A 57,276-nucleotide genomic window follows, 5' to 3' on the forward strand; every position below is an offset into this window, starting at 1 on the left:
TTCCAGCGCCGCGACTTCCTCGCCGCGCGTGGGCACCAGATCGCAGGTATAGGTGATCAGCAGGTCAGCCGCTTCCAGGCTCGCCAGATCGGCATAGTCCGCCGCCACCGACGTGCGGATGCGCGGGGTTTCCGCCAGCAGCTTGAGCAGTTCCAGGCGCGCGTAGTCGATGTCGTGGAACTTCCCCGCGGCGATCAGATGAACCTTCATTCCGGCAAACTCCCCTCACGTGTGTGCGTGTATGCGCCCGAGCGTAGGGCTGGGCCGAGGGCTGTCAAAGGCCCAAGCGATATCACCACGCCGACCGTTTTCCGTCGCCCCTGCGCAAGCAGGGGCGACGGGTGTTCGGGGCAATCCTTTTCCAGAAAACACGGGCCGCAGCGCGGTCACTTCATCATCGGAGAATACGAATGAGCGGTAAGGGCAAGGGACCTCTGGCGGGCGTCAGGGTGCTCGATCTCACCAGCGTGCTGATGGGGCCTTATGCGACGCAGATCTTCGCCGACCTCGGCGCGGACGTGATCAAGGTGGAGAGCCCGCAGGGTGACACCACGCGCTTCATCCCGCCCGGCCCGGACGCCTCGCGCGGGGCGATGTTCCTCAACGTCAACCGTGGCAAGCGTTCGATCGTGCTCGACCTCAAGCAGCCGGAGGCGCGCGCCGCCCTGCTGAAGATGGCTGAAAGCGCCGACGTGTTCATCCACTCGATGCGTTCCAGCGCGATCGGGCGTCTGGGGCTGGACTATGCGGCGCTTAAAAGCGCGAACCCGAAGATCATCTACGCCAACCTCTATGGGTTCGCCCGCAGCGGCCCCTATCGCGACTATCCCGCCTATGACGACATCGTGCAGGCCGCATCGGGCATCGTCGACCTACAGGCGCGGCTTTCCGGCGGGCAGCCGACCTACGCCGCCACCGTCATCGCCGACAAGGTGGCCGGCCTCACCGGCGCCTACTCGGTGATCGCCGCGCTCTATGCCCGCGAAAAGAGCGGCATCGGCCAGGAAATCGAAGTGCCGATGTTCGAGACGCTGGTGTCCTTCGCCATGGTGGAGCACCTGTGCGGCTCGCTGTTCGTGCCGCCGGAAGGCCCGCCGGAATACCCCCGCGCCACGTCCGAAGCGCGGCGCCCCTATCGCACGGCGGACGGCTACATCGGCGTGATGATCTACAACGACAAGCACTGGCGCGCGTTCTTCGATGCCCTGGGCAATCCGGAATGGTCGCAGGATCCGATGTTCGCCTCGATGCGGTCGCGCACGCAGAACATCGGCACGGTGCTGGCGAAGGTGGCCGAAGTGATCGAGACGCGCAGCACCGAGGAATGGGTGGAACTGTTCCGGCAGGCGCACATCCCCGCCACCGCGATCAAGAGCCTGACCGACCTGCTGGACGATCCGCACCTTGTCGAGACCGGCTTCTGGCAGGAGCGCGAGACGCCTGAAGGCACCCTGCGCTTCCCCGGCATCCCGACGACCTTCTCCGAAACCCCCGGCGCCATCGGCGATCCCGGCCCGGCCCTGGGCGGCGAGAGCCTCGACGTACTGCGCGAAGCGGGCTTCTCGGCCGAGGAGATCGCCGACCTGCAGGCGCGCGGCGCGGTGCGGACGGCGGCATGAGCCCGGAAACGCGCTCCCCCGAAGCCCACTGGCGCACGGCGCTGGCCGAGGGCAGGCTGCTGCTCCAGCGTGCGCCGGACGGCAGCGCGGTGTTCCCGCCGCGCCTTGCCGCGCCGGGCAGCGGCGAGCCGCTCGAATGGTTCGAGGCATCGGGGCGCGGCCATGTCTACACGCTCTCGTGGATCAACCGGAAGCCGCCGGCGGAACCCTACCACGTCGCCCTGATAGACCTCGACGAAGGCGCGCGGCTGATGAGCCGGGTGGAGGGTGTGACGCCCGAAACGCTGGCGATCGGGATGCGCGTGGAGGCTTTCGTGGACCACAGCGGGGAAGCACCGCTGCTGCTGTTCCGGCCGGTGGAGGACTGACGATGGGCGATACCTTCCCTCGCGGCCGCACCGCCATTGCCGGCCTTGCCACCTTCGGGATCGGCGAGATGCCCGGGTTCAGCTCGATGGAGCTGACCGCGCAGGCCGCCCTGCTGGCCGTGGCCGATGCCGGGCTGACCCTTCCGCAGGTGGACGCGCTGTTCATCTGCCAACCGGACGACTTCTTCTCCGGCCTGTCCTTCGCCGAATATCTTGGCCTGCAACCCCGCTATACGGACAACAACCGCACCGGCGGCTCTGCCTTCATGAGCCACATGGCGGTGGCGGCGATGATGCTGGAGGCGGGCTATATAGACTGCGCGCTGATCGCCTATGGCTCCAACCAGCGCAGCAACGGCGGCAAGCTGGCGACGAAGATCACCAGCAACCAATGGGATGCGCCTTATGCGCCGCTGTTCCCGCTGACGTCCTATGCGCTGGCCACGGCGCGGCACATGCACGAATTCGGCACCACCCGCGAAGACCTCGCCGCGGTGGCGCTGGCAGCGCGGGCCTGGGCGAACACGAACCCGGAGGCTTTCGCCAAAGGCCCGTTGACGCTGGAGGACTGCCTTGCCTCGCGCATGATCAGCACCCCGATCTCGGTGCGCGACTGCTGCCTCGTCACCGACGGCGCGGCGGCGATCGTGATGACCCGCACCGATCGCGCACGCGATCTGTCCAAGCCCGCCGTGCCGGTGCTGGGCGCGGCGGCGGCGACATGGTGGAACTCGATCGCGCAGGCAAAGGACGTGACCGTCACCGCCGCGAAGGAGTCCGGCGCACGGGCGATGGCGATGGCAGGCGTCACCCCGTCCGACATCCGTACCGCGCAGCTCTACGATGCCTTCACGATCAACACGATCCTGTTCCTCGAAGACCTCGGTTTCTGCCCCAAGGGCGAAGGCGGCCGCTTCGTGAGCAGCGGCGCCATCGCGCCGGGCGGCAGCCTGCCGGTGAACACCAACGGCGGCGGCCTCTCGTGCTGCCACCCCGGGATGTACGGGTTGTTCGCGGTGATCGAAGCCGCGCGCCAGATCCGGGGCGAGGCGGCGAACCAGTTGTCCGGTGTGGACGTTGCACTGGCGCACGGCAACGGCGGCACCTTATCCAGCCAGGCGACGGTGGTGCTGGGGAGCGTGGAAACTCTATAATCAACGTCATCCCGGACTTGATCCGGGACCGCTGGCCGTGAACAGCCCGCCTCGCTGGGCGCGATTGCAAGCTATCGCCTCAAGGATTGCCAGCGGTCCCGGCCTACGCCGGGACGACGGATTATTGCAAGGTCAGCACCCGCCGATAGCCCTTCAGCGCCCGCCCGACAAAGAACGCCGAAACCGCCCCCGCCACCGCGCAAGTCACCGAAAGCGACAGGCCCACGCTGCGTTCGTCCGCGAAGACATGATCGGTCAGCAGCGCCACGATGGTCGGTGCGGCGCCAAGGCCCATCACGCTCGCCACGAAGACGTAGACCGACGAGGAAATCCCCCGCATCCGGTTGGGCGTCGCCATCTGCAGGCCCGAAGAGGCCAGCGCCTGCGGCAGCGAATAGGTGAAGCTCGCCAGCGTCGCCACGACCATCGCGAATTCGTAGCTGGGCGCGAAGGCCAGCGCGAGCGAGATCGGGATCAGCGCCAGCGCCGCGAAGAACGGCACCCGCATCAGCGCATCATGGTGGCCCCGCCTCCGCAGCCACCCCGCGATCACCGGCCCGGCCAGCACGCCGATCGAACCGGTGATGAGCACCGCCACGCCGTACTGCACCCCCACCGTCGCCGCGCTGGCTCCGAAGCGCCGCATCAGCATTGCCGGCATCCACGCCGGGAAGGCGTAAAGCACGATCACAAGCGAGGCCATGCCCGCATAGAAGTTGCCATAGAAGTCCCGCCGGTCCGCGAAAGTACGCCAGACCTGCCCAAACGGCATCTGCGCCGCATCGTGCGCCGCCAGCTTGCGAGCAGGCTCGCGGATCCGCAGCATCAGCAGCGCGATCAGAAGGCCGGGGATGCCCGCCACCAGGAACACCACCTGCCACGGTCGCAGCGCGCCCAGATAGGGCACCGCGCCAAGGTCCCACCCCTGCGCCGCTTCCAGCAGCAAGCCGCCGAAGATCAGCGCCAACCCGCCGCCGATGTACGGTCCCATCAGGAAAATGCTGAAGGCGCGCGGGATCATCCGCGTGGGAAAGCTGTCGGCAATGATCGACCACGCAGCGGGGGTGATGCTCGCTTCCGCACCGCCCACCGCCGCGCGGGCGAAGAACAGCTGCCAGTACCCGCGCGCAAGGCCGCAGAGGCTGGTGCCAAGGCTCCACAGCATCGCCCCGCCGATCAGGATCCGCTTGCGACTGCCGGTGTCAGCCAGCCTGCCGAACAGCGGACTGAACAGGATGTAGGCGGCGGTGAACGCCACTCCCTGCAACAGACTGAGCCGCGTGTCGGACAGCCCGAAGTCCGCCTTCAGCGGCGCCACCAGCAGGTTGAGCACCTGCCGATCCACGAAACTGGCGGTGTAGGCCAGGGTCAGAACGAAGATCAGATACCACGCCGCCGCAGTGGGCGCAGGCTCGGTATCCTCCGGCAGCGGCGCCGCCTGCTCTCCCGGCTCGACGAGAGCGACTGCCGCCCCGCTCATGCCCCCGCTCACGACCCTATCCAGTCTTCGATCATCGGCCGGATCGGCTCACCCACCAGTTCCAGCACCGGGCCGTCACCGCGCACCATGTAGGCCATCTGGCCATAACGATGCTTGGGAGACGCACCCGCCGCGATGACCTTCCAGCCCTGCGCCAGCAGCGCTTCCACCTCTACGCCGACGTCGTCCACCCAGGCTCCCACATGAGCCGCGGAAACGGCACGCAGCGCCTCGTAGGCCCCGCCCGGAACCATCTGGATCAATTCGACATGAATCGGCCCCTGCCGCGAATAAGTGACCGTCAGATGTGCTTCGGACCAACCGGAATCAGGAAGCCATACCCTAATAGGATCGAATTTGCGAATTGGCGCCCATTCAACGCCAAGTCCATTTTTCAACTGATCCATGGATAGATGAATATCGTCCACTATTAATCCATGGTGATGGAGCCTCTCAAAAGCTTTCAATTTATCCTCATCCCATATTATCGATCAGCTTATATGCCGTCGCGATTCGAGAAACGGTTCTCACCATCCAGGGACGGCGGATAACTTCGGGAGAATAGCGCAATGACCGGCCTTATCGTCGAACGCCGCGGCGCCGTATGCCTGCTGACAATCGACCGCGAGCATGCGCGCAACGCGCTCGACGCGGCCACATCCCGCGCGATGGACGAGGCGATCTCGGCTGCAGAGGCCGATCCGGACGTGGGCGCGATCATCGTTACCGGCGCCGGCAACCGCGCCTTCTGCGCGGGCATGGACCTGAAGGAAGCCGAGCGCATCGGCGCCGGTCACGGCCTGATCCCCGGCCGCGGCTTCGGCGGCATCACGGAACGCCGACGCACCAAGCCACTGATCGCCGCGATCAATGGCACCGCCGTCGCGGGCGGGTTCGAGATCATGATGGCCTGCGACATGGTCTTTGCGGCCGAACAAGCGCTGATGGGCGTGAGCGAGGTCAAGCGCGGCCTCTTCGCTTTCGCCGGAGGCATCCAGCGCCTTGCCGCGCAAGTGCCCCGCGCCACGGCGCTGGCCATGATCATGACCGGCGAACTGGTGCCCGCCCGCCGTCTCTACGACCTCGGCGTCGTCACCGAAGTCGTGCCAGGCGACCGCCTGCTGGGCCGCGCGCTGGAGGTGACGCAGGCCATGCTGGCGAACAGCTGGCAGGCGATCAACAACGGGCGTGAACTCTACGAACTGTCCACCGGCATGGACACTACGCAGGCGCTCGCCATGGGCAACGCCTGGGGCAAGGCCACGCTCGCCAGCGCCGACAGCCGCGAAGGCATCGCCGCCTACGCGCAGAAGCGCGCCGCGAAGTTCGGTCAGGGCTGAAGCGCCCGATTGTCGAGGCGGTGAAATTACAATCACTGTTGACTGTTTTATCGTGCGGGAGGTAGGATCGCAAGCATCACATCGACAGAATCAAACATTCATGTCTGTTTTTGATTCGGTCGGGCCGACCCGGCGACAGTCACAGTTCAGGGCGTCGCGGTTCAAGGCAAGGGAGAGAAGGCCGATGCTCGATCTGGTCACAGATCAAACCCCCGAAAACGATTTCGCGCGCATGGACTACGAGCGGGATCGCAAGGGGCCGCCGGAAGGCTTTCCGAAGCTGCCCGATATCCCCGGCACCCGCTACACCGACGCTGAGTTCCTCCGCCTCGAAAGGGAGATGATGTGGGACCGGGCGTGGCTCTACGCCGGCCACACCGATCAGGTGCCCAATCCCGGCTCCTGGTTCCTGACCCGCAATTCGGGCGTGCCGATCATCGTCACGCGCAACCTGAAGGGCGAGGTCAAGGCGTTCTATAACACCTGCCAGCATCGCGGCGCGCCCCTTGTTACCGAGGAAGCGGGCGAAGGGCGCGGCTTCGTGTGCGGCTATCATGGCTGGAGTTATACGCTGGACGGCAAGCTGACGGCGGTGCGCGACAAGCGCGACTTCGTCGATCTCGACATGTCGTGCCGTTCACTGGTGCAGGTACGTTGCGAGTTGCTGGGGTCGCTGATCTTCATCAACCGCGATCCCGATGCCCAGCCACTGATGGAGCACATCGGCCCGATGGCCGAGCAGCTCGAACAGTTCGAGCTTGAAAAACTGCGCCTCGTCGACAGCCGCAGCTACGAAGTTGACTGCAATGTCAAAGTCTTGCTTGACGCTTTTCTTGAGGTTTATCACCTCAAGTCGATCCACATCAACACGGTGGATCGCTTTCTCGATCACCGCGCGATGATCGTCACCCTCTGGCCGGGCGGACACAGTCGCATGGCGACGCCGAACCGCCGCCCGGACTGGGTCGATCCCGGCACTGTGGGCATGCCCGAGATCCCCTCGATCACGGAATTTCCCGCGAAGAACAACGTCAGCTACCAGATCTATCCCAACTTCATCATGCCGCCCGCGCCCACCGGCATCCCGATCCTGCAGTTCTGGCCGATCGGCACCAGGCGCACGCGCGTCGTCTCCAGTTGGCTCGCGCCCGACCACGATCCCGAGAATCCGCACCCGCTCTGGCCCACGCGCCTGAACAACTGGGAGCGCATTCTCTACGAGGACCTGCAGTACGCGCCCCAGATCCAGGAATCGCTTGAAAGTCCGGGTTTCAAGGGCATGCCGCTCAACTACCAGGAGCGCCGCATCTATCACTGGCACGAGGAACTGGACCGCCGCATCGGCCTCAACCAGGTGCCGGAGCACGCGCGGGTCGAGCAGGTTCTGGGCGACTGGGTACAGCGCGACTGACTTTGCCCCGCCCCATACGGGACCAGAACACAAGATAACGGGAGAACACGCATGGCCGATCTGGCTGGAAAGATCGCCGTCGTCGCCGGCGCGGCGAACCGGGACAACATGGCGCAGGTCATCGCACGCCGCCTTGCCGCCGATGGCGCGACAGTCATCGTCGCGGGCCGCAGGGCGGAAGAACTCGAACACCTCGCTGCAGAGATCGGCGGGCTGGCAGTTACCGGATGTGACCTTACCGACGAGGCCAGCCTTGCCCGGCTGGGCGACACGGCCAAGGCCACCTACGGCGGGGTCGATATTGCCGTGAACGCCACCGGCTGGGGCCTGCTCAAGCCCTTCCTCGACACCACGAAGGCCGAGATCGAGCAGATGACCGCGTTGCAGTTCACCGGCGCGATCCTGTTCTACCAGGCCATGTTGCGGGTCATGCGCGACGGCGGATCGCTGATCCAGATTTCGTCCGCCACGGCATCGATCATGCTGGAGGACCACGCCGCCTACATGGGCACCAAGGCCGGCGCCGACCACGTGATCCGCTGCGTCGCCAACGAATTCGGCCATCGCGGCATCCGCGCCAACTCGATCGCGCCTGGTTTCACGGTCACGCCGATGACCGAGAAAGCATCGAAAAACAATGCAATAATCGATACATTTACGAAAGAGTATCCGCTTGGCCGCGTCGGCACTAGCGAGGACATTGCCGAAGCCGTTTCGTGGCTAGCCGGGGATGCCTGCTTCATGAGCGGGCAGGTCCTGCAAGTGAACGGCGGCCTCACCCTGCGCCGCAATCCCACCAACGCCGAGATCGTTTCCGCCGTGAAAGCCGCCAAATCCGCAGTGGGACAGGCCGCTTGATCCGGGGCGTCCACCACCTCGCCATATCGACGCCTGACCTCGAACGGTTCGTCGATCACTACCAGCGCTGGTTCGGCTTCGAGCGCGCCGGCAAGGAAGGCGGCTGGCAGCCCGGCAACGACCGCATAGACACGATGGTCGGCTTGAAGGACAGCAGTGCCCGCTACGAGATGATCCGGCTTGGCAACCTGCACATCGAGGTCTTCGAGTATGCCAGCAACGACCCGCAGGTGGTCCACCCCCGGATGTGCGACCGGGGCATCACCCATATCTGCCTCTACTGCGACGACGTCTTTGCCGAATACGAGCGGCTCCTGGAGCTGGGCATGGAGTTCAACTGCCCGCCCGGCGGCTCAGCGGCGACACGGGCCACTTATGGCCGGGACTGCGACGGCAACGTCGTGGAACTGCTGCAGATCGTCGATCCCGAATGCGGATTCGGGTTCGAGAAGCTGGCGGTGGCCTGATCGCTTCGTCCTCCCGGACTTGATCCGGGACCGCTGACGGTCTTTAGGCCGGGGGCAGTGCCATGCTCTCAAATCCGCTCAGGCTGAGCTTGTCGAAGCCCTTGCGTAACACCGCCAGCGAAATTGGATGGACTTCTTGCTCGACACCACCCCCTACATCGACGACCCCGAACTCGAACGCCGCATCGCGTATCAATTCCAGGAAATCGCGGCCGACCATTACCGCGTTGCCCCGGTGCCCAGCAGCTTGCTGCGGCTCTATGGCGGCATGGCCTTGTCGCAGTGCCTTGCCGCCGCGCGGCTGACGGTGCCGGAAGACAAGGCCGCGCACAGCCTTCACGCCTATTTCCTCCAGCCCGGCCATACCGACCGCGCCGTCGATTTTACCGTCACGCGCGAGAGCGACGGGCGCACCTTCGCCAATCGCACCGTGCGCATGACGCAGGATGGGGCACCGATCATCAACCTGATGGCCTCGTTCAAGGCGCCCGAGCCCTCGGCCCGCCATGCCTTTCCGATGCCCGACGCGCCGCCGCCCGAAAACCTTGTCAGCCTTGCCGAGCTGGTAGCGGACTACGGTGATCGCCTGCCCGAGCGGCACCGGCCGTTCTGGCGCCGCCGACAGCAGGTGGACTGGCGCCCGATCGGCTTCTTCCCCTTCGACGAGCGCAAGGTGCGTCCGGCGACGCGCAACTTCTGGTTCCGCTTCAACGGCAGGATCGACGGCCCGTTGCACGTCCATCAATGCCTGCTTGCCTATGCCTCGGACCTGCACATCTTCCACACCGCGCTCGGGCCGCTGGGGATAGGCTGGGCGAACGACTTCCTGCAGAGCAGCAGCCTTGACCATGCGATCTGGTTCCACGACGCATTCCGCGTGGACGAGTGGATGCTCTATGCCCTCGACAGCCCCGCTGCCACCGACGCGCTGGCGCTTGGCCGGGGCAACATCTTCCGCCGCGACGGCACGCTCGTCGCCACTGTCAGCCAGCAGGGCCTCGCCCGGATGCTGGAAGAGAAACGCGAAGGAAAGCTGTGACCTGCAAGCCGTTCACTCCCGCGAAACCCCATCGCACTTTCGAGGATCTCGAACTCGGCGAATTCCGCCGCTCCTCGCCGCGCACCGTGACGCAGGAGGAAATCCTGGAGTTCGCGCGCAAGTACGATCCGCAGTGGTTCCACACCGATCCCGAGAGCGCCGCGCAGTCTGTCTTCGGCGAAGTGGTGGCCAGCGGCATCCACGTCCTCGCGCTGTGGCGGCAAATGGATCACGAGATCAACTGGGACATCGACTGGGTCTGCGGCGTGGGCTGGGACGAACTGCGCCTGAAGCGCGCGATCCGTGCCGGGGACACGATCCACGTCACCAGCGAGATCGTCAGCCTCGAACCCTCGAAGACCCGCACCGATCGGGGCACCGCGATGACCCGCTACGCCGTGGTGCTGGAGGACGGCACCGAGGCAGTAACCTTCACCAGCATCAACCTCGTCTATACGCGCGGCGCGAGGGAGCGGATGGCCGGCACCGCACGCTAGAAGCGCGGGTGCCGGGCCACCCCCTCATGGCTCTTTGAACCATTATCCCAGCTTAAACCGTCATCCCAGCGAAGGCTGGGACCGCTGGCCTTGCCTCGCCCATCCATCGGCAGGGCGTCATTCTGACGGGTGGGCTGTTCCTTGCCAGCGGTCCCAGCCTTCGCTGGGATGACGCCTGCTCGGCCTCACGTGCCTCACCGCCGCTGGTCGAACCGCCGACCAAGCATGGCCCCGGCGATATTGACCTTCTGGATATCGATCGCCCCGCCCGCGATGCCCCAGCCCCACGAGTCCCGCAGGCGGCGCTCCATCGGGAACTCCTTGGAATAACCATAGGCGCCCATCAGCTGCATCGCATCGCCCGTCACCTCACGCGCGATGGTGTTGGCGAAGCACTTGCCGGTGGAGCTGTGCAGCACCGAAGGCAGGCCGTCCTCGGCCAGCGAGGCAGCGCGCCAGATCAGCAGGCGCGCTGCCTCGATCTTCATCTGCATCTCGGCCAGCTTGATCTGCACCGCCTGGAATTCGGCGATCGGCTTGCCGAACTGCTTGCGCTCCTGAACGTAGACGCTGACGTCCTCCAGCGCGCCCGAGGCCTGCGCCAGCGACATCGTGGCATTGCCGCAGCGTTCGAGGTCGAAGGCTTCCATCAGCTTCTTGAAGCCGCCGCCCGCCTGCACGATGATATTGTCGAGCGGCACTTCACAATCGTCGAAGTTGATGTCCGACGACGGCACGCCGCGGAAACCCATCAGTTCCTCGTTCGGGCCGAACGAGATGCCCGGCGCGTCCTTTTCCACCAGCACCGCGCCGATGCCCTTGGCGCCCGGATCGTCCGAAAGACGGCAGTAGACGACATAGGCGTCCGAGTGGCCGCCGCCCGAGCACCACCGCTTGGTGCCGTTGATGATGAGCTTGTCGCCCTTGACCACGCCTTTGGTCTTGAGGTCGGTCAGCGCGCTGCCCGCGTCCGGTTCGGACATGGAGACAGCGACGACCATGTCACCCGAGCAGACGGCGGGAACCACGCGCTTCTTCAGGGTATCGGAGGCGAAGTGCTCGATGGCGCGCACCGGACCGACCGAGCTTTCGAAGATCGGGAAGCCGACCGCCGAGGAGATCTTGCCGAATTCCTCCAGCACGATCAGCGCCTCGATGTTGCCGAGGCCCAGACCGCCGAGTTCGCTCGACACGTTGATGCCCAGAAAGCCCATCTCGGCATAGCGCTTGACCAGCGCGCGGCTGGGCGGCTTGTTGTCGCGTTCCAGCTGGGCGGCGATGGCGGGCAGTTCGGCGCGGGCGAAGGTGCGGGCGGCTTCCTGCAGCTGGAGCTGGTCTTCGGTCAGCTTGAAGTTCATCGTTTCTTTTCCGTCAGAGCAAATGGGGCTGTTCGATGAGGTTCGCCAGCGCGGCCATGAAGCGGCCACCGTCGGCCCCGTCGATCGCGCGGTGGTCGCACGAGAGCGAAAGGTGCAGCACCGGCACGATGCGGATCGCGCCGTCGTCGTCGATGGGCTCGGGCCGCGCGGTGCCGACCGCCAGGATCGCGCCCTGCGGCGGGTTGATGATGGCGTCGAACTGTTCGACCCCGAACCCGCCGAGGTTGGAGAGCGAGAAGCTGCCGCCGATGAATTCCTCGGGCTTCAGCTTGCCGCTGCGGGCACGCTGGGCGAGGCCCTTCATCACACTCCCGATCTCGGCCACGGAGAGATCGTCGGCCCCGAAGACGATCGGGGTGACGAGGCCCTTCTCGGTCGCCACCGCCACCGCAATATCGGCCGAGCCTAAGCGGTGGATGTCGTTACCGTGGACCTGCACGTTGACGGCTGGCACTTCCATCAGCGCCAGCGCGCAGGCCTTGACGATGAAGTCGTTGACGCTGGGCTTGTCCGACCCCAGCGAAGTGCGCAGCGCCAGAAGACGGTCCGCACGGACGCGGCGACGTACGTAGAAGTGCGGGATCTGCTGCTTAGCCTCAGTGAGCCTGCGCGCGATGGTCCGGCGCATCGAGGACATCGGCATGACATCGACATTGCCCGATGCCGGACGCGGTGCGGGCGCTGCCACGACGGGGGCCGGGGCCGCGCTGGCGGGCGCCGGAGGGGGCGCGGGTGTCGGGGCGGCCTGCTGGAAGATCGCCAGCACGTCGTCACGCCGCACTTTGCCGCGCGCGCCGGAGCCCTTGATCGTGGCGAGGTCCAACCCGTGCAGCGCGCCGAGACGGCGGGCGACAGGAGTGGAGAGCACCGGGCTGTCCGGCGTCGCCGCGAAGACGCCGAAAAGCTGCGGCTGCGCCTCGGGCCGCGCGGCCTGATGCACGTCCTGCGCGAAGATGCGGCCACCCCGGCCCGTGCCGGTGACGGTGGCCAAATCGACGCCAAGGCGCTGCGCCTCCGCCAGCGCAGCGGGGCTGATGGCAAGGCCCTCGGGCACCGGCGGCGCGGCGGGCGTAGCGGGCCTCTCCGGTTCCACGGCAGGTGCGGGTGCAGCATCGTCACCATCAGGCCCGAAGCCACTTTCGGACGGCGTGAACGCCGCGATCACCGCGTCGATCTCTGCCGCGCTGGCTTCGCCGCCGTCGCTCAGCACCGCCAGCAGCGCGCCGACCGGGTAGGTCTGCCCGGCTTCGGCGAGAATGCGCACGAAGCGGCCGTCCTTTTCCGCCTCGATCTCGTTGGTGATCTTGTCGGTCTCGACCAGCGTGAGCACGGCGCCGCGTTCGAACGGGGCGTTTTCAGCCACCATCCAGTCGGCGATCGTTCCTTCGGCCATTTCGATGCCCCACTTGGGCATCGTGAAGGGCGTGAGCTTTGCCATGTGCCCTCCCCTCAGCGGAAGGCGAGGACGCGGCGCACCGCATCCTCGATCTTCTGCGGCGAAGGCACCCAGGCGCGCTCCAGATTGCGGGCGAAGGGGATCGGGCTGTGCGGCGCGGTCACCATCGCGGGCGGGGCCTTCAGGCTGGTGAAGGCGCGCTCGGTCACCATCGCGGCGATGTCGGCGGCAAGGCTGCAGCGCGGCGGGCTTTCGTCCACCACGACGAGGCGGCCTGTCTGCTCCACCGATTCCAGGATCGCGTCCTCGTCCAGCGGGCTGGTAGTGCGCAGATCAAGCAGGTCCATGCCGATGCCGTCCGCCGCCAGCTTGTCGCCGGCTTTTTCCGAGAAGTTCACCATGCGCCCGCAGGCGACCACGGTGACGTCGCCACCCTCGCGCACCACGCGCGCTTCGCCGAAGCGCTGGCGGTGGTCGCCCTCGGGCACTTCGCCCTTCACGCCGTAAAGCGTCTTGTGTTCGAAGAACATCACCGGATCGTCGCCGCGCAATGCCTCGGTCAGCAGGCCCTTGGCGTCGGCCGGGGTGGTGGGCAGCACCACCTTGAGGCCGGGCATCGCCGTCAGCATCGCATAGACCGACTGGCTGTGCTGCGCCGCCGTCTGCATGCCCGCGCCGTAGACCAGCCGCACCACGGCGGGGCACTTGGTCTTGCCGCCGAACATGTAGCGGAACTTGGCCATCTGGTTCCAGATCTGGTCGAGGCTGACGCCCACGAAGTCCGCGAACATCAGTTCGGCCACCGGCCGCTTGCCCGAAAGCGCCGCGCCCGCCGCCGCGCCGATAATGGCGCTTTCGCTGATGGGGGTGTCGATCACGCGCTCCGGCCCGAACTTCTTCCAGAGCCCCGGACTGGTGCCCCAGATGCCGCCGATCGCCTCGGGGCCGCCGGCGGTGCCGTTGCCGCCGACCACGTCCTCGCCGAGCAGGATGATGTCGGAATCGCGTTCCATTTCCGCGTGCAGCGTCGAGACGATCGCCTCGCGGATGTTCATGATGGCCATCTGCGGTTCCTCAGTAATATTCGACGTAGACGTCGTCGGCGACAGTGGCGGGATCGGGCTGCTCGTCGGCACGCGCCTCTGCCACGGCCTCTTCGATCAGGGCGAGCACTTCGGCGTCGACCGCATCGAGATCGGCGTCGGTCAGCAGAGCGGCGCCGGTGACGCGGGCGCGAAAGGCCTTGAGGCAGTCCCGCTCGGCACGGATGCGGTCGAGTTCACCCTTGCCGCGATAGCGCTGCGGATCGCCCTCGAAGTGGCCGTAGTAGCGCTCGGTATCCAGCTCGATCGCGGCGGGGCCATTGCCGGCGCGGACATATTCGAGAAGTTCCGTGAAAGCCGCGTAAGTCTCGAAGAAGTCGCAGCCATTGGCGCGCCAGGCCTTCATCCCGAAGCCCTCGGCGCGGCTGGCGATGTCCTTGCTGGTGCCCACGGCGTAGGCATCGCCGGTGTGCTCGGAATAATGGTTGTTCTCGAAGACGAAGATCGCCGGAACCTTGGTCACGACGGCCAGGTTCATCGCCTCGAAGGTGGTGCCCTGATTGCAGGCGCCGTCGCCGGAGAAAGTCACGCCCACCCTGCCCTTGCCGTCGATGCGCGCGGCGATCGCGGCGCCCACCGCCTGCGGTGCACCGCCGCCGACGATGCCGTTCGCGCCGAGCATCCCCACTTCGAGGTCGGCGATGTGCATCGAGCCCGCGCGGCCCTTGCAGAGACCTCCAGCGCGGCCGTAGATTTCCTTCATCATTCCCTTCACGTCGCAGCCCTTGGCGATGCAATGGCCATGGCCGCGATGGGTGGAGACGATCTTGTCGTCCACGGTCAGCTGGTCGCAGATGCCCACGGCAACCGCTTCCTGCCCGGCGTAGAGGTGCGTGAAGCCGCCGATCTCGCCGGTCTTGATCTCTTCGTGCAGGCGTTCCTCGAATTCGCGGATGGTCTTCATCCCGCGATAGGCGCCCATCAGTTCGTCGCGGTTCAGTTGCATCGCCGCTGCTCCCGTTGGTGTTCTTAAATCGTCGTCCCGAACTTGATCCGGGACCGGTGGCTGTCTTTAGGCGCGCCCTGCCGAGGGTTGGGTGACGCTCGGCCAGCGGTCCCGGATCAAGTCCGGGACGACGTCCTTGTCACAAGTCATCCGGCCCCTTCCCGTGCGTGTAGATGTAGTCGTCCAGCACCTTGTGGAAGTGGCGGATGCGCAGTTCCTGATCGCCGATGTGCAGGCCGGGGAAGAAGTCCGACTGCATGCCCGTCTGCACCGTCGGCAGGTTGAAGGCATCCTGATCGAGCACCTGACCGATGGTCTTGTCGCCGTGTTTGAAGCGCTGATGGCGGACCCGCTCCGGCCATTCCTCACCCTCGGGGACGAGGCCGAACATCCAGATGTCGTAGTACATCTTGTTCGGGTCGGTGGCGTGCGGGCGCTGACGGAACAGCATGACGTCGTCCGCGTGGACGTTCACCGACACGTTCGGGAAGATCGTGTAGTGGTAGTCGTCGGTCAGTTGCTCGTCATTGAGTTCGGAATAGTCCTTGCCCTGCGCCGCGCCATGCTCGCGCTTGAACAACTGCACGTCGCGGCGGATGTCGGAGACGCGGCCTTCGTATTCGGCCGGGTCCATCCCCGCATGCACCATGATCTCGTGGATCGCGGGCGGGATCTGGCTCGGCATCGCCACGCGCGGGGATATCGCCGCGAAGGGGATCAGATAGCGGTTGTGCTTGCCGTAGCAGTCGATCTGGACGTTGACGTCATCGAGATACCACTTGAGCTGCGGGTGGATGCCCTGGACGTGGTAAGTCTCGCTGAAGGCATCGACCGAAGTTTTCCAGTTGCAGTCCCACTCGACGGTGATGTCGCGCATCCATGCCATCCGCTCGGGGTGATAGGGTTCGAGGTGGCGCTTCAGCGGATCGATGAAGTCGTCGAACGGCTCGACGTTCGGATCGAGCGAGAACCACACGAAGCTGTTCCACTCGACAGAGGGCAGCGGCGTCAGCTTCATGCCGCCCGGGCCGCCCTGCACGAAAGTACACAAGTCCGGGATATGCTCGAGCTTGCCATCGAGGCCGTAAGTCCAGTGGTGGTACATGCACTGGAACTTCTCGGCATTGCCGCGCCCTTCGGGGCGGAGGCGGTTGCCGCGATGGAGGCAGACGTTCGGGAAGGCACGGATCGAGCCGTCGGCCTGCCGCACGATCAGCACGGATTCCTTGCCTATGTCGGTGCAGATGTAGTCGCCCGGTTCCTTCAGATCGTCGGAGCGGCCGCCGAGCAGCCACACCTTCGTCCAGACGCGCTCCCACTCCAGCTTCATGAATTCCGGCGAGTAGTAACGCGCAGCGGGGATTATGTCGGTGCCCAGTTCCGGATCGGGCGCACGCTCGGTCGGGGTGCCGTTGCCCACGGACTCGGGATCGACGCGAAACACGTCGACGACGCGCTTGACGTCCATCGACGCCCGGTCCCAGCCCATGACATGCGGCTTCATCAGAAGTGCGTCCTGTTGGTGAAGCCCCCGTCGACGACGAGGTGCGACCCGTTGCACCAGCTGGCCGCGTCGCTGGCGAGGAAGGCGATGGCCTTGGCCACTTCCTCCGGACGGCCGAGGCGGCCCGACGGCTGCTGGCGAAGCTGGGAAGCGTAGAACTTCTCCATCGTACCCTTGATCATGTCCCAGTTGCCGCCCTCGAACTCGATCGGACCGGGGGAGACGACGTTGACGCGGATGCCGTTCTTGCCGTGCCACAGCGCCAGCTGCTTGCCCCAGGTGACGAGGCTGGCCTTCATCGCGTTGTAGGCCTGCGGACCGCCCATCGCCTCGCCCACCGAGGTCGAGCCGAGCAGGACGATCGCGCCGCGCTGCTGCTCGGTCATCTTTTCGATCACGCCCTCGACCGCACGGACCACGCCCATCACGTCGGTCTCGAAGGCGTTGTACCAGTACTTCTCGCTGCCCATGCCGCCACCGGCCGAGGTGAAGGGGACGAGGATATCGACACCGTCGAGCGCTTCGATCGCCCAGTCGATCCAGGCCTTGTATTCCTCGGGCTGCTTGGCGTTGACGGCCTTGCCGACGACTTTGGTGCCGTACTTCGAAAGGTTGGCGACGGCGTCCTTGACGCTGTCCTCGCTGCGCGCGGTGAGCGCGATGTCGCAACCCTCGCGCGCCAGGACTTCGGCCACCGAGTAACCGATGCCGCGCGCCGCGCCGACGAGGATCGCCTTCTTGCCCGCCAGTCCCAGATCCATTCGCTTCTTCCTTGTTCCGTATGGCCGCGGAGTCGGAGTGCGGCCTTGAAGTCTTGAGAGGACTGTAAGCGCCCCGGCCCGGACGATGCAATAAAAAAGACAAGCACGACTGCCTTTTTTATTTTCGGTTTCAAACCGCCTGCAACTCCGCGATCAGCCCTTCGCGCAGGCGGAACTTCTGGATCTTGGAGGTCGACATCGGCCACTCCGCGACGAAGCGCACATGACGCGGGATCTTGAAGCTGGCGATGCGGCCCTTGCAGTGGTCGATCAGTTGCTGCTCGCTGGCGCTCTCGCCCTCGGCGAGTTCGACGAAGGCGGCAGGGACTTCGGAGTAGCGGTCGTCCGGCAGGCTGACGACTTGCGCCAGTTTCACCGCCGGGTGAGTCTGCAGCATGGCCTCGATCTCGGCCGCCGCGACATTCTCGCCGCCGACCTTGAGCATGTCCTTGGTGCGGCCATGGAACATGACGTTGCCGTCCGCGTCGATCGAGCCGATGTCACCGGAGAAGAACCAGCCGTCGCGAATGGCCTCGGCGGTCTTCTCGGGGGCGTTGTAGTAGCCCTTGAGGATGTTCGGGCCACCCAGCACGATCTCGCCCTGCTCGGAAGGGCCGCAATCGAGACCCGTTTCAGGATCGACGATACGGACCTGCCATTCGTCCAGCGGCACCCCGCAGCGGCCGGTACGCACCTCGTAGTTGTCGGAGAGGCGGCTGGTGGAGACGGTGCCCGCGCCTTCCGTCAGCCCGTAAGTGCCGACCTGTATCGTGTGCGGCATGGCCTCCGCCACCGCCAGCTTGATCCATTCGGGCTGGACCGCGAAGTTGGAGTTCATCACCCGCAGCTTCGACAGGTCGGTATCCTTGAAGGTCGGATGGGTGATCAGGTCCTGCATGATCGTGACGAAGCTGGGATAGGCGATCGTCGCGCCCTCCTTGCCCAGCATCGCCAGCCCCACCCCCGCATCGAAGCGCGGGATCGTCATGTAGACGCCGCCGAGGTCGAGGATCATCGTCATCGGCAGGATGCCGGCGATGTGGAAGATCGGCAGCGGCGACCAGACCTTGTCATCGCTGGTGCATTCATACCGCACGCCGAGGTTGCGGCTGTTCGCCACTTGCGCACGGTGGCTGATCATCGCGCCCTTGGGATTGGCCGTGGTGCCCGATGTATAGAGGATCATCGCCGTATCCTGCGGCGAGACGGCGTCGATCAGCGCATCCACTTCGGCCTCGGGCGTCTCAAGCCCCGCCCCCAGCGCCGCGCGGGCGGAAACAAGGTAAGGCGCGCACCGGTCGTCCAGGCACACGATGCTGCGCAGGCGGGGCGCCTCGGGCAAGGCAAGCGCCCAGGGGTCCTCCGCCTGCGTCAGCGAGGGCAGCGCCGCTTCGAGACGTGCGCTGAAATCGAGACCGTCAGCGACTTTGCCGATGGTGATGATCGTCACGAGGTCCGCGTCGGCGGCGACGAAGCCCAGTTCGCCCGCCTGATACCGCGCGTTGACCGGCACCGCGACGGCGCCCGCCATGGTGATGCCGTAGAACGCGGTGATGAAGTCCACGCAAGTCGGCAGCAGCAGACCGACGTTGTCGCCGGGCTTCACGCCCATCGCCACAAACGCCCGTGCCCAGCTGCGCGCCGCCTCGTTCAGTTCGGTGTACGTCAGCCGCCGGTCCGGCAGTACGATCGCATCGCGGTCCCCGAACTTGCCTGCCGAGGATCGCACCATCTCGCCCATAGTCAGGATCGGCCTATCGCCCATTCCCGCTCTCCCATGTCCTGTGCTCTTATCAGATCGCGCGGCAAAGCGCCCGATCATGCGAACTGTGTTTGACGCCAGCTTATCAAGCGGCGGGAAAAATACAATCAGTCATGTCTGTTTTGTTTGTGGGCACTGCAAGGTGATGGCAGCGGGGCGATATCCGCAGGAATGGCCGCGATCCGGGCCTTTCAGGTGCTTGCCTAACGGGCAATCGAAGGCGTAAGCGGATCGAATCCGCAATCACTGCCGACAGCAATTTCAGGCGAATCACATGGCCCTTTCGCGCACCCGCACGACCCGAACTGCAAAGCCTGCCGCTCCCAAGGCGTCTCCCGCAAAGAATGGCGGCACGACCCTGCAGGCGACCAAGGCGGCACAGACGCGCGCGCGGCTGATCGATGCGACGGTGCGCTGCCTCGTCAGGCACGGCTACGCCAACACCACGACCCCGCGCGTGGCCGAGGAGGCGGGCCTCTCGCGCGGAGCGATGATGCACCACTTCGAGAACGGCGCCGCGCTCATCAAGGCGACGATCATCGAACTGCACGAAAAGCGCCTGCGCGCCTTCCGCCGCGCCGCCGAGAAGCCAGAGGAGCACGACGTCGATACGCTGGTGGAAGTCTACTGGGCACAAGTGCAGAAGCCCGGCTTCATCGCCTTCCACGAACTCGCCGTTGCCGCGCGGACCGACAAGGACCTCGGTGCGATCCTGTTCCCGCTGCAGGAGGAGTTTCGCGAGCGGTTCAACGCGCAGGCCGATGCCCTCTTCCCCGAATGGCGCGATGCCCCCGTCGAGTTCGACATGGCAATGAACCTGTCGCAGACGATCCTCGAAGGCATGGCCATCGCGGTCCAGACCGGCGCCATGGACAAGGCCAAGGTCCCGGCGATGCTCACCCATCTGGAGAACCAGATCCGCGCGCTGATGCCGTGGCACAAGGGTGCCACCGCTTCGTAAAAACAATCTTGTTTGTCTTTTTGATCGCTCACCGCTACCGTGGCGGCGGGCAGAGGATCAATGCGGCGCAAGTCGGCCTCTGTCCCGATTCGTGAGGACAAGAGATTTGAGCGCGCCCAACACTCCCACTGGCAGAACCTTCACCGCCAAGACCTTCCGCCCCGAGGACGACGGGCCTGACCGCCCCGCGCGCGGCCTCGACGAAGAGGCGCTGCGCCAGCAGTCCACGATCTACCGTGACGACATGCTTGCCGGGCAGACGGTGTTGATTACGGGCGCGGGAAGCGGCATGGGCAAGGCGGCGGCGTTCCTCGCGGCGAAGCTCGGCGCCAACGTCGCGATCTGCGGGCGCGATCTGGAAAAGCTGCAGACCACCGTGGGCCTCGTGCGCGAAGTGGTCGGCAGCGAAGTCCTCGCCGTATCGACCAACATCCGCGATCCCGAAGGCGTCGAGGCGCTGATCGGCACCGTCCACGATCACTTCGGCGGGCTCGATACGCTGGTCAACAACGCGGGCGGGCAGTTCCCGCAGGACGCCATAGACTTCACCCGCAAGGGCTGGCTGGCGGTGATCGACACCAACCTCAACGGGACCTGGTGGATGATGCAGGAAGCCGCCAAGCGCTGGCGTGAGGACGGCAAGCCGGGCAACATCGTCAACATCGTGGCGAACGTCGAGCGCGGGATGCCGCAGGCGGCGCACACCTGCGCGGCGCGCGCGGGGGTGATCTACCTCTCCAAGACGCTCGCCACCGAGTGGTCGCAATGGAATATCCGCGTCAACTGCATCGGCCCCGGCGTGATCGAGACCGAGGGCTTCCGCATGTACCCGGAGGAAGCGCTCGCCCGCTTCCACAAGGCCAACCCGATGCGGATGCGCGGCAATGCCTGGGACGTGGCCGAGGCGATCGCCTACCTCGCCTCGCCGGCGGCGCGGTTCATCAACGGCGACCTCATCATCATGGACGGTGGGCAGGCCCAGTGGGGCGTGATCTGGCCCGCCGGAATGCCGGAATATTTCAGCGAGGATGGGGCGGCGTGACTGCCGCCCTCCGCCCTCGCCGATCGTCATTGCGAGCGTAGCGAAGCAATCAAGGGCAGTTGAATGCCGCGCTGGATTGCTTCGCTACGCTCGCAATGACGAAGCGTTATAATAGTAGGAGAGATGAATGGGCCGGGTTGAAGGCAAAGTCGCGCTGGTCACCGGCGGCGGCTCGGGGCTGGGAGCGGCGGACTGCGAGGCGCTCGCCCGTGAAGGCGCCACCGTGGTCGTCACCGACGTGAAGCTGGAAACCGCGCTCGCCGTTGCCGACCGCATCGGCAATGGCGCGCTGGCCATGGCGCTCGACGTGGCGAACGAAGCCCAATGGATTTCCGTCATGCAGGAAATCGAGGCGCGCTTCGGGCGGCTGGACGTGCTGGTGAACAATGCGGGCGTGGTGCTCAGCGCCGATGTCGAGGACACCACGCTCGAACAGTTCCGCTGGGTCAGCGCGATCATGACCGACGGCGTGTTCCTGGGCTGCAAGCACGCGATCCCGCTCATGAACAAGGGGAGCGGCGGCTCCATCGTCAACATGAGTTCGACCGGCGCCCTGCTCGGCTATCCGATCTTCTTCGCCTATTCCGCCGCCAAGGGCGCGGTGCGGGCGATGACCAAGTCGGTCGCGGTGATGTGCCAGGAAAAGGGCTACAAGATCCGCTGCAACTCGGTGCATCCCGGCGCGATCGAGACGCCGATGGTGCAGACCGCCGAAGGCCGCCTCGACAAGCCGAAGGAAATCCCGGACGGCGTCCTGCCTTCCGGTACGCCGGGCCATCCCAAGGACGTGGCGGCGCTGGTGCTGTTTCTCGCCTCGGACGAATCCCGCTTCATCACCGGCGCGGAGCTTGTCATCGACAACGGCGTGACGATCAGGCCGTTCTGACCGGTCAGAGCAGGAGCGGCTGCCCTTCCTCCATCGCCAGCAGCCAGGCTTTCGCTTCGATGCCGCCGGCGAAACCGGTGAGGTTGCCGCTCTTGCCGATCACCCGGTGGCACGGCGCGATGATCGAGATGGGGTTGCGCCCGTTCGCCGCGCCGACCGCGCGGCTTGCACCCGGAGTGCCGAACCCGCGCGCGATCTCGCCGTAGCTTCGCGTTTCGCCGAAGGGAATTTCCAGCAGTGCGGCCCAGACTTTGCGCTGGAACTCCGTGCCCCGGAAATCCAGCGGCAGGTCGAACACGCGTCGCCCGTCCGCGAAGTATTCGCGCAGCTGTGTCTGCGTGGCCGCCAGAACCGGATGCTGCTCGTCGATCAGCGGGCCGAGGGGAACCCGGTCCGGCCGATCATTCTCCCACAGCACCGCGACCAGCCCGGCGTCGCCGCCCACCAGCGTGAGTTCGCCCACCGGCGACGGCATCATGCGGCGATAGAGAGGCTGTTCCATCCGCGCCTCCTTGCCGCCGCCGCGCCGGGTGTCAATCCGTCACCGGATCATAACCGGAACATTTATACCGTCTAACCTTCCAGCCAACGATCCAGTTCGATATGGAAATGCCTTAGCCGCGCTTCCTGCTCGCCCCAGAGCGGGCCACGGAATCCCCGCGAACGCGCGCCCGCCTGAACGATCGGCAGCAGGTCGGAGTCCTGATCCAGAACCTCGCCCATACCCGGCGGTTCGCCGAGCCCGGTATGGACCACTTCGGGCCGCGTCGCGCCCGTCACGTCGACGTCCGCGCCCAGCCCCATCCAGCCCGGCGCACCGTAGCCGGGGGCATCGACGTGGCGGTAAAGGATGGTGGTCTCGTACGTGAACTGCTCCGGATCGCTGGCGTGCGGCTTGAAGCGATGGAGGAACACCGCCTCGGGGTGGCAGCCGATCTGGGTATTGGGAAATATCCCGAAGATCGTCGCATCGGTCAGCTGCGCATCGGAGAAGTGCGAATAGTCCAGCCCGATCCGCGCCGCCCTTTCGCGCTTGGCATGGGCCACCGCGGCGCGGCTTTCCATGGCGGTGCCGGTAAAGCTGTCCGGATCGACGCCCGCGTCGGCCAGCAGCATGGCGATACCGGGATTGATCCTCTCCTGATCGGGGAAGTGCGAGTTGGGCTGTGCCATCGGCACGAACTGGCGAGAGAGGCCGTGCGGGAAAAGGTCGATGTGCGTGCGGTCGTCGATCACTCCCATCGTCTGCGGATGGATCGCGTGGAGGTGATAGCTCTCGTAGAAAGCGTCGATCCCGCCCTTCCAGTTCGCCGCCCAGTCCGACCGGCGATGCTGGACGACGTGCATCCGGTCCATGCCGTAAGTCTCCAGCATCGGCAGGATCGGTGCGAGAAACTCGGCCAGCGGCCGCGCGCCTTCGTCCATGTTGATGAACACGAGGCCCGCCGCTTCCTCCGCGCGAACCGAGGTCAGGTCGGTGCCATGGCAGAGCACTTCGGGGCGGAAGGTCTCGGCGTCGGTCACCTTCTGGTTGTGCCCATCGATCCCGTAACGCCACGAGTGGAACGGACAGGTGAAGCTGTCCTGGCTGCCCATCTCTCCGGTGACGAGGCGGCTGCCCCGGTGCGGGCACACGTTGTAGTGCGCCGCGACCGAGCCGTCCGCCTGTCGCACGACGATGAAACTCTCCGGCCCGGTATCGAACTTCACCCAGTCGCCGGGCTCGGGAATATCGCTGGACGGCGCGGCGAGCAGCCAGGTGCGGGCAAAGACCTCGTCCAGTTCGCGGGCGAAGAATTCGGGCGAGGTGTAGCGCGCGGGATCAGGGCGTGCGGTGCCGTTGTCGATCGCCGGGGCGGGCTGGTCGAACGGGTGATCGGAGCCCTTGTGGACGGCCCAGCTGCGCGGATCGTAGTTCATACGCCTGCCTCCATCCGGCGGTCGAGTTCGGCGTGGAAGTGGCGCAGGCGGCCTTCCTGCTCGCTCCACAGCGGTCCCCGAAAACCGCGCGAGCGGGCGCCCGCCTGCACGATGGGCAGGAGGTCGGAGTCCTGGTCCAGCACTTCGCCCAGCCCCGGCGGCTCGCCAAGGCCGGTGTGGACGATCTCAGGCCGGGTGCCACCGGACAGGTCGGTGTCCTCCCCCAGCCCCATCCACGCCGGAGCGCTGTAACCGGGTGCATCGACATGGCGGTAGAGGATGCAGGTGTCGTAAGTGAACTGGTTCGGGTCGCTCGCGTGCGGCAGGAAACGATGGAGGAAAATCGCCTCCGGATGGCATCCTATCTGGGCATTGGGGAACAGCCCGTAGACGACGGAATCGCTGAGCTGGCTGTCGCTGAAGCGGTCATAGCCGAGCCCGAGGTCTGCGGAACGACGGCGCTTGGCCTGCTGCACCGCGCGGCGCGTCTCTGCGGCGGTGCCGTTGTAAGTCTCGGGATCGATACCCGCATCGCGCAGCATCGACTGGATGCCGGGGTTAACCGTCTCCTGATCGCCGTAGCGCGCGGCCGGCTGCGCGAAAGGCACGAACTGTCGCGAGAGGCCGCCGGGCCAGAGGTCGATCTGCGTGCGGTCGTCCATCAGGCACTGGGTCTGCGGGTGCACGGCGTGGAGGTGGTAGATTTCCGCAAAGGCATCCACTCCTCCCTTCCAGTTCGCCCCCCAGTCGGAGCGGCGGTGCTGCACCACGTACATCCGATCGATGTCGTAGAGTTCCAGATGCGGCAGGATCGGCGCCAGCCATTGCTTCAGCGGCTCGACCTGCGGGTCCATGCAGATGAACACCAGCCCCACCGCCACCTCGCAACGAACTGAGGTGAGATTGCGGTCGTGGCAAAGCACTTCGGGCCGGAACGTCTCCGGATCGGTGACCGCGACGTTACGGCCCTCGAGGTCGAACTTCCACGAATGGAACGGGCAGGTGAAGCGGTCGAGCGAGCCGAAGTCCGACGTCACGAGGCGGCTGCCGCGATGCGGACAGACGTTGTAGTGCGCATGGATCGCGCCGTCGTCGCCGCGCACGACGATGAAACTCTCGGGACCGACATCGAAAGTGAAGAAGTCCCCCGACTCCGGAATGTCGGATGCAGGCCCGGCCAGCAGCCAGCTCCTGGCGAAGACCTTCTCCCACTCCTCGCGCATGAAGGCGCGGTCGTGGTAGCGGCGCGGGTCGGGCCGCTCGGTGCCGTTGTCGATCGCGGGCGAGACGCGCGCGTTGAACGGATGCGGCGTGCCGACATGGATGTTCCAGTCGTCGAAATCGAGCTTCATCATGGTCATCCCTCTCCTCTGGGATCCACCGGGCGGCCGTCTCTCATGTCCGACTCACCCTCGGGGTGGACATTCAGTAGAAAACAGTCATGAATGTTTTTCAAGAAGGATCGCGACCACCCGTGCCGACCGGACGCGGGAACGCGGCATAGCGGGAGAGTGACCGAGATGAGCCGCATCTATGGCAGGATTTTCCAGATCGCCTACGTCGTCCCCGACATCGACGAAGCGGTCGAGCACTGGACGAAATCGATGGGAGTCGGACCGTTCTACGACTTCCCGATCCCCCTTCCCTTCGAGGAACTTTCCGTCGCCGACAGCCCTGCATCGCTGGACGAACCGATCTTCGGCGGCGTCTCGATCAGCTACAGCGGCGACACGATGATCGAACTGATCCAGCCCGGCGCGGCGCCGTCCACCTACCGCGATTTCCTGGAAAGCGGCAAAAGCGGCGTGCATCACTACGGCACCTGGATCGATGACTACGAGGCCACGCTGGCACAGGCACGGGCGGACGGCGTGCCCGTGCTGCTGGAAGGCCGCCTGCCGCTGTCGCGCTTCGCCTATCTCGATACCGCGCGCAACGGCCTCAGCCCTCTGATCGAGGTAATCGCACCGCTGCCGCCGATGGTCGAGTTGTTTGCCATGATCAAGGACGCGGCGGCAGCCTGGGACGGCAGCGATCCGCGCCGCTCGATCTGAAAAGCCCTCGCGAAAATGGCCCAAGGCATATCCGTAACGGATATGGTCCGATTTGAAGTTTCCTCGAGAAACCCCATATCGGGCTCATGACGGAAGAATCCTCCCGATTGAGCAGGCGTATGCTCATGGCCGGAAGCGCGGCCGTTGGAATCGGCGCGCTGGCGCAGTCCACCTCGAGATCGCTCGGGCCGTTGGCGCCGCCAGCGCCCGTGCGTATTCCGGCACCGCCGAAGCTGGTCGAAGCGCGTCCCGCCGCTGCGCGTTCGGCATTCTTCACCGTCGATCCCAAGCTGCTGCGCAAGGCGCTCGCCTCGCTCGATCGGCATTCGAAGCTGATCAAGGCCCATGATCGCATCGCGATAGTCGATTTCGACGCGCCATCTTCCGAGATGCGCATGCATTTTCTCGACGTGATCGATGGCAAGGCCTCGAAGCTGCTGGTCGCTCACGGCTCGGGTTCCGACCCGCACCATACCGGCTTTGCCGAGCGGTTTTCGAACGCCTTCGGGTCCAATGCGTCGAGCGAGGGCGCCTTTCTCACCGACGACTATTACGTCGGCAAGCATGGCCGTTCGCAGCGGTTGATCGGGCTCGATACGACCAACAACAATGCGCTGGACCGCGCGGTCGTGGTCCATAGCGCGTGGTATGCGAATGACGACATGATCCGCGCGCACGGCAAGCTCGGGCGCAGCCAGGGCTGTTTCGCGGTGGGTGAGAACAAGCTCGACGATGTCTTCCGGTTTCTCGGCAAGGGACGGATGATCTACGCTGGACGGGCTTGAGCCGGGCGGCTTGACTGGCCTATGGGCCAAGCCCCGTCCTCTCCTGCCGAGAATGCCATGCCTCCCGTGAAAGACCTCGTCCAACTTGGCCAGCGCGTTGCCGCCACCCATGGCTGGGCCGCCGCCAAGGCATTCAAGGCTTACGCATGGACCGAGGCCGATCAGGCGCGCATCGCCGCCTGCGCCGCCGATCTTCTGAAAGTGTTCCCGCAGCAGTCCGGAACCGGAATGCTGCTCGGCGCTGCGCTTGCCGTGCAACTGGAACGCCATCTCGATGCCCCCGTACATCTGGTGGCCGGTACGCTGAGCATCGACGGCACGCCTGTACGCGGCGACCGCCAGCCATTCGACGGGGCGCAGCTCTTCGGCGAGGACAAGCCCGTATGGGACGGGCATGTTTGGATCATGATCGGTGCCCACGTCGTCGACGTCGCCATCTTCGGGCTTGCCCGCTCGGCCGATTGCCGTCCGGAACTCGCGCGGCACATTCACTCGGTGTTCGGCCAGGACAAGGGCCTCTACGCCGACCAGTGGCGCCGAGCGCGCCGCGTGGGGCTGGAGTACGAGCCGCAATACGTGCTGAGCAGCGAGGATGTCGATCGCCTGATGACCGCCGCCTATCGCCTTCTGTCCGGCGACTGAAGACGTGACTGCGCCGATCCTCTATAGCTTCCGCCGCTGCCCTTACGCGATGCGGGCAAGGCTGGCGGTGATCGTTAGCGGGACACGCTGCGAACTGCGGGAAGTGAAGCTCTCCGCCAAGCCCGAGGCCATGCTGGCGGTGTCGCCCAAGGGTACCGTTCCGGTGATGGTCATGCCGGACGGCGAAGTGATCGACCAGAGCATCGACATCATGCGCCGGGTGCTCGCCGCAAATGATCCCGAAGGCTGGCTCGATCGTGACGATCCCGCGCTCATCGCCGTCAACGACGGATCGTTCAAGCACGACCTCGACCGCTACAAGTATCCCGAGCGTCACGAGGGAGACCCCCTGCTGTACCGGTCGAGCGGCCTCGATTTCCTGCGCGAATTGGACGCGCGACTGATACGAACGGCCCACCTCTCGGGAGAAGCGCGAGGAATGTCGGACGCCGCAGTCATGCCCTTCGTGCGACAGTTCGCGGCCGTGGACAGCGAATGGTTCGCCGCACATGCACCGTCCCACGTGCAAGGCTGGCTCTCTCGCCACCTAACATCGCCCTTGTTCGACGCCGCAATGGTGCGCGTGCCGCCGTGGGCGCCTGAAACCCCGACGGTGATGTTCCCGCACTGAGGCAACGTTTGCCCTGCTCGGACTTTGTCTTCCACATGCAAGCGAAGTCAGGGAACCGACCGTAGGCATGGATCAGGCTAGCGAAACCTCCGACAGCGCGCCCGGCCGTGCAAGGCACAAGCGGCTGCAGCTTCGCATTCTTGCAGGCTTCGTGCTTGGTCTCGGTGCAGGACTGCTGACGTACACGCTCGCCCCCGACGCGCCATGGATCGCGCCCCTCGTCGAATATGTCACGATGCCCATCGGGCAGATTTTCCTGCGGCTGCTGTTCATGCTGGTGCTGCCGTTGCTGTTCTCCGCTCTCGTCATCGGCATTGCGGAGATGGGCGAGATCCGCGCCTTGCGGAACGTCGGGGTAGCCACGCTGGTCTATACCCTGATCGTCTCGGGGATCGCGGTTGCCATCAGCCTCGCCCTAGTCAATGTCCTGAGGCCGGGCGACGGCGTGGACCGGCAGGCAGCGCAGGAACTGCTGGCCAAGGGTGCGGATTCGGCCGGGAGCATCCTGCAGACCTCGGCAAAATCGACCACGGGCGTCGATGCCGTGCTGGCGCTGGTGCCATCCAACGTGATCACCGCGATGAGCGAGAACGACATCCTCGCCGTCATGTTCTTCGCGCTGTTCTTCGGCATCGGCCTGCTGCTGGTACAGAGCCCGCGCACAGAGACGCTCAAGGATGCCATCGAGGGCATCTTCGAGGTTGCGATGAAGCTGATCGGCATCGTCATCCAACTCGCGCCGATCGCGATCTTCTGCTTCATGTTCAATCTCTCGGCGCAGTTCGGATGGGACCTGCTGGGCAAGCTGGCCGCCTTCGCGGGGGTCGTGCTGCTGGCGCTGGGCCTGCAGATGTTCGGCGTATATCCCCTGCTCCTCGCCTTCGTGGCGCGCAGGAACCCGATCGCGTTCTTCCGCTCGACCCGCGAAGTCAGCCTGCTGGCCTTCTCGACCGCGAGTTCCAACGCCACCCTGCCCACCTCGCTGCGCGTCGCCGACGAGGAACTCCACCTGCCCAACAAGGTCGCGCGCTTCGTGCTGACGATCGGCGCTACCGCCAACCAGAACGGCACCGCCATGTTCGAGGGCGTGACCGTATTGTTCCTCGCGCAGTTCTTCGGCGTGGAACTAAGTCTGGGCCAGCAGCTCTACGTGATGGTGATCTGCATTCTCGCGGGGATCGGGACTGCGGGCGTTCCTGCAGGTTCGCTGCCGGTGGTGGCCTTGATACTCGGCAGCGTCGGCGTTCCCCCTGAGGGCATCGGCCTCATCATCGGCGTCGACCGCTTCCTCGACATGTGCCGCACGACCCTCAATGTCATCGGCGATCTCGTATGCGCCACCGTCATCTCTGCCGTGAGCACTCCTGCAAAGGCTGCCGCAGCCTGATCAGGCTGGCGGCCGGCTCCGCGATGAAGTAGGCAGCCGACGATGGAAATCCGCCAGCTGAGACACTTCCTCGCCGTTGCCGAGGCGCGCAACTTCCGGCTCGCCGCCGAGCGCGTCAACCTGTCCCAGCAAGCCGTCAGCAAGAGCATCCTCCAACTGGAGCGCAGCCTGTCCGTCAGCCTGTTCGAACGAGGACGACAGGCGGTGCTGCTGACCGAGGAAGGACGGCAACTGCTGGCCTACGCGCGCGACATCCTTGCCGACGTGCGCCGCTTCGACGACGCCCTTGCCGACACCATGGGACGCAAGCACGGCCACCTGCGTATCGGCGCGACGCCTAACCTGCTCAGCGAGGCCATCCCCGACACGTTGCGCATGTTCCACGAGCGCTATCCGCAGGCGCGCCTCTCCGTGGATCGCGGCGACTTTCCCCTGCTGCGCGACACGATGCTGCAGGGCGACCTCGACCTGATCCTCTGCTCCAGCCCCGAGCAGATTCCCCGGCATCTCGTGACCACCAGCGTCATAGCACACGACCGCAACGTGGTGGTGGTGCGCAAGGATCATCCGCTCGCACAGGCAGCCGCCGTCCCCACGGCGATGCTCGCGGAATATCCGATGCTGGCGATCCACAACTACCCGCGCGGCGAGAACTATCTTGAGCGGATGTTCGCCGGGTCGCCGACACCGCGACCGATGCTTAAGGCAGCTTCGATCGACTTCGCGATGGCGTGGCTTCGTCGCAGCGACTTCTGGTGGATCGCGCCCCTTCGGCAGGCCCGACCCCACATCCGGGATGGCGTGCTCACCGTGCTTCCGGTGAAGCCGGAGGACACGGGATGGGAACTGGTGATGGCGACTCGCCGCCACGCCCGGCCTACCCCGGTCGTCACCGCCTATTGCGACATCGTAAGAAGCTATCTCGACACACAAATAGGCGACAACCATCAGTTGTCGTAAATTCTCCCGAGTTGCTGGCCGCGCCATTTCCCCGTCCATAAACCTTGCCGCAAGAAGCGACGAGGCCGTGCTCCGGTCTCAGGTGGCAAGGGAATTCGCATGGCCGGTAAGACCAAGGGCTACGCACGCACGAGTGCAGGGCAAATCCATTTCCGTTCGGTCGATGGCCCAGGCATCCCACTGGTCCTGCTGCACCGCACGCCGGTTTCCTCCTCCAGCTTCGATGCGATGCTGGATTATCTCGATGGCCGCCATGCCACCGTGGCGCTCGACACCCCCGGCTTCGGGCAGTCTTTCCGGCCGGAAGGAAGTCCTTCGACGGACGACTATGGCCGCTGGTTGCTGGAGGCACTCGACGCGCTCGGCATCGGGACGTTCCACCTCGCCGCGCATCACACCGGCACGCATTTCGCGGCGGAAATGGCCCGGCTCGCCCCTGAGCGAGCGCAGTCTCTGACCCTTTCCGGCGTCCTTTACGCCCCCGAAGAAGATCGCGCCAAGATGCGCGCCGACATCGGCAACGCCGCGCCGATCGCCCGTGACGGATCGCATGTCTCCGACTGCTGGGACCTGATGAAAAGCCTGTTCCTCGACTACGATGGTCCGCTCGTCCATGCCGAGACACTGGGCGCGCTCACCGCCATGGAGGCGCGCAATCAGGCCTTCGACGCGATCTTCGCGCAGGACTTCGGCGCGGTGTTCAGCGAGGTCCAGTGCCCGGTGCAGATCGTGCAGGCTGCCGACGATCCGCTCACCCTCGGCGGAATGCTCACCCGCTTCCGCGAGGATTTCCCGGCCGTTCCCTTCCATCCGACCGGCCCGGCCTTCCTCGCCACGCCGGAGCGCCAGGCGGGCCAGTTCGCCCGCGCGGTTCTCGACTTCATCCAGCCTCCTCACGAAACGGACAAGACCATGGCAAACAAGCGCTACACCCTGAAGCAAGGCGACACCGGGTACGACCTCGTACGCGCCGACACGCAGGTTCCCTCGCCTGCGCAGGGTGAAGTCGTCGTGCGGGTCCACGCCGTCTCGATCAATCGCCGCGACGTCAGCATCCGCGACCTCAGTTACCCGGTGAACGGTGCCGACAACTTCACGCCGCTGTCCGATGCAGCAGGTGAAATCGTCGCGCTCGGCGCGGGCGTCGAGGGCTGGCAGGTGGGCGACCGCGTCGCCTCGACGTTCTGCCAGAACTGGGCGGGCGGGCGCCTGACGCTGCCCGCGGCGGTCTCCTCCCTCGGTGGCGGCGGGCCGGGTGTCTTTGCGGACTATGTCGTGCTTTCGGTCTCCGGCATCACCCGCATTCCAGAGGGCTGGACCTGGGAAGAAGCCGCCGCCCTGCCCTGCGCCGGTGTCACTGCATGGCGCGCGCTGATGACGCTCGGCAAGCTGGAGAAGGACGACTGGGTCCTGATCATCGGCACCGGCGGCGTGGCGCTGTTCGCGCTGCAGATCGCGGTGGCGGCAGGCGCGAAGGCGATCGTGCTCTCCTCCAGCGACGAGAAGATCGAGACGGTCAAGGCGATGGGCGCGCATTCGGGCGTCAACTACGTCACCACGCCCGAGTGGGCCGACGCGGTGCGTGCGATTACCGGTGGTGCGGGCGTCAACCACGTGGTCGAACTCGGCGGCAGCGGCACCCTGGGCAAGTCGATCGCCAGCCTCGGCCTCGACGGCCACCTCGCGATGATCGGCGCGCTCGACGGCTTCGGCGGCGACATTCCCGCGATGCCGATGATCTTCGCGGCGCTGCGCGTCAGCGCGGTACTGGTCGGCTCGCGCGCCGATCAGGAAGCGCTGGTCGCCTTCATGGAAGACAAGAACCTGCGCCCCGTCATCGACCGCGTGTTCCCCTTCGCGGAAGCGGAAGCCGCTTACACCCGCACCGCCTCGGGCGCGTTCGGCAAGGTCATCGTCTCGCTGAACGACGCGGCCTGATAGGAGTAGAATGCCATGACCAAGCACATCGTAATCGTCGGCGGCGGCATCGCTGGAATGACCGCAGCTGCCGCCCTCGCACAGCAGGACTTCCGCGTCACGCTGCTCGAATCCGCACCGCAACTCGGAGAGATCGGCGCGGGCGTTACCCTGTCGCCCAACGCCATGAAGGGCCTCGATTTCCTCGGCGTGTGCGAGAAGGCGGCCGCGGTCGGCGTCGAGCCCACCCGCCAGCGCATCCAGCACTGGGAGGACGGCCGCACTCTGGTGCAGATGGACCGCTCCACCCAGCGCGCCAAGTACGGCGCACCTTACGTCACCATCCACCGCGCCGACCTGCATGCAGTTCTGACCGCCGCAGCCCTTGAGGCAGGCGTCGAGGTCCGCTGCGGCGCCGCCGTGGTTGGCAGCGATGGCCCCGAGGCGATCCTTGCGAGCGGCGAGCGCATCGGCGGTGACCTGCTGGTCGGCGCCGATGGCGTTAAGTCCGTCATTCGCCAGCGCTTCGAGACAACGGCCCCGCACTTCACCGGCCACGTCGCATGGCGGGCTCTGGTGCCGGTGACGCCGGAACTGCAGGAACTCTCGGACTTCCCCGGCATCTTCATCGGCCCCGGCGCGATGCTCAACCGCTACAATGTGCGCGGATCAAAGGTGATGAACCTCGTATTCTTCGCCAGACAGGCCGGGTGGAACGAGGAAGGCTGGATGCTCCCCGCCGATCCCGCCGAACTCCACGGCATCTACGCTGGCTGGTGCGACGACGCGCAGAAGCTGGTCGATGCAGCTTGCGCCCAGCCCCTGTTCAAGTGGGCGATCAATGCCCGCGGCGCGCTTCCGAACTGGATCATCGACAACAACGTGACCCTGATCGGCGACGCCGCGCATGCCATGACCCCGTTCCTCGGCCACGGCGCCGCCTGCGGGATCGAGGATGCAGTGGTTCTCGCCCGCGCACTCCGCGCCTCGGACACGATCGGCGAAGGCCTTGCCCGTTATCAGGCCGCACGCCATGAACGCGCGAGCTTCATACAGGCCGAGTCCAACGCCAACGCCGACCGCATGCAGGGGCAGGATGCCGCGCTTTTCGGCCTCGGCGAGATGAAGGACGAGGAATCGCTCGGCCTGTTCCAGTACGATTGCCGGACGGTGGAAGTATGACGATGGCCCAGCCCTTTGACGGACACACACTCTCTCCCGAAACCCTCGCTTTCCTCGATACCGACATGCGCCTTCTCATCGATGGCGAGCGGGTCGAGGGCGAGGACTTCCACGAAACCCGCGATCCGGCGACCGGCCTTGTGATCGCGCGCTTCCATGTCGGCGGCAAGGCGGAGATCGACGCTGCCGTCGCCGCCGCACGCCGCGCTTTCGAAGGTCCGTGGGGCCGCATGGCCGCCGCCGAGCGCACCGCGATCCTGCAGCGCCTTGCGCGGATCATGGAGGCCAACGCGACGCTGCTGACCGAACTCGACATCATCGACAACGGCATGCCGCGTTTCATCGCCGGGCTGACCACCGCCAACTGTGTCGAGATGGTGGACTACTACGCAGGCGCGATCCTGCGCATAGAGGGCACCACCACGACCCCACCGCGCCATGTCTCCGCCGAGGCCGAAGCGCTGACCTACACCTTGCGCGAACCGGTCGGCGTCGTCGGTCAGATCGTGCCGTGGAACGTGCCGCTTTCCACCGCGATCCTCAAGCTCGCCCCGGCCTTGGCGGCGGGCTGCACGGTCGTCGTCAAGCCCTCCGAGGAAACCCCGCTCTCGCTGCTGGCGCTGGCCGACATGATCGGCGAGGCGGGCTTCCCGGCGGGCGTGGTGAACATCGTCAACGGCTTCGGCGCGACTGCCGGGCAGGCTCTGGCCGAGCATCCGGACGTGGACAAGGTCTCCTTCACCGGATCGACCGCCACCGGGCGGCGCATCGTCATGGCGGCGATGGGCAACCTCAAGAAGGTCAGCCTGGAACTCGGCGGCAAGAGCCCGGTCATCGTCATGCCCGACGCCGACCTCGCCCTCGCCGTGCCCGGCGTCGCGATGGCGACGTTCTTCCTGCAGGGCCAGAACTGCATGGCTGGCACCCGCATCTTCGCGCATGAGGACATCCATGACGCGCTGATCGAGGGGCTGGTGCAGTTCGCCTCGGGCATGACGCTTGGCCACGGCCTCGACCCCGCGACGATGCAGGGGCCGCTGATCTCCGAGGCGCATTGCGGCAAGGTCATGGCCCATATCGATGCCGCGAAGGCTTCCGGTGCCCGGCTCGTCACCGGCGGCGAGAAGCTGGCGCAGCCAGGCAACTTCGTCCAGCCCACGATCTTCACTGACTGCACGCCCGATATGGCGGTCATGCGCGAGGAGATCTTCGGCCCGGTCATGGCGGTGCAGAAAGTTGCCACGACCGACCTCGACGAACTTGCGCTCCTTGCCAACGACACGCCTTACGGCCTGTCGGGCAGCGTCTGGACGCGGGACGTGGCGGCAGCGCACCGGCTGGTGAAGCGGGTGCGTTCGGGCCACGTCTCGATCAACTGCCATGGCGCGGTGGGAACGAACATCCCGTTCGGCGGCTACGGCCAGTCCGGCTGGGGCCGGGAGTTCGGTCAGGAAGGTCTCGACGGCTATCTCGAAACCAAGGCGGTGACGGCGCGCCTATAAGGCGGCGGTCTGCCCTTGCCGCGCCGCCGCTGCCCGCCAGCGCCGGTAGCCGAGCACGGCAAGGGCGACCATCGCGGCGTAGAGCCCCGCCGTCAGCCACAAGTCCTTGAATGCGAACATGCCGACGTAGAGCACGTCCACCGCGATCCACAGCAGCCAGCTGGCCGACTGCCGCCGCGCCGTCCAGTACTGCGCGACGAGGCTGAAGCTGCTCAGCCCAGCGTCCATCCACGGCAAGGCGGCATTCGTGTAGCGACTGGCGAGCCAGCCTATCGCGACGGCACCGATCGCTCCGGCCCCGAGGCCCGCCGCCGCGCCGACAGCCGACAGCGGCTTGACGACGATGTCGCCGCTATCCGCCTTGCCCCGTGTCCATGCAGCCCAGCCATAGAGGATGGCCGCGCCAAACAGCGCCTGCAGCACCATGTCGGAATAGAGGCGAACATCGAGGAAAACCTTGAAATACAACGCGCAGGCCAGCAGGTTCACCGGCCAGCACAGCATCCAGCGTCGGGCCGTGAACCAGATGCCGAGGAAGCTGACGACGACGGCGACGATCTCCAGTATCGACATCAGGCTACGCCCTCCAACTGGCTCAGGAAATCGCGTCCCGGCGGGGACAGGAACCACTCGGCGTGGCCTATGAGATAGTCCTGCCACGCAAGATCGGCCTGACCGCGATCGGCGAGGATTCCTGCGAAATAATCGACTTCCGACAGCGCGAATTCGACGTGTACCAGCGGAAGCAGGCGGGCGATCGTCCGAACGTCCTCGCCGGTCAGCGGGAGGACGGTCCGATAGCCCGCGATCAGTGCCCGAGCAGCCTGCGGATCACCCTGATTTTCCAAGATTTCCAGCCAGGGAACGGCCGTCCGCTCGATCGCCGTGGCAAGGTCGTGGAGAGCGCAAGTACGGGTCGCCAGTCCGAAATCTATAACGGCACTCACAGGCCCCCAAACGGACCACAGAAGGTTCGAAGGGTGCCAGTCGTTGTGCGTCCACAGGGTAGGCCGCCCCTCCAACCGTGATGCAAGTCCGTCGCCGAGCGCATCGAACAGACGGGCCATTTCGCTCCGCCAGGACTTGCCTTCCAGATAGGCGCCGAGAGCCGGTCTTGCGGCTACGTAACCCTCGGCCGCCGCGAGCGGGTCAGACGAAGGCACGATGGTGAAGCTGGCGACTAGAGGACGATCCGCCCGCGCCTTAACGTCAAAGTCGCTTGCAGCAGCATGCAGTCGCGCCAGCGCGACACCGGCCTCGAATGCATGGTCATGCGAGAGGAACGGCGTCCACGATTGCCGCTCGCGGTAGAGATCGATGCCCGGCGCGCGGCGATGAAGTTCGTATGTCCATTCGGCCTGCACCACCGCCCCGTTGCCATCGCGTGCCGTCATGACCTCGGGCACGCTCAGCCCCTTGGCGCGCAGATGCGCCATGAAGGCGTGCTCCTCGCCCAGCGCGGCGGGGGAGCGGACCGAGCGGTGGTGACGCTTGAGGAACAGCGTTTCCCCGCCCACCTCCACCAGCGTCGCGGCCGAGAACGGGCGCGGCGAATGCCAGCGCAGCGCCTCCACTCGCCCGACCGCCGGGAAGTGCGCGAGAACGCCTTCTGCCTCGGCCTCGGTGATCGCTGGCCAGACGGGTGCCTCAAGCTCGGTGCCCATCCCGTGCACGAGATGGTCCGCACCACTCATGTCAGAACGCGCGCGACAGTGTCGCCACCACCGCCCGGCCGCCGCCGATGTAATAGGCAGGCGCGGAACCCGAGATCCCCGTGCCGTTCCGGCCCACCGTATCCTGCGCATTGCTGCTGACCGAGTATACGCCAGAGAGCACGCGCGGATTGGTGACGTTGATCGCGTTCACGCGCAAGTCCATGCGTTGCGCGTCGATTAGCCCGGCCAGATGCACACCGATCGCCAGGTCGAGCGTGGCATAGCCCTTGATGCTCTCGTCGTTCATGAACGTCGAGTACTGGCGCCCGACGTACTTGAGCGCGGTGCTGCCGAACAGGCGGCCATCATCGTATGTGCTGCCCACGGCAAACTGGAACTCGGGGCTCGAAACCGCGCGCTTGCCCTTCGTCGGCAGGTAATCGCCGCCGATCGCCAGATCATCGTCCTGCCGCGTGTGCAGGTATTCGCCCGAGGCGTAGATGCTGACGCCCTTGGCCGGACGATAGTCGATCTCGGCGTCGAGGCCGTAGCTGGTCTGGCTGCCGCCATTGACCGTCGAATTGACCAGCGCCCCGCCGCTGTTGATCACCGTCGCCACCTGCCGGTTGCGGAAATGGTAATGGAACGCGGTCAGCGAGAACGACAGGCTCGGCCCGATGTAGCGATAGCCCAGTTCCTCGGACACCGAATACTCGTTCTTGAGGTTCGAAGTCCCCTGCTGCACCAGTTCGCCGCCGTAGTAGCTGTTGTAGAGCGCGAACTCGTTTGGCGTGCGGAAGTTGGTGGTCACGTTGGCGAACAGCTGCTGGCGATCGTCGAGCTTGTAGTGCACCGAAGCACGCGGGAGCGCCGCGAAGCTGTCGGTGTGCACCTTGTCCTGCGGTCCCGGCAGATGGTTGCGGCCATTGCGCAGCAGGTCCACGCCCTTGAAGCCGACATCGACGGTCAGGCGCGGCGTGACGGTCACGCTATCGGCGACGAAGAAGCCCTTGGTGACCGTGACCGTACGCGCGTTCTCGTAAGCGAGCAGGCGGCCGTCCGCAGTGCGGATCGCTTTGCTCGGATAACCCCACTTGTCGAAGGGCTGCCCGTCCGCACCGATCGAGGTGTAGGTCTGCTGCACGCGGTCCGTGCCGTAGTCGAACCAGAGCCCCGCCGTGATCGTGTGCGCGCCGGCCTCCAGCGTCAGCTTGCTGACGTTGCCGGTCCGCATCTGCTTGCCGGTCCAGTTGCCCATCACCGTGGCGAGGCCGTCCACCGCGCCCGGCAGTTCGACCGGCTGCGCCAGTTCCTCCGTGCCGAGGTAATTGCCGGTCGTCGTCAGCTGCGTCCCGTAAGGTGCGTTGCCGTAGCCGAACTGGAGATAGGTGGTGCTATCGAGCGCGAGCCCGCCGCCGAGGTTCAGATGCACCGGCGCCGAGGCATAGAGGTTGCGGAACGGCGCGCGGTACAGGCGCCAGTACCCGGTATCGCCCTCGGTATAATTCGCGCTGTAATTGAAACCGCGACCGGAAGTACGCCAGTCGGCCAGCGTCGGCGCAGGGTAGCCCGAGGTCTCGGCCTCGTTGAACGACAGGGCCAGACTGGCACGGTTGCCCTCGCCCCATTCGGCCAGCAACTTGGCGTCGATGTGCTGGCGCTTGTCGAAGCCCGGCCCCCGCCAGTTGTCCGCGCGGTTGTTGGAGTACGACACGAAAGCCTTGAGCCCGGTATTGCCGATCTCGCCGGTGTCGAAGCGCAGGAAAGCGCGCCGCTCGTCGAACGAGCCGACCGACAGGTTGACCAGCCCGCCCATGCGCTCCTTCGGATCGTCCAGCGTCAGCGACAGCAGACCGCCCGCCGCCGCGACGACCGGCGCGTCGATGTCCGCTCCGCCCTGCACGAGCCTGACCTGACGCACGTTCTCGGCATCGGCGAACTGCGAGGGATAGGCGTTGTAATAGCCGATGTCGTTCTGCGGCGCGCCTTCCATCAGCACGCCGATCTGGTCCTGCCCCAACCCGCGCAGCGTCAGGCTGGAACTGGCCGAGAGCCCATAGGGATCGCTCATCGATACATTAGCGCCGGGCAGCAGGTTCACCAGCTGGAAGGCGTTGAAGGTCGGCGCCTGCTTGACGATGAACTCGGACGAGATCGCGCTGACCGCCTTGGGCTCGGTCTGGTCGGGCAGCAGGCCCTCGGGATCGGCATGGCCGATGACCTGGATCGGCGAGGTGTCCGCCTCGTCGGCCAGTGCCGGAGCCGCCGCAAATAGGGCCGGGAATGCCAGCGCCGCGCCACAAAGATACGAAAAATTGCCCGTCATAGTCTCGCGTCCACTCCACTCGGAGGGACAACGGACCTGCCGCCAGCCCTCCCTACGCCGGTGTCAACCGGATCAGGTTCAGCGGGTCGTGGTCTGCTGACCACCTCTCAGCCGCGCATGAGCGGCCCCCCGGGGATGGAGCGCGCCTTAGGCGCTTCGATGCGAAGTGGGAAGCGATATTATTACAGGTTGGGGTCAGTAATCGCCCTGTTCTACGACGAGGTCATAAGCATCGCCCCGGTAGTAACAGTTGGTCGCCTCGACCAGACGGCCATCGGGCAGGAACGCACGGCGCTCGATGGCAAGGCACGGATCGCCCGCCGAGATTCCCAGCATCTCGGCATGTTCGGGGCTGAACCCGACCGAGCGCAGCCGCTGGAGCGCACGCACCGGCCGGTGACCCTCCGCATCGAGCGCGGCATAGAGAGAGTCGCCGACAACGTCAGGCGATGGCAGCGCCCAGCCCGGCACGACGGCGTGCTCTATCGCCATCGTCTCGCCGTCGGCGCAGCGGATGCGGTTGAAGCGCAGGATTCGCGATCCCGGCGACAGGCCCAGCAGCATCGCCTCGTCCGGCGTCACGACGCCTTCGGAACGGTCGATCCACACGTTCGTCGGCTTGCGCCCGCGCGCGGCCATGTCCTCGGAGAAGGAGGTCATGATCGAGAAGCTCTTTTCCACGCGATGCCCCTGCTCGGACGGGCGCGGGGCGGCAACGAAAGTGCCGGCGCCCTGGCGCCTTTCCAGCATGCCTTCGTCGACAAGGCCGTCGATCGCCTTGCGCACCGTGACGCGCGAGACGCCGTATTCCTCCACCAGTTCGCGCTCGGTCGGCAGCGCTGATCCCACCGCGATCCGGTGCCTGTCGATGGCTTCGCGGATGAGCCGCTGCAGCCGCATGTAGCGGGGGCCTGTCTCACCGTCGCGAAGAGGCCCGATCTTGTCCACGGCTGCCATAGTTCTCCTCTATGCGCCTGCGATACGCCGGGAACGGCATCGGGACAACGCGAATATGATTAGTATCGTATTGGTATTAAAAAATCATCTGCCCTCATCGACGCATCAGGTCAAGGAATGCCAGCCTTCCATCGCTTTGGATTCGAAGAGAAGGTGCCACCGCGATCCAACCAGGGCGCCCCGACGCAGTCCAAACGCCGCCAGCGCATCGAGGTCCGGCCTTGCCGCCGTTTCGACCAGCAGGCGACCGTGCGATATCCAGACGGCTGCATCCTTGCCGAGCGCCTTGCGCACTCCGGCGGGCAACCGCGCCGGATCGACGGTGGACGCTCCACCTGCCTGCTCCTGCGGCGGCGCAACCGGGGCAGCAGCAACCCGCGGACCAGCGCGGGCGGCATCGCGGATTTCGTCGGCCACGGCATCGGCAATCGGACCTAGCACCACCTGCACTCCATGCGCCGAAGGCCGGATGACCCCCTTTGCGCCCAGCGCACGCAGTTCCGCCTCGTCGACCAGCCCCTGCTGCGCCACCACCAGGCGAAGGCGAGTGGTGCAAGCTCCGATCTCGCGCAGGTTGTCGGCTCCGCCCAGGGCATCGAGAAAGGCGAGGCCTCGCTCGGCAGCTGGTCGCTCCCGCCTGTCCGTGGCATCGGCAATGTCCTCACGACCCGGCGTCTTGAGGTCGAAGCGCAGGATCGCCCAGCGGAATACGGTGTAGTAGATCGCGAAATAGGCCAGCCCCACCGGCAGCAACAGCAGCGGTTTCTGCGCCTTGCTGAGGTTGAGTACGTAGTCGAACAGTCCCGCCGAGAACCCGAAGCCGAGATGGACGTCCAGCGCCGACATGAGCGCCATGGAGACGCCCGTCAGCACGGCGTGGACCACGAACAGTACCGGCGCGAGGAACATGAAGCTGAATTCGATCGGCTCCGTGACCCCGGTGAGGAACGAAGTCGCGGCAAGGCTCAACAGCATGCCGCCGGTCGCCTTGCGCCGCTCCGGCAGGGCCGAGCGGTACATCGCGAGGCACGCGGCGGGCAGGCCGAACATCATCACCGGGAAGAAGCCCGTCATGAACGCGCCCGCGCCCGGGTCGCCCGCGAAGAAGCGGCGCAGGTCTCCGGTCACGCCATGGTAGTCGCCCAGCACGAACCATGCGACGTTGTTGATGATGTGGTGCAGGCCGGTGACCAGCAGCAGCCGGTTGAGCAGGCCGTAGACGAACAGCCCCCATTCGCCGCTTGCCAGAGCAAGACGGCTCATACCGTCGATGCCGCCGTTCACCGCCGGGAACGCGGCGCCGACGACACCGGCGATGACCACGCCCACCGTGCCGCTGACGATCGGCACAAAGCGCCGCCCTCCAAAGAATGCCAGGTATTCGGGCGCGCGGAAGTTGTGGAAGCGGTTATAGGCACTGCCCCCGACCATGCCCGAGACGATCCCGATCGGCACCGAGAGCCGGGCGATCTGCGACTGGCTCCATGCGGCTGCCAGCGTCGCCTTGATGTTGGCGGCATCGCCCGCGACGCCTGCCGTGACCTCCGGCGGGATCACCAGCAACGCCCGTGCGCCTTCGCTCGCGACCAGGAAGCAAACCGCCCCGGCGAGCGGCGCGGCGCCGTTGCCATCCCGGGCGAAGCCGGTGGCGACACCGATCGCGAACAGCAGACCGAGGTTGGCGAACATGGCATTGCCCGCCGCGCTCAGGAACTCCAGTCCCAGCAGGTCGGGCTGGCCGAGGCGCAGCAGCAGCGCAGCCACCGGCAGCACCGCGATTGGCAGCATCAGCGCGCGGCCGAGGCCCTGCAGCCGCTGCCCCAGAGATCTCATCCAGCCCGTCACAGTCCCACCTCCCTGAGCATTTCCGCCGCAAGCGTGCGGACTTCCCCCGCACTTGCAGCCTCGAGGGCCGCGCGCGCCAGCGCCCTGCAGCGCGCGTCCGTCACCGCCGCCAGCGTCGCCTTGATCTCGGCCACCTGCCCCGGCGCCGCGGAAAGTTCACCGACGCCCAGCCCGACCAGCAGCCCCGCCGCCAGCGGATCGGAAGCAAGACCGCCGCACACGCCGACCCATTTGCCGAAACGATCCGCGCCCGCGCAGGTCTGCGCGATCAGGCTCAGCACCGCCGGATCCAGCCCGTCCAGCCCTCCGGCAACCGCAGGATTGCCGCGATCCATGGCCAGCGTGTACTGCGTCAGGTCGTTCGTGCCGACTGACAGGAAATCACATTCTGCAGCAAGACGGTCGGCCATCACCGCAGCCGCGGGCGTCTCCACCATGACGCCCAGTTGCGGCACCGCGACGCCCAGCGCCTCGGCCTCCGCGACCAGCACCTTGCGCACGGCTCGCAGTTCCTCGACCCGGGCGATCATCGGTACCATGATCCGAATGTCGCCTGACGACGCCGCGCGCAGGATGGCCCGCAATTGCGTCGAAAGCACCTGTGGCCGCGCGAGCCCCACGCGAATACCGCGCAGGCCCAAGGCCGGGTTCTCCTCCGCCGCGATAGGGAGATAGGGCGCAGGCTTGTCCCCGCCGATGTCCAGCAGGCGCACGATCAGCGGCCGGCCTTCGAGCGCCTCCGCAATCGCGCCATAGCATGCTGCCTGCTCGTCCTCGTCCGGCGCCTCGGCGCGGTCGAGGAACAGGAACTCGGTCCGCAGCAGCCCGCAGCCCTCCGCACCTTGTGCCAGAGCGGGCGCAACGTCGTCGAGCTTGCCGAGGTTCGCGAAAACCTCGATCCGGGTCCCGTCGGCGGTCGCGCCCTTGCGCCCGGCAGCAACAAGCGCGGCAGCCCGCCGCGCCTCGCGCACAGCTACGGCAGTTCGCGCCTCACTCAGCCGTTCGGCGGGCGGATCGACTTCGAGCGTTCCCGCCACTGCGTCGAGTACGACCATGGTTCCGTCCGCGATGCCCAGCACCGCGCCGCCCAGCGCCACCAGCGCAGGCAGCCCGCGGCTTGCGGCGATGATCGCGACGTGCGAAGTCGGCCCGCCGCGCGCAGTCGCGATCCCCGCGACGCCGCCCGGATCGAGCGCCGCCACTTGCGAAGGCAACAGGTCGTCGGCGAGCAGGATAGCCCCCGCAGGCGCGACCATCGGCGGCGGTGCGCTGCCGACGATTTGCCATTGCACGCGCAAGTCGAGGTCGATGAAATCGGCCGCACGCTCGGCGAAGCGGGCGTCGCCGGTCGCACGCAGGCCCGCAGCTTCGGCATGGAGCACGCGCCGCCAGGCCGCTCCGGCGCTGGCCCCCTTTGCGATCAGCGCCTCGGCCGCCCCGGTCAGTTCCGGATCATCGAGCAGCGCGAGATGGGCGCCGAGAATCGCCTGCTCCTCATCATGCGCGCCTGCCGGATCGCCAAGGACGGCTCGGACCGCAACCAGCGCTTCACGAAGACGCGCGGCCTCGATCTCAGGCCCTGCGCCGATTTCATCGATCTCGGGCTCGGCCTGAACCGGCCGCCAGACCGGCCCGACCGCGATCCCCGGCGCTGCCGTAACGCCCGGCAGGGCCTCACCGGCCACGGGAATTGAAAACTCGACGGCGGCTACCGGGGCGGTTTGCACCTTCACGGCCGCTTCGGCGGGAAACGGTGCGCTCTCACCCATGCCGCTTGCGATCATCTGCACGAGTTGATCGAGAACCGGCCCTGCGTCGGGACCACTCGCCAGCAAGGTGATCGTATCGCCATGGCGCACCGCCAGACGCAACATCGCGGTGGGACTGGAGAGAGACGCTTCACGGCCTCCAACCGCCACACGGACTTGCGCGTCAGCGGCGCGCACGACTTCGGCCAGCCTCGCGCAGGGACGTGCGTGGAGACCGTGCGCCAGCGGCACCCGCACTTCGCGGGTAAGCCGATCATCCGGCGTCTTGCCAATATCGCTGGCGTGCTCCGACGACGCGGCCTCATCGCGGACGAGACGCGCCAGCGGTTCGCCGACCTCGATCGTGCCGAAGGGTGCGATCCACTCGATCGCGTATCCGGCCGGTTCGGTAACCAGCAGCGGCGTGACGAGGCTGCGCGCCTTGTCGATCACTTCGTCGAGCGCGACGCGAAGGAGCGGCTGGCCTTCGCCGACATGCTCGCCGATACGGACCAGCGGGGTGAACCCGGCACCGCCCAGGCGCACGGTGTCGAGCCCGAAATGCAGCAGCAGTTCCACGCCTTCCAGCAGACGCAGCGTGACTGCATGCCCGGCCTCGTGGAAACCGATCACTTCCCCCGCAGCCGGTGCATGCAGGACGTCGCCGAGCGGATCGATCGCCACGCCTTGTCCCAGCATGCCTGCTGCGAAGACCGGATCGGGAACCTCTTCGAGCGGGCAGAGCCAGCCGGAAAGCGGTGCACTGAGGGAAATGAACGACATCTCGGTTCCCGGCAATTGGATGTTCGAAAGGAATTCAGGCGACGCGGCGGCCGCCGATCCAGGTCTGCATGGGCCTGAGCGCACTGTCGAGCAGCGCAAGGTCAGCGCGGGCGCCCGGTCGCAGCGCCCCGCGATCGCCGTCGAGACCAAGGAAACCGGCAGGCGTGGCAGCGGCCATGCGCGCCGCGACCGGCACTGCGATCCCGGTCATCTCGACCATGTTGCGAACGGCACCCGCCATGTCGAGGCCCGAACCGGCAAGCGTTCCGGCAGCATCGGTGCAGATCCCGTCACGCACGAAGATCTCGTGGCCGTCGAGATGGAACGGCGCGCCCTCGTTGCCGACGCCGGGCATGGCGTCCGTGACCAGCATGATCCGTTCCGGCGACTTCGCCTTGAGCGTCAGGCGCAGCACGGACGGCACGACGTGGACGCCATCGGCGATCAGCCCGCACCACACGGCATCGTCATCGAAAGCCGCACCGATCAGGCCCGGCGCGCGGTGATGCAGCGGCGCCATCGCGTTGAACAGGTGCGTGACGCCGGTTATGCCGTTTGCGAAGCCGCTGGCGGCCTCTTCGACAGTCGCATCCGAGTGGCCCGCACAGAGGATCACTCCCGCCGCGACCAGCCTTGCAAGGTCGGCGGGATCGGCCAGTTCCGGGGCAAGCGTAACCAGTACCCGGCCGCGGCGCGGACGGGTAAGCAGCGCCATCGTTTCCGCATCGAGCCGGATCAGCCGCTCTTCGGCATGGATGCCCTTGCGCCGGGGGTTGATGAACGGGCCTTCGACGTGGATGCCGACGACACCGGGCACACCCGCCGCGATCGCCTCGTCCACCGCGTCGAGGCCGCGCGCGATGACGGAGGGCTCGGCGCTGATCAGCGTGGGCAGGAAAGCGGTCGTCCCATAGCGCGCGTGCGCCGCGCCGATCCCGGCGATGCCTTCGGGCGTCGGCGTGTCGTTGAACAGAACACCGCCACCGCCATTGACCTGCGCATCGATGAAGCCGGGCAGCATCCAGCCTCCGGCCAGATCGATGCTTTCGTCCACCGGGCTTTCGTCGCGGTCATTGGCGGGAGCTTCCATCGCGACGATGCGCTCGCCCTCGATGGTGATGCGGGCTTCGTGCAGGACCGCGTCGGCTGTCAGGACGCTGCCATTGAAGACATGAAGGACGGTCATCGCGTGCGCGTCACCTTGGCGAGATAGGGCGGGCGGTCGGGATCGTTCCCCCGCGCGAGGGACAAGGCATTGGCCATGCGATAGAAAGACGCGATCGTCGCCAGCGGTGCAAGCTCCGCGCGCAGCGGCAGGGCGGGAAGATGCCGGACGCCTTCCAGCTCTTCATCCCGTTCCGAAGCGAGCCAGACACGGGCGCCCCGCGCCGCGAACTCGCCGCACAGGGTGCGCACATCCTCGCCCGCGCTGTCGGGGCCGGCGAAAGCGATCACCGGGAAACCCTCGCGCACTACTGCCATGGGGCCGTGGCGCACTTCGGCCGAACTGAACGCTTCTGCATGGAGCCCCGAGGTTTCCTTGAACTTGAGCGCCGCCTCCTGCGCGACGGCAAGGCCGTAGCCGCGTCCGATCACGAAGAGATTGGTCGCATCCAGCAGCCCTTCGCCCAAGGCTGACCAGTCCAGCGCGAATGCCTTGTCCAGCGCAGTGGGGAGCGCTGCAAGATCCGCCTCCAGACCTGCATCGCCGCGCCAGGCGGACACGATCGCGGCAATGCCTGCCAGCGAGGTGATGTACGACTTGGTCGCCGCAACGGACCGCTCCGGCCCGGCACAAAGCGGCAGCACGACGTCAGCCATCGCCGCCAGGGGGGAATCCTCGTCATTGACCAGAGCCACCACGAGAGCACCCGCAGCCTGCTGACGCTCCACGGTCGCGAGCATGTCCGGACTGCGGCCCGACTGCGAAATCGCAAGACACAGCGCGCGACCCGAAGAAGGCGCGACTTGTGCATCATATAGCGACACGGTGGAGAACGCGGCGGAAACAGTCGGCACGCCGAGCAGTGTCTCCACGAGGTACTTGGCGTAAGTCGCGGCGTGATCAGACGAACCGCGCGCACAGGTGACCAGCAATGCGGGCGGGTCGGCGCGCAGGCTGTCACCCAACAAGTCGAGCGCCGCGCGATTGTGAGAAAGAAAGCGCGAAACCGCCGGGCCTGCTTCCGACGCTTCGGCATGCATCAATGTGACGCGGGACTCACTACCGGAACAGTCGGCCTTTTGCGTCGCGGAACCGGAGAAGGCGTCTGCTGTCACGTTCGATGTTTCCTCGTTGGGGCGCGCTGATGCGAATCGGAAATTCCCCGAGAAGTCAGCACCAGCATATTGGCATCATATGTCGCAAAATTTATAACACAATGGTATTTTAAATGTATCTATTTTTGCCAATCACCACAAGCCCGTGGAGGCAAATCCGCAGCAGCAGCACTCATGAAGCAGCAATCCATTTCCGCAAAAAATACAGGAATTCGCATCTTTTCATGTGATTGGCGGAAGGTATCAACCTCACCTCGACGGACCCGGAGCATGCATACGAGAGTGCCGATGATTGCAAATCCGGACAATACCAAAATAATCATTTTCGTCTTTAAATGGACTTGACTCGGATCGATGTCTTTGTGACATGATTGGGTAACAAATCAAAAAAAGCGTTCGCAGGAGGTGCGGAGGGTCCGCCGGGCTTTTCCGTTCCTAGAAACACGTCTCAGGGGGTAGTCATGACAAGTTCAGACCGCGATTTCGATCCGATTGCACGGCGCCTCGCCAAGGCCGCCCTGCTCCTTTCCAGCTGCGCACCTGCCCTGCTGGTGCCGGCCGGCCCGGCCATGGCGCAGGAAGCCGCCGCGCCCGCAGAGGGCGATGCCGCCGACATCGTCGTCACCGGTTTCCGTAGCAGCCTTGCCAACGCCCTCGACGCCAAGCGCAACGACGTGCGCGTGACCGACGGCATCTCCGCCGAGGACATCGGCAAGTTCCCCGCCGAAAACATCACCGAGGCAATCCAGCGCATCTCGGGCGTGCAGATGTCGAACATCAACGGCCGCGGCGCGACGATCAGCATTCGCGGCCTCGGCCCGCAGTACGCGCTGACCACGATCAACGGCCAGACCTTCAAGAGCGCCGACTTCACCGACGGCTTCCGCTACGACATCATCCAGACCGAACTCGCCAACGCGATCGAGGTCATCAAGTCGCCCACGGCGGCGATGGACACCGGCGGTCTTTCGGGCACCGTCAACATCTCCACGCCCAAGCCGCTGGACTACAAGGACCGCCAGATCATACTGTCGGTGAAGGGTCAGAACTCCGAATACGCAGGCGGCAAGATCACGCCCAAGATCAGCGGCAGCTACGTCGACCAGTTCGCCGATGGCACCATCGGCGTCTACGCCAACGTGGGCTACCAGAAGCTGCGCGACCGCGCCGACTACATGTGGATGGACCGCTGGGCCACCACCACCGTCGACGGCGAGACAGTGCAGCTGCCGCGCCGTCCGCGCTACCGCCGCATCGACCGCGACACCGAGCGGCTGATGGCCAGCGGCGGCCTGCAGTGGAAGCCGTCCGACCGCTTCGAGATGAACGCGACGGCGATCTACGCGCGTGACAAGACCGACTACGACCTCAACCAGCAGGTCTTCCTGTTCGACACCTCGCGCATCACCGTGAACGAAGTGAACAACGGCGTCGCCACCAACGTGACCGCCACCAACTTCACCATGGAGAACAACCGCCAGCACGAGGACCGCAACCTCACCAGCCAAGGTTACACCCTCGGCGCCAAGTGGAACGACGGCACCGGCTGGGTCGCCAGCACGATGCTGAACTACACCAAGGGCACGACCTATCAGGACGAGCGCGCTGCGATTGTCGGCGTCAACATCCCCAGCGCCTCGATCGACTTCTCCGATCCGAACGACGTGAACTTCACCGTCGGCACCGACCTTACCGATCCGAGCCTGTACCAGCGCAGCACGCTGACCCGTAACGAGTACCCCAACGGCGCCACCCGCCGCATGAACTCTTCCGAGAAGTCCGCGCAGTTCGACCTCAGCCGCGAAGTCACCTTCGGGCCGATCTCGAAACTCAGCACCGGCGTGAAGTATCGTCACGAGACGTTCAACCGCTACGTTTCGCGGCACGACATGGTGGCATTGGCCAATGCGCCGAGCGCGACCAGCAGCGTCTTCCCGGACATGACGACGACGTACTACCCGGTCTCCGGCTTCCTCAACGGCGCCTCGGGCATCCCGACCTCGTGGGTCGGTCCGGACCTTGCTGCCTATGAAAAGGCGCTGGCTGCAGCCGGGATCGTCGTCCCCGACATCTTCGCGCCGGAAGCGAGCTACAACGTCGATCGCTACATGCCCTCCGTCTACGCGATGGCGGACATCGACACGACCATCGCGGGCATGCCGCTGCGCGGCAACGTCGGCCTGCGTTACGAGCACACCAAGCAGAAGGTGCTCGGCAATGTCACCGAGCCGCGCACCGACGGCTACGAGGAAGTGCAGCAGAAGATCGGCGAGTACACCGTCACCCAGAAGTATGGCAACTTCCTGCCGAGCCTGAGCCTGGTGGCCGAACCGACCAACAACCTGCAGGTCCGCTTCGCCGCCGCCAAGGTACTTGTGCGTCCGTTCATGGACTCGCGCACCTCGATGGCGCAGACCACCTCGACTTCGGCGAACACCGATCCGGTCGGCACCAACACCGTCACCGTCGATCTCGGCCAGGCGGGCCTCAAGCCGCTGACCGCCAAGCAGCTCGATCTGGGCGTCGAGTGGTACTACGACCACGGCAACGCGCTCTCGATCAACGGCTTCTACAAGTGGATCAAGAACGGTACGTATTCCTCGCTGGTCTGCCCGTCCTCGTTCGACGGCACCGCGCTGTCGAGCAATTCCGGCGGTGAGTGTGTCGATGCCTCGGGCAACATCTACGACATCACCCAGACGCTCAACGATCCCAGCACCATCCGCGTGAAGGGCTTCGAGGTCAGCTGGACGCAGTCGTTCGACCGCTTCCTGCCGGTGGACGGCTTCGGCATCATGGCGAACTTCACGCGCGTCTACCCGCAAAAGGTCGCGATCGGCACCGGCTACACCATCCGCAACCTGTCGAAGGTGACCTGGAACCTCGTGCCCTACTGGGAGAACGAGCACTTCAACATTCGCGCGGCGATCAACCACCGCAGCGGCTACGAGCAGAACAGCGCCGACAGCTTCTTCGCTTATGCCGGCCACGTCGTGCGCGCTCGCACGCAGGTCGACATCAGCGGCGGCTATTCGCCGAACGAATGGCTGAGCTTCTCGGCCGGTGTCATCAACCTCAACAACAGCCGCGAGGAAGCGTACTACACCGACTCCTCGATCTGGCAGGAGAGCAGCTTCTACGGCCGCAGCTTCTACCTTTCGGCGACGCTGAAACTCTGACATCGCCATAACGACAAGGTGCGTGCCCGGGCCTGTGCCGGGCACGCACCAACCTGTTCAAGACTGTTGCAAGGACTGCCCCCGATGACCGCGATCCGCATCCCGCGTCCGTTCAAGAAGGGGAGCCTGCGATGGGCGGGCACCGCCCTGCTGCTGGCCACCGCCGCGCAGCCTTTCGCGGTCGCTGCGAAAGACAATCCTTCCACCGTTTCCCCGGCCCCCTCTCCTCCGGCCGGTGAACAGCCCGGCGTCGATTCCGCCGTCGCCGCGCTGGCCCGCTTCGGCATTCCGGCCGACAGGCTCTCCTTCAGCCTGAAGCCGGATGCCGGGGCGGCGCACTATCGCGTGCGCATCCGTGGCGGACATATCGATGCCGAGGGCACGTCCCCCGTCGCTCTGGTGCGCGGTGTCGCCGCCACGCTGGAGAAGCTTGGGCGCCTGCACGTCAGCTGGGAAGGCCGCCGCCTCGGCGCGCTGGACGCCCTGCCGGACATGGATACCGGCGAAGTCGCCTCTCCCTTCTCGCTGCGCGCTTACCTGAACACCTGCACTTACGGCTACACTACGCCCTGGTGGGGCTGGGACCGCTGGGAGCAGGAAATCGACTGGATGGCCGCGCACGGCGTCGACACGCCGCTGGCGATGGAAGGCCAGGAATATGTCTGGCGCGAACTCTGGCGCGAAAGCGGCCTGAGCGAGACCGCAATCGCCGAGGGGCTCTCCGCCGCGCCGTTCCTGCCGTGGCAGCGCATGGGCAATCTTGCCGGCTACCGCGCGCCGCTGTCGTCAGGCTGGATCGAGAAGAAGCACCAACTCCAGCTGCGCATCCTCGCGCGCATGCGTGCGCTCGGCATGAAGCCGGTACTGCCCGCTTTCGCCGGATACGTGCCCGAGGCTTTCGCAAAGGCCCATCCCAAGGCCCGCATCTACAAGATGCGCGCATGGGAAGGCTTCCCGCCGACCTACTGGCTCGACCCGTCTGACCCGCTGTTCGCGCAGTTGGCCGCGCGGTTCGTGACGCTGTACAACCGCACCTATGGCGAGGGCGAATACTACCTCGCCGATGCCTTCAACGAGATGATCCCCCCGATCGCCGAGGACGGCAGCGACGCCGCTGCCGCCGAATACGGCGATTCCATCGCCAACACCGCCGCCACCCGCGCGGCGGCCTTGCCCCCCGCCGTGCGCGACGCGCGCCTCGCGGCGTATGGCGAGCGGCTTTACGGCTCGATCACCGCCGCCGCGCCCAAGGCCACATGGGTGATGCAGGGCTGGCTGTTCGGCGCCGACAAGGCGTTCTGGACGCCCGAGGCGATTGCCGCCTTCCTCAGCCGCGTGCCCGACGACCGCATGCTGATCCTCGACATCGGCAACGACCGCTACCCCGGCATCTGGCAGAAGACCGACGCTTTCGACGGCAAGGCGTGGACCTACGGCTATGTCCACAATTACGGCGGCAGCAACCCCGTCTACGGCGACCTCGAATTCTACCGCCGCGACATGGCCGCGCTTCACGCCGACCCGCGCAAGGGCCGATTGACCGGGTTCGGCCTGTTCCCCGAAGGGCTGCACAGCAACTCGGTGGTCTACGACTACGCCTACGACCTCGCCTGGGGCGAGCCCGACCGCCCGCTTGCCGACTGGCTGGGCGAGCACCTGAAGGCCCGCTACGGCGAAGCTTCCCCGGCGCTGACGAAGGCATGGGAGCAGGCGGCTGCGGGCGCCTATCGCACGCGCTACTGGGAACCGCGCTGGTGGCAGCAGCACGCGGGCGCCTACCTGTTCTTCAAGCGCCCGATGGCAGAGGGCGCGGACTATCCCGAAGCGCCCGGCGATCCCGCCAACCTGCGCGAGGGGATCACCGCGCTGCTTGCCGCCGCGCCCGGCAAGCCGCCAAAGCTGCTCACGTACGACATCGTCGATCTGACCCGGCATTACGCCAGCCTCGAACTGGACCATCTGCTGAAGGCGACGCTGGCGGCGTACCGGGACGGCAAACTGGCAGAAGGTGACCGCAATCGCATCCGGATGGGCGCGCTGGCGCGGCGGATCGACCTCCTCGCGGGCAATCAGCAGGAAACGCTGGGTTCGTGGGTCGCCGATGCCCGCGCCTATGGCGACACCCCCGCCGAGAAGGCCCGCTTCGAGGAGGAGGCCAAGGCCATCGTCACCGTCTGGGGCGGCGAGGGCCACTTGTCCGACTACGCCTCGCGCGCATGGCAGGGCCTCTATTCGGGCTACTACCTGCCGCGCTGGGAGAGCTTCCTCACCGCCCAGCGCGCTGCGGCCGCCAGCGGCAAGCCGCTTGACGAACCAGCCACCCTCGGCGCGATCCGCGCATGGGAGCAGCAGTGGATCGCCGACGGACGCCAGTGGAAGCGCAAGGTCCCCAAGGATCCGATCAAGCTCGTCCGCGAAATCCTAAACGAGACCCAGCCGTGACCGTCGCCGCCAAGCCGCAGCGCTTTGCGTCGCTCGACGTGTTCCGGGGCGTCACCATCTTCTTGATGATCCTCGTCAATACGGCCGGGCCGGGAGCACCCGCTTTCGCCCAGCTGGTCCACGCCAAGTGGATCGGCTTCACGCTGGCCGACCTCGTGTTTCCCAGTTTCCTCTTCGCGATGGGCAACGCGATGAGCTTCGCCATGCGCAAGCCGCTCGCGACGGGGCCGTATCTCGCGAACCTAGTCCGACGCGGTGTGATCATCTTCACGCTGGGCTTCCTGATGTACTGGTATCCTTTCGTCCGGCATGACGCGGATGGCTGGAGCATGGCGCCCTTCGCGCTCACCCGGGTCCCCGGCGTGTTGCAGCGTCTGGCGCTGTGCTACTTCCTCGCCGGACTGTTGGTGCGGTGGCTCGACTGGAAGAAGCTGGTCCTCGCCTGCATCGCCCTGCTGTTAGGATACTGGGCGATCCTGCTGGCATTCGGCCTGCCGGGCGAAGCCTATTCCAAGATCGGCAACGCCGGGACCCTGCTCGACCTCTACCTTCTGCCAAAGGAACACCTCTACAAGAAGGACGGCGGGTTCGATCCGGAAGGCTTCCTCGGCACCCTGCCCGCGACCGTCAACGTGATCACCGGTTACCTCGCCGGTCTCGCCGTCCTGCGCGCGGGCTCGCTGGAGAAGACATTACGAGCGCTGGCGCTGACGGGACTGGCGTTCGTCGTCGTCGCTCTTGCTTGGAGCCCATGGTTCCCGATCGCCAAGAAGCTGTGGACCGGTTCGTTCGTGCTGCTGACCGTGGGGCTGGCACTGATCCTTCTATCGCTGGCGAGCTGGCTGTTCGAGATCAAAGGTATAGAGCGCGGCAAGCGCTTCTTCACTATCCTTGGCCGCAATCCGCTGGCAATCTACCTGTTCTCCGAACTCTTCGTAATCACCCTCAACCTCGTGAGGGTGCCCGGCTATGGGGGATTGTACGACTGGATCGGCATCGCCATCTTTCAGTCCATCGCCCCCGGCGCGGTCGGTTCGCTGCTATGCGCTTTCGTCTACACAATGCTGTGCTGGAGCGTCGGCTGGGGTCTTGATCGCAAGGGCCTGATCCTCAAGGCATAAGCGCCGTGAGGCAGCGCGCGGCGGCGCGTCCCGCGACTTTGCCGAGCGTCGTCGCCGCCAGCAATCCATTACCGGCAAGGTAGCCATAGGACGCATCGCCCGAAAGGCCCCGCGCTGCCCCTCCGCCCGCGAAGAGGTTGGGAAACGCCGTCCCGTCCTCGTGCAGCACGCGCGTCTGGCTGTCGATCACCAGTCCGCCCTGGGTGTGGAACAGCGCACCCGTCACCTTGGCCGCGTAGTACGGCCCTGCGAGAACCTGCGAAGCGGCGAACGATCGCCCGAAAGCATCCTCCCGCTCACCCCGTGCGACCGCCGCGACATCGGCACATGTGTCCTCCAGCGTCGAAACCGGCACCCTGATCGCCTCGGCCAGCGCAGGCAGGGTGGGCGCACTCACCACCGCTCCCGCGCGCAGGGCATCACGGTAGTCGTCGAAATCGCTCATCAGCACATGCAGCCGCTCGTCGAAGATCGACCAGCCGACACGGCCCGGCTGCGCATTCAGCTTGGCCGCCTGTTCGGAATAGCCCGCAGACTCGTCGGAGAAGCGCCGCCCCTCGACATTGACCTGAAAGCCCCCCTCCATGATCAGCGGCCACAGGATCGGCACCGCGTGGCCTACCGCCAACCCGCCATGCCCCTGATAGGCGGTCATGTCCGCGACCGCCGCGCCCATCTCCAGACCCCAGCGGATCGCATCACCCTTGTTGCCCGGATGGCCATGGAACGTCGCCTCCGCCATGTCGGGGATGAACCGCGCGACCATCTCCGCATTGCCAGCAAAGCCCGAACAGGCGAGGATCAGGGCATCGCAGGTGACGGTTTCCGCGCTGCCGTCAGGGCGCGTGTAGCGCACTGCGGTGACGCGGTCGCCGTCATGCAGCAGCTCTTCCACGGTCGCTTCGGTAAGGATCGGGATCTGCGCCTCCCCACATGCCGCTTCGAGCGCCGCCATAAGCTCGCCCCCCGTCCGGTTCGGCGTGCCGTACATGCGGCGCACGCTATGCCCAGGGTAGAGAAAACCGTCGACGAGATCGAGCGGCACTCCATGACAATCGCGCAGCCATGCGATCGTCTCGACCGATTCACGCGCGACGTGCAGCGCGAGTTCGCCATCCACGCGGCCCTTGGTCTTGGCGACCATGTCGGCGGCGAAGATCTCGGGCGTATCGACGATCCCTGCGGTTTTCTGCTCGGGCGTGCCGCTGGCCGGGATCAGACCCGTCGACATCGCGGTGGAGCCTGAAGGCGAGGCGTCGCGTTCCAGCACGAGAACCTCGCTCCCGGCGTCGTGCGCGGCAAGCGCGGCAGTCAGGCCGGTGCCGCCGGCGCCGACGATGACGATAGGGAAGTGCATTGCGTCGCTCATGATGGAAACCTGTCCGCGAAAAGGGCTTGCCCACGAAGATGCGCAAGCGGCCCGATCACGAATGGCGAAGCAGGGCGCTCCCTGTCCCGCCCCCTCTTCCCGCCTTTTCAACAGACGAATATCGCCGCCCGGGCCGAAAATTCACTGCGCGAACATCGGCAAACGAAGCTGGCGCGAGCATGCGCGGTCAAGCGTTAGCCTCGAAGCCAAGCCTACATTGAAAAGGATGGAGACGATGGCCACTCACGAGACGCCTGCTTGCCGGACCGCGTTCGTCACCGGCAGTTCGAGAGGGATCGGAAAGGCGCTGGCGCAAGCGCTGCTCGATCGGAGTATCAACGTCTACGTATCCTCTTCCGGTGGTGAGGATGCCCGCCATACGGCCCGGCACTTGCGCCAGGATCGCGCCCGTGCCGAAGGCGGCGCCTGCGACGTCACCAGTGCCGATGCGGTACGCTCCGCTTGGGACGATGCCTGCGAACGGTTCGGCGGTGTCGATATATGGATCAACAATGCCGGGCTGGCGCTGGGCGGCGGGCTTGTCGACATGCCCGAAACCGACGTGAGCCGAATGCTCGACATCAACGTCATGGGACTGGTGCATGGCTGCCAGACCGCGATCCGCGGATGGCGCACAGCCGGCAGGCCGGGCGCGCTGTACAACATGCTGGGGGCCGGAGCGGACGGCACGCTGATGCCCTTCATGAACGGCTATGCCACCACCAAGGCCGCCGTCACCTATCTTACCCGCTCGCTGGCCGAGGAAATGAAAGACAGCCCCAGCATCGCCCACCCCATCGTCGTCGGCGCGATCAGCCCCGGGCTCGTCATCACCGAGGGCTTCCTGCGTGAACATGCGAAGCTGGATGCCGAGGCCGCGCGTGCCCGTCGTGACTGGGTAAATCTCATTGCCGACCACCCGGAGACGATCGGCCGGTGGGCCGCCCGCATTATCGACACGAACACCCGCAACGGCCGAACCTTCACCTGGTTGACACCGCGCAAGATCCGCGATCGCCGCAAGGGCAAGCCGCGTGACGTACTCGCACGCTATTTCCCGGTGGAGCCCGCCTGACCGTCCCCGTCGATCGCGCCAAGCACGATATTCGGCAGCATCGCATTGTCCCAGATCGACTTTGCGGGCGGGCGATCGCCGGTGCGCAGGATCACCAACTGGCGCGATGGCACTATGTAGACCACCTGGTTGGCATTGCCGTCGAACAGGAACAGGTCCGCAGCGGCATACGGCGCAGAGTGATAGGATCGTCCGAAAGTGACTTGCGGATTGGCCGGTCCCCGCCACTCGACATAAGGGCTGCCGATATAGACGCCGAGCCCCGCGTGCGGGTTCTGCTCCGTCGGCGTGACCATGGCCTTGACGAAGCCCTCCGGCAACAGCCTCCTGCCCTCCCACACCCCGTCGCGGGCCAGCAGGATGCCCAGCCTCAGATAGCTCTCGGCAGGCAGTAAGGCACAGCAGCCCGAATGCGGTGTACCGCCCTGACGGTTCATCCAGATCCGGCCGCCGCGCGCACCGATCGGTGACAGCACTTCGCGCGCGATCCATTCCCCGAACGGAACGCCGGTTGCCCGCTCGATCAGGGGAGCGATGAGTTCGCCGTTGGCGTTTGAGTATTCGTACCGGCTCCCCGGCACATCGACGAGGGGGTACTCGTCGATGATGATGCGATCATGGTAGGGATGCAGGTATGCGCGATTGAGGATGTCGCCGGGATCGGACGCGGCACCTTGCGGCAGCAGGCCCGATCGCATGCCCAGCACTTGCCGGATGGTGATCGCCGCGCGCCGTGTTCCCCGCCATTCGGTGATGAAATCCGCCATCGGCTGGTCGAGCGACGCGATCCTGCCGGCCGCGATGGCCCGCCCGACGGCGATGACCGCCAGAGGCTTGGACAGCGACTTGGAGATGATCGGCGTGTCCTCATGCGTATCGCCGAAATAGTCCTGCTCGATCAGGGCGCCCTCGTGCCAGACCATGAACGCCGAACTGTTGCTCGATGCCGCATAATCGCGCGCTTTTGCCAGCGCGGCGGGTGCGATGGAGCGCCCTGCAGGAAGCGGGCGCCATTTTCGGACCCCGCCGAGCGGCGCCAGCGTATCGTAAGCCGCAATGCCCGTCTCTCCGGTCGCGTACTGCTTATAGCGACGCATGTAGAGCGCCTCCGCATCCCTAGAGGACATGTTCGTGGCAGACTGGCGCGACAGGCGAGGCGTCGAGGTGCAGCCAGTCAGGCACAGGCCCGTCATGCACAAGGCCGCCGTGCCGGACAGCACGGTGGCAGGCAGCGCACGTTTCATCGCGGATCTCCCCAAGGCGAACGCTGTACCCTGCCGCGATGGAGGGCTCCGGCGAATGCCCGGCCCCGCCTCTGTTCATCTGTTGAACAGAGGCGATCATAACGCGCGCCATTTAACCGGTTTGCCGTCAATCCTGCGCCCCTGGAGGGCTAGATGACACGACAGGCAGGAGGCATGAACACTTCGCTCACCCCCGTTCTCAAACAGCGGGGCAGGGCATCGGTCGATTTCCTGGTGCATTTCGGTCGCGGATCGCAGGCCGTGCGGAGGCAGGTCGACCGCGAAATTGCCGTCGCCGT

At 65.9% G+C, this 57,276-nt stretch carries 49 protein-coding genes and 1 riboswitch (2 of these 50 running past the window's edge); of the genes, 26 read left to right on the plus strand and 23 right to left on the minus strand.

The window, feature by feature from the left end:
- Positions 1 to 210: the start of a ThuA domain-containing protein gene (locus tag ACODRZ_RS07505; RefSeq protein WP_488969243.1), read on the minus strand. Its footprint begins 525 nt before the window's first position; the window shows 210 of its 735 coding nt (coding positions 1-210); the start codon lies at positions 208 to 210; the stop codon falls past the left edge of the window.
- A gap of 200 nt (positions 211 to 410) precedes the next feature.
- Between ACODRZ_RS07505 and ACODRZ_RS07510 the strand changes: the two genes are divergently transcribed.
- The 3 genes from ACODRZ_RS07510 to ACODRZ_RS07520 are packed head-to-tail and all read left to right on the plus strand — an operon-like array spanning position 411 to position 3,141.
- The gene (locus ACODRZ_RS07510) at positions 411 to 1,619 is read left to right on the plus strand and encodes a CaiB/BaiF CoA transferase family protein (protein WP_488969244.1); all 1,209 of its coding nucleotides are present in this window, start codon (positions 411 to 413) and stop codon (positions 1,617 to 1,619) included.
- Positions 1,616 to 1,987: a Zn-ribbon domain-containing OB-fold protein gene (locus ACODRZ_RS07515; RefSeq protein WP_488969245.1), complete on the plus strand. Its 372-nt coding sequence runs from the start codon at positions 1,616 to 1,618 to the stop codon at positions 1,985 to 1,987. The genes ACODRZ_RS07510 and ACODRZ_RS07515 overlap by 4 nt, the downstream gene beginning before the upstream one ends.
- Before the next feature lie 2 nt (positions 1,988 to 1,989).
- Positions 1,990 to 3,141, plus strand: coding sequence for a thiolase (locus ACODRZ_RS07520; protein WP_488969246.1), 1,152 nt, complete (start codon positions 1,990 to 1,992; stop codon positions 3,139 to 3,141).
- Positions 3,142 to 3,262: 121 nt separating this feature from the next.
- Here ACODRZ_RS07520 and ACODRZ_RS07525 read toward each other — a convergent pair whose 3' ends face one another.
- Both ACODRZ_RS07525 and ACODRZ_RS07530 read right to left on the minus strand, forming a co-directional pair.
- On the minus strand, positions 3,263 to 4,621 hold the full coding sequence (locus ACODRZ_RS07525; protein WP_488969247.1) for a spinster family MFS transporter: 1,359 nt from the start codon (positions 4,619 to 4,621) through the stop codon (positions 3,263 to 3,265).
- Between the two features lie 8 nt (positions 4,622 to 4,629).
- On the minus strand, positions 4,630 to 5,088 hold the full coding sequence (locus tag ACODRZ_RS07530; protein ID WP_488969248.1) for a VOC family protein: 459 nt from the start codon (positions 5,086 to 5,088) through the stop codon (positions 4,630 to 4,632).
- A gap of 102 nt (positions 5,089 to 5,190) precedes the next feature.
- Here ACODRZ_RS07530 and ACODRZ_RS07535 point away from each other — a divergent pair, with 102 nt between their 5' ends.
- From ACODRZ_RS07535 to ACODRZ_RS07560, 6 genes are all read left to right on the plus strand, one after another.
- Positions 5,191 to 5,961, plus strand: coding sequence for an enoyl-CoA hydratase/isomerase family protein (locus ACODRZ_RS07535; RefSeq protein ID WP_488969249.1), 771 nt, complete (start codon positions 5,191 to 5,193; stop codon positions 5,959 to 5,961).
- A gap of 184 nt (positions 5,962 to 6,145) precedes the next feature.
- Positions 6,146 to 7,372, plus strand: coding sequence for an aromatic ring-hydroxylating oxygenase subunit alpha (locus ACODRZ_RS07540; RefSeq protein ID WP_488969250.1), 1,227 nt, complete (start codon positions 6,146 to 6,148; stop codon positions 7,370 to 7,372).
- A gap of 51 nt (positions 7,373 to 7,423) precedes the next feature.
- Positions 7,424 to 8,230, plus strand: a complete 807-nt coding sequence (locus ACODRZ_RS07545) for an SDR family oxidoreductase (RefSeq protein WP_488969251.1) — start codon at positions 7,424 to 7,426, stop codon at positions 8,228 to 8,230.
- Entirely contained in the window at positions 8,227 to 8,697 is a 471-nt protein-coding gene (locus ACODRZ_RS07550; protein ID WP_488969252.1) for a VOC family protein, read from the plus strand. The genes ACODRZ_RS07545 and ACODRZ_RS07550 overlap by 4 nt, the downstream gene beginning before the upstream one ends.
- A 127-nt stretch (positions 8,698 to 8,824) precedes the next feature.
- On the plus strand, positions 8,825 to 9,736 hold the full coding sequence (locus tag ACODRZ_RS07555) for an acyl-CoA thioesterase (protein WP_488969253.1): 912 nt from the start codon (positions 8,825 to 8,827) through the stop codon (positions 9,734 to 9,736).
- On the plus strand, positions 9,733 to 10,233 hold the full coding sequence (locus ACODRZ_RS07560; RefSeq protein ID WP_488969254.1) for a MaoC/PaaZ C-terminal domain-containing protein: 501 nt from the start codon (positions 9,733 to 9,735) through the stop codon (positions 10,231 to 10,233). The genes ACODRZ_RS07555 and ACODRZ_RS07560 overlap by 4 nt, the downstream gene beginning before the upstream one ends.
- Positions 10,234 to 10,427: 194 nt before the next feature.
- Here the strand turns inward: ACODRZ_RS07560 and ACODRZ_RS07565 are convergent, their stop codons facing one another.
- From ACODRZ_RS07565 to ACODRZ_RS07595, 7 genes are all read right to left on the minus strand, one after another.
- The gene (locus tag ACODRZ_RS07565; RefSeq protein ID WP_488969255.1) at positions 10,428 to 11,591 is read right to left on the minus strand and encodes an acyl-CoA dehydrogenase family protein; all 1,164 of its coding nucleotides are present in this window, start codon (positions 11,589 to 11,591) and stop codon (positions 10,428 to 10,430) included.
- A gap of 13 nt (positions 11,592 to 11,604) precedes the next feature.
- A complete protein-coding gene (locus ACODRZ_RS07570) occupies positions 11,605 to 13,050 on the minus strand; it encodes a dihydrolipoamide acetyltransferase family protein (protein ID WP_488969256.1) in 1,446 nt (481 codons plus the stop codon).
- 11 nt (positions 13,051 to 13,061) lie between these two features.
- A complete protein-coding gene (locus ACODRZ_RS07575) occupies positions 13,062 to 14,072 on the minus strand; it encodes an alpha-ketoacid dehydrogenase subunit beta (RefSeq protein WP_211151716.1) in 1,011 nt (336 codons plus the stop codon).
- Positions 14,073 to 14,082: 10 nt separating this feature from the next.
- Entirely contained in the window at positions 14,083 to 15,057 is a 975-nt protein-coding gene (locus ACODRZ_RS07580) for a thiamine pyrophosphate-dependent dehydrogenase E1 component subunit alpha (RefSeq protein ID WP_488969257.1), read from the minus strand.
- A gap of 139 nt (positions 15,058 to 15,196) precedes the next feature.
- On the minus strand, positions 15,197 to 16,561 hold the full coding sequence (locus tag ACODRZ_RS07585; protein ID WP_488969258.1) for an aromatic ring-hydroxylating oxygenase subunit alpha: 1,365 nt from the start codon (positions 16,559 to 16,561) through the stop codon (positions 15,197 to 15,199).
- Positions 16,561 to 17,322, minus strand: a complete 762-nt coding sequence (locus ACODRZ_RS07590; protein ID WP_008830392.1) for an SDR family NAD(P)-dependent oxidoreductase — start codon at positions 17,320 to 17,322, stop codon at positions 16,561 to 16,563. Before ACODRZ_RS07590 ends, ACODRZ_RS07585 begins: the two co-directional genes overlap by 1 nt.
- A gap of 130 nt (positions 17,323 to 17,452) precedes the next feature.
- Entirely contained in the window at positions 17,453 to 19,087 is a 1,635-nt protein-coding gene (locus ACODRZ_RS07595; RefSeq protein WP_488969259.1) for a class I adenylate-forming enzyme family protein, read from the minus strand.
- A 271-nt stretch (positions 19,088 to 19,358) separates the two neighbouring features.
- Between ACODRZ_RS07595 and ACODRZ_RS07600 the strand changes: the two genes are divergently transcribed.
- From ACODRZ_RS07600 to ACODRZ_RS07610, 3 genes are all read left to right on the plus strand, one after another.
- Positions 19,359 to 20,045: a TetR/AcrR family transcriptional regulator gene (locus ACODRZ_RS07600; RefSeq protein ID WP_488969260.1), complete on the plus strand. Its 687-nt coding sequence runs from the start codon at positions 19,359 to 19,361 to the stop codon at positions 20,043 to 20,045.
- A 106-nt stretch (positions 20,046 to 20,151) separates the two neighbouring features.
- The gene (locus tag ACODRZ_RS07605; protein ID WP_488969261.1) at positions 20,152 to 21,087 is read left to right on the plus strand and encodes an SDR family oxidoreductase; all 936 of its coding nucleotides are present in this window, start codon (positions 20,152 to 20,154) and stop codon (positions 21,085 to 21,087) included.
- A gap of 127 nt (positions 21,088 to 21,214) precedes the next feature.
- On the plus strand, positions 21,215 to 21,973 hold the full coding sequence (locus ACODRZ_RS07610; RefSeq protein ID WP_488969262.1) for an SDR family oxidoreductase: 759 nt from the start codon (positions 21,215 to 21,217) through the stop codon (positions 21,971 to 21,973).
- Positions 21,974 to 21,977: 4 nt separating this feature from the next.
- On the opposite strand, the gene ACODRZ_RS07615 is transcribed toward ACODRZ_RS07610, so the two are convergent.
- The 3 genes from ACODRZ_RS07615 to ACODRZ_RS07625 form a co-directional block, all read right to left on the minus strand.
- Positions 21,978 to 22,475: a methylated-DNA--[protein]-cysteine S-methyltransferase gene (locus tag ACODRZ_RS07615; RefSeq protein ID WP_488969263.1), complete on the minus strand. Its 498-nt coding sequence runs from the start codon at positions 22,473 to 22,475 to the stop codon at positions 21,978 to 21,980.
- A 71-nt stretch (positions 22,476 to 22,546) separates the two neighbouring features.
- Positions 22,547 to 23,893, minus strand: a complete 1,347-nt coding sequence (locus tag ACODRZ_RS07620; protein WP_488969264.1) for an aromatic ring-hydroxylating oxygenase subunit alpha — start codon at positions 23,891 to 23,893, stop codon at positions 22,547 to 22,549.
- Positions 23,890 to 25,245, minus strand: a complete 1,356-nt coding sequence (locus ACODRZ_RS07625; RefSeq protein WP_488969399.1) for an aromatic ring-hydroxylating oxygenase subunit alpha — start codon at positions 25,243 to 25,245, stop codon at positions 23,890 to 23,892. The genes ACODRZ_RS07620 and ACODRZ_RS07625 overlap by 4 nt, the downstream gene beginning before the upstream one ends.
- Before the next feature lie 168 nt (positions 25,246 to 25,413).
- On the opposite strand from ACODRZ_RS07625, the gene ACODRZ_RS07630 reads away from it, so the two are divergent.
- The 9 genes from ACODRZ_RS07630 to ACODRZ_RS07670 all read left to right on the plus strand — a co-directional run bounded on the left by ACODRZ_RS07630 (position 25,414) and on the right by ACODRZ_RS07670 (position 34,953).
- The gene (locus ACODRZ_RS07630) at positions 25,414 to 25,947 is read left to right on the plus strand and encodes a VOC family protein (protein ID WP_008830741.1); all 534 of its coding nucleotides are present in this window, start codon (positions 25,414 to 25,416) and stop codon (positions 25,945 to 25,947) included.
- Positions 25,948 to 26,066: 119 nt separating this feature from the next.
- Entirely contained in the window at positions 26,067 to 26,732 is a 666-nt protein-coding gene (locus ACODRZ_RS07635) for a murein L,D-transpeptidase catalytic domain family protein (RefSeq protein WP_488969400.1), read from the plus strand.
- A 57-nt stretch (positions 26,733 to 26,789) separates the two neighbouring features.
- Positions 26,790 to 27,374: a hypothetical protein gene (locus tag ACODRZ_RS07640; RefSeq protein ID WP_488969265.1), complete on the plus strand. Its 585-nt coding sequence runs from the start codon at positions 26,790 to 26,792 to the stop codon at positions 27,372 to 27,374.
- A 4-nt stretch (positions 27,375 to 27,378) separates the two neighbouring features.
- The gene (locus tag ACODRZ_RS07645; protein WP_488969266.1) at positions 27,379 to 28,005 is read left to right on the plus strand and encodes a glutathione S-transferase; all 627 of its coding nucleotides are present in this window, start codon (positions 27,379 to 27,381) and stop codon (positions 28,003 to 28,005) included.
- A gap of 67 nt (positions 28,006 to 28,072) precedes the next feature.
- Positions 28,073 to 29,392 carry a dicarboxylate/amino acid:cation symporter gene (locus ACODRZ_RS07650; RefSeq protein WP_488969267.1) on the plus strand — a complete coding sequence of 440 codons (1,320 nt, stop codon included), beginning with the start codon at positions 28,073 to 28,075 and terminating at the stop codon, positions 29,390 to 29,392.
- A gap of 42 nt (positions 29,393 to 29,434) precedes the next feature.
- Entirely contained in the window at positions 29,435 to 30,352 is a 918-nt protein-coding gene (locus tag ACODRZ_RS07655) for a LysR family transcriptional regulator (protein ID WP_488969268.1), read from the plus strand.
- Between the two features lie 99 nt (positions 30,353 to 30,451).
- On the plus strand, positions 30,452 to 32,290 hold the full coding sequence (locus ACODRZ_RS07660; RefSeq protein ID WP_488969269.1) for an alpha/beta fold hydrolase: 1,839 nt from the start codon (positions 30,452 to 30,454) through the stop codon (positions 32,288 to 32,290).
- A gap of 15 nt (positions 32,291 to 32,305) precedes the next feature.
- Entirely contained in the window at positions 32,306 to 33,451 is a 1,146-nt protein-coding gene (locus ACODRZ_RS07665; RefSeq protein ID WP_488969270.1) for an FAD-dependent oxidoreductase, read from the plus strand.
- Positions 33,452 to 33,453: 2 nt separating this feature from the next.
- A complete protein-coding gene (locus tag ACODRZ_RS07670; protein WP_488969271.1) occupies positions 33,454 to 34,953 on the plus strand; it encodes an aldehyde dehydrogenase family protein in 1,500 nt (499 codons plus the stop codon).
- Here ACODRZ_RS07670 and pnuC read toward each other — a convergent pair.
- The 8 genes from pnuC to ACODRZ_RS07710 all read right to left on the minus strand — a co-directional run bounded on the left by pnuC (position 34,948) and on the right by ACODRZ_RS07710 (position 46,472).
- Positions 34,948 to 35,526 carry a nicotinamide riboside transporter PnuC gene (gene pnuC, locus ACODRZ_RS07675; RefSeq protein ID WP_488969272.1) on the minus strand — a complete coding sequence of 193 codons (579 nt, stop codon included), beginning with the start codon at positions 35,524 to 35,526 and terminating at the stop codon, positions 34,948 to 34,950. The two genes, ACODRZ_RS07670 and pnuC, sit on opposite strands and share 6 nt — an antisense overlap.
- On the minus strand, positions 35,526 to 36,647 hold the full coding sequence (locus ACODRZ_RS07680; RefSeq protein WP_488969273.1) for a phosphotransferase enzyme family protein: 1,122 nt from the start codon (positions 36,645 to 36,647) through the stop codon (positions 35,526 to 35,528). The genes pnuC and ACODRZ_RS07680 overlap by 1 nt, the downstream gene beginning before the upstream one ends.
- Position 36,648: 1 nt before the next feature.
- Entirely contained in the window at positions 36,649 to 38,934 is a 2,286-nt protein-coding gene (locus tag ACODRZ_RS07685; RefSeq protein WP_488969274.1) for a TonB-dependent receptor, read from the minus strand.
- A gap of 32 nt (positions 38,935 to 38,966) precedes the next feature.
- Positions 38,967 to 39,076: riboswitch (TPP riboswitch) on the minus strand.
- Positions 39,077 to 39,129: 53 nt separating this feature from the next.
- Positions 39,130 to 39,891, minus strand: coding sequence for a GntR family transcriptional regulator (locus ACODRZ_RS07690; protein WP_488969275.1), 762 nt, complete (start codon positions 39,889 to 39,891; stop codon positions 39,130 to 39,132).
- 105 nt (positions 39,892 to 39,996) lie between these two features.
- Complete coding sequence (nagE, locus tag ACODRZ_RS07695) at positions 39,997 to 41,724, minus strand: N-acetylglucosamine-specific PTS transporter subunit IIBC (RefSeq protein WP_488969276.1); 1,728 nt, start codon at positions 41,722 to 41,724, stop codon at positions 39,997 to 39,999.
- 8 nt (positions 41,725 to 41,732) lie between these two features.
- Positions 41,733 to 44,267: a phosphoenolpyruvate--protein phosphotransferase gene (gene ptsP / locus ACODRZ_RS07700; RefSeq protein ID WP_488969277.1), complete on the minus strand. Its 2,535-nt coding sequence runs from the start codon at positions 44,265 to 44,267 to the stop codon at positions 41,733 to 41,735.
- A gap of 34 nt (positions 44,268 to 44,301) precedes the next feature.
- Positions 44,302 to 45,453: an N-acetylglucosamine-6-phosphate deacetylase gene (gene nagA / locus ACODRZ_RS07705; protein ID WP_488969278.1), complete on the minus strand. Its 1,152-nt coding sequence runs from the start codon at positions 45,451 to 45,453 to the stop codon at positions 44,302 to 44,304.
- The gene (locus tag ACODRZ_RS07710; protein ID WP_488969401.1) at positions 45,450 to 46,472 is read right to left on the minus strand and encodes an SIS domain-containing protein; all 1,023 of its coding nucleotides are present in this window, start codon (positions 46,470 to 46,472) and stop codon (positions 45,450 to 45,452) included. The genes nagA and ACODRZ_RS07710 overlap by 4 nt, the downstream gene beginning before the upstream one ends.
- 536 nt (positions 46,473 to 47,008) lie before the next feature.
- On the opposite strand from ACODRZ_RS07710, the gene ACODRZ_RS07715 reads away from it, so the two are divergent.
- The 3 genes from ACODRZ_RS07715 (at position 47,009) to ACODRZ_RS07725 (ending at position 53,289) form a co-directional block, all read left to right on the plus strand.
- Positions 47,009 to 49,726, plus strand: coding sequence for a TonB-dependent receptor (locus ACODRZ_RS07715; RefSeq protein WP_488969279.1), 2,718 nt, complete (start codon positions 47,009 to 47,011; stop codon positions 49,724 to 49,726).
- An 84-nt stretch (positions 49,727 to 49,810) separates the two neighbouring features.
- On the plus strand, positions 49,811 to 52,168 hold the full coding sequence (locus ACODRZ_RS07720; RefSeq protein WP_488969280.1) for an alpha-N-acetylglucosaminidase: 2,358 nt from the start codon (positions 49,811 to 49,813) through the stop codon (positions 52,166 to 52,168).
- Positions 52,165 to 53,289: an acyltransferase family protein gene (locus ACODRZ_RS07725; protein ID WP_488969281.1), complete on the plus strand. Its 1,125-nt coding sequence runs from the start codon at positions 52,165 to 52,167 to the stop codon at positions 53,287 to 53,289. The genes ACODRZ_RS07720 and ACODRZ_RS07725 overlap by 4 nt, the downstream gene beginning before the upstream one ends.
- Here the strand turns inward: ACODRZ_RS07725 and ACODRZ_RS07730 are convergent.
- Positions 53,279 to 54,658, minus strand: a complete 1,380-nt coding sequence (locus ACODRZ_RS07730) for an FAD-dependent oxidoreductase (RefSeq protein WP_488969282.1) — start codon at positions 54,656 to 54,658, stop codon at positions 53,279 to 53,281. The two genes, ACODRZ_RS07725 and ACODRZ_RS07730, sit on opposite strands and share 11 nt — an antisense overlap.
- Positions 54,659 to 54,893: 235 nt before the next feature.
- On the opposite strand from ACODRZ_RS07730, the gene ACODRZ_RS07735 reads away from it, so the two are divergent.
- Complete coding sequence (locus ACODRZ_RS07735) at positions 54,894 to 55,733, plus strand: SDR family NAD(P)-dependent oxidoreductase (RefSeq protein WP_488969283.1); 840 nt, start codon at positions 54,894 to 54,896, stop codon at positions 55,731 to 55,733.
- Here ACODRZ_RS07735 and ACODRZ_RS07740 read toward each other — a convergent pair.
- Positions 55,709 to 56,977 (minus strand): serine hydrolase domain-containing protein, encoded by a 1,269-nt coding sequence (locus tag ACODRZ_RS07740; RefSeq protein WP_488969284.1) that lies wholly within the window; start codon positions 56,975 to 56,977, stop codon positions 55,709 to 55,711. The genes ACODRZ_RS07735 and ACODRZ_RS07740 overlap by 25 nt on opposite strands.
- Before the next feature lie 174 nt (positions 56,978 to 57,151).
- Here ACODRZ_RS07740 and ACODRZ_RS07745 point away from each other — a divergent pair, with 174 nt between their 5' ends.
- A protein-coding gene (locus ACODRZ_RS07745) for a class I SAM-dependent methyltransferase (RefSeq protein ID WP_488969285.1) crosses the window boundary here: on the plus strand, positions 57,152 to 57,276 show its start. It continues 937 nt past the right edge of the window; the window shows 125 of its 1,062 coding nt (coding positions 1-125); it begins with the start codon at positions 57,152 to 57,154; its stop codon lies beyond the right edge, outside the window.

This window comes from Novosphingobium sp. FG90 (genome assembly GCF_057808725.1).

Bases quoted from the DNA above. Each gene is read 5' to 3' on its own strand.
- ACODRZ_RS07510 (WP_488969244.1), top strand. From the start codon at position 411: ATGAGCGGTAAGGGCAAGGGACCTCTGGCGGGCGTCAGGGTGCTCGAT.
- ACODRZ_RS07515 (WP_488969245.1), top strand. From the start codon at position 1,616: ATGAGCCCGGAAACGCGCTCCCCCGAAGCCCACTGGCGCACGGCGCTG.
- ACODRZ_RS07520 (WP_488969246.1), top strand. From the start codon at position 1,990: ATGGGCGATACCTTCCCTCGCGGCCGCACCGCCATTGCCGGCCTTGCC.
- ACODRZ_RS07525 (WP_488969247.1), bottom strand. From the start codon at position 4,621: ATGAGCGGGGCGGCAGTCGCTCTCGTCGAGCCGGGAGAGCAGGCGGCG.
- ACODRZ_RS07535 (WP_488969249.1), top strand. From the start codon at position 5,191: ATGACCGGCCTTATCGTCGAACGCCGCGGCGCCGTATGCCTGCTGACA.
- ACODRZ_RS07540 (WP_488969250.1), top strand. From the start codon at position 6,146: ATGCTCGATCTGGTCACAGATCAAACCCCCGAAAACGATTTCGCGCGC.
- ACODRZ_RS07545 (WP_488969251.1), top strand. From the start codon at position 7,424: ATGGCCGATCTGGCTGGAAAGATCGCCGTCGTCGCCGGCGCGGCGAAC.
- ACODRZ_RS07555 (WP_488969253.1), top strand. From the start codon at position 8,825: ATGGACTTCTTGCTCGACACCACCCCCTACATCGACGACCCCGAACTC.
- ACODRZ_RS07565 (WP_488969255.1), bottom strand. From the start codon at position 11,591: ATGAACTTCAAGCTGACCGAAGACCAGCTCCAGCTGCAGGAAGCCGCC.
- ACODRZ_RS07570 (WP_488969256.1), bottom strand. From the start codon at position 13,050: ATGGCAAAGCTCACGCCCTTCACGATGCCCAAGTGGGGCATCGAAATG.
- ACODRZ_RS07575 (WP_211151716.1), bottom strand. From the start codon at position 14,072: ATGGCCATCATGAACATCCGCGAGGCGATCGTCTCGACGCTGCACGCG.
- ACODRZ_RS07580 (WP_488969257.1), bottom strand. From the start codon at position 15,057: ATGCAACTGAACCGCGACGAACTGATGGGCGCCTATCGCGGGATGAAG.
- ACODRZ_RS07585 (WP_488969258.1), bottom strand. From the start codon at position 16,561: ATGAAGCCGCATGTCATGGGCTGGGACCGGGCGTCGATGGACGTCAAG.
- ACODRZ_RS07590 (WP_008830392.1), bottom strand. From the start codon at position 17,322: ATGGATCTGGGACTGGCGGGCAAGAAGGCGATCCTCGTCGGCGCGGCG.
- ACODRZ_RS07595 (WP_488969259.1), bottom strand. From the start codon at position 19,087: ATGGGCGATAGGCCGATCCTGACTATGGGCGAGATGGTGCGATCCTCG.
- ACODRZ_RS07600 (WP_488969260.1), top strand. From the start codon at position 19,359: ATGGCCCTTTCGCGCACCCGCACGACCCGAACTGCAAAGCCTGCCGCT.
- ACODRZ_RS07610 (WP_488969262.1), top strand. From the start codon at position 21,215: ATGGGCCGGGTTGAAGGCAAAGTCGCGCTGGTCACCGGCGGCGGCTCG.
- ACODRZ_RS07615 (WP_488969263.1), bottom strand. From the start codon at position 22,475: ATGGAACAGCCTCTCTATCGCCGCATGATGCCGTCGCCGGTGGGCGAA.
- ACODRZ_RS07620 (WP_488969264.1), bottom strand. From the start codon at position 23,893: ATGAACTACGATCCGCGCAGCTGGGCCGTCCACAAGGGCTCCGATCAC.
- ACODRZ_RS07625 (WP_488969399.1), bottom strand. From the start codon at position 25,245: ATGAAGCTCGATTTCGACGACTGGAACATCCATGTCGGCACGCCGCAT.
- ACODRZ_RS07630 (WP_008830741.1), top strand. From the start codon at position 25,414: ATGAGCCGCATCTATGGCAGGATTTTCCAGATCGCCTACGTCGTCCCC.
- ACODRZ_RS07635 (WP_488969400.1), top strand. From the start codon at position 26,067: ATGCTCATGGCCGGAAGCGCGGCCGTTGGAATCGGCGCGCTGGCGCAG.
- ACODRZ_RS07640 (WP_488969265.1), top strand. From the start codon at position 26,790: ATGCCTCCCGTGAAAGACCTCGTCCAACTTGGCCAGCGCGTTGCCGCC.
- ACODRZ_RS07650 (WP_488969267.1), top strand. From the start codon at position 28,073: ATGGATCAGGCTAGCGAAACCTCCGACAGCGCGCCCGGCCGTGCAAGG.
- ACODRZ_RS07655 (WP_488969268.1), top strand. From the start codon at position 29,435: ATGGAAATCCGCCAGCTGAGACACTTCCTCGCCGTTGCCGAGGCGCGC.
- ACODRZ_RS07660 (WP_488969269.1), top strand. From the start codon at position 30,452: ATGGCCGGTAAGACCAAGGGCTACGCACGCACGAGTGCAGGGCAAATC.
- ACODRZ_RS07665 (WP_488969270.1), top strand. From the start codon at position 32,306: ATGACCAAGCACATCGTAATCGTCGGCGGCGGCATCGCTGGAATGACC.
- ACODRZ_RS07670 (WP_488969271.1), top strand. From the start codon at position 33,454: ATGGCCCAGCCCTTTGACGGACACACACTCTCTCCCGAAACCCTCGCT.
- pnuC (WP_488969272.1), bottom strand. From the start codon at position 35,526: ATGTCGATACTGGAGATCGTCGCCGTCGTCGTCAGCTTCCTCGGCATC.
- ACODRZ_RS07680 (WP_488969273.1), bottom strand. From the start codon at position 36,647: ATGAGTGGTGCGGACCATCTCGTGCACGGGATGGGCACCGAGCTTGAG.
- ACODRZ_RS07685 (WP_488969274.1), bottom strand. From the start codon at position 38,934: ATGACGGGCAATTTTTCGTATCTTTGTGGCGCGGCGCTGGCATTCCCG.
- ACODRZ_RS07690 (WP_488969275.1), bottom strand. From the start codon at position 39,891: ATGGCAGCCGTGGACAAGATCGGGCCTCTTCGCGACGGTGAGACAGGC.
- nagE (WP_488969276.1), bottom strand. From the start codon at position 41,724: ATGAGATCTCTGGGGCAGCGGCTGCAGGGCCTCGGCCGCGCGCTGATG.
- ptsP (WP_488969277.1), bottom strand. From the start codon at position 44,267: ATGTCGTTCATTTCCCTCAGTGCACCGCTTTCCGGCTGGCTCTGCCCG.
- nagA (WP_488969278.1), bottom strand. From the start codon at position 45,453: ATGACCGTCCTTCATGTCTTCAATGGCAGCGTCCTGACAGCCGACGCG.
- ACODRZ_RS07710 (WP_488969401.1), bottom strand. From the start codon at position 46,472: ATGCATGCCGAAGCGTCGGAAGCAGGCCCGGCGGTTTCGCGCTTTCTT.
- ACODRZ_RS07715 (WP_488969279.1), top strand. From the start codon at position 47,009: ATGACAAGTTCAGACCGCGATTTCGATCCGATTGCACGGCGCCTCGCC.
- ACODRZ_RS07720 (WP_488969280.1), top strand. From the start codon at position 49,811: ATGACCGCGATCCGCATCCCGCGTCCGTTCAAGAAGGGGAGCCTGCGA.
- ACODRZ_RS07730 (WP_488969282.1), bottom strand. From the start codon at position 54,658: ATGAGCGACGCAATGCACTTCCCTATCGTCATCGTCGGCGCCGGCGGC.
- ACODRZ_RS07735 (WP_488969283.1), top strand. From the start codon at position 54,894: ATGGCCACTCACGAGACGCCTGCTTGCCGGACCGCGTTCGTCACCGGC.
- ACODRZ_RS07740 (WP_488969284.1), bottom strand. From the start codon at position 56,977: ATGAAACGTGCGCTGCCTGCCACCGTGCTGTCCGGCACGGCGGCCTTG.